At 52.5% G+C, this 57,671-nt stretch carries 50 protein-coding genes (2 of these 50 running past the window's edge); 34 read left to right on the forward strand and 16 right to left on the reverse strand.

Annotation, left to right across the window (positions count from 1 at the left end):
• From FW415_RS16915 to FW415_RS16925, 3 genes are all read left to right on the forward strand, one after another.
• Nucleotides 1-207 carry the 3' portion of a PKD-like family lipoprotein gene (locus FW415_RS16915; protein WP_148387402.1) on the forward strand. Its footprint begins 1,200 nt before the window's first position, so 207 of the gene's 1,407 nt are visible here — the last part of the coding sequence; the start codon falls outside the window, past its left edge; it ends in the stop codon at nucleotides 205-207.
• A gap of 30 nt (nucleotides 208-237) precedes the next feature.
• Nucleotides 238-1,692 (forward strand): TlpA disulfide reductase family protein, encoded by a 1,455-nt coding sequence (locus FW415_RS16920; RefSeq protein ID WP_148387405.1) that lies wholly within the window; start codon nucleotides 238-240, stop codon nucleotides 1,690-1,692.
• A gap of 620 nt (nucleotides 1,693-2,312) precedes the next feature.
• Nucleotides 2,313-2,981: a fibrobacter succinogenes major paralogous domain-containing protein gene (locus tag FW415_RS16925; protein WP_148387407.1), complete on the forward strand. Its 669-nt coding sequence runs from the start codon at nucleotides 2,313-2,315 to the stop codon at nucleotides 2,979-2,981.
• A gap of 935 nt (nucleotides 2,982-3,916) precedes the next feature.
• Here the strand turns inward: FW415_RS16925 and FW415_RS16930 are convergent.
• Together FW415_RS16930 and FW415_RS16935 are read right to left on the reverse strand one after the other, a co-directional pair.
• On the reverse strand, nucleotides 3,917-4,972 hold the full coding sequence (locus tag FW415_RS16930; RefSeq protein WP_148387409.1) for a fatty acid desaturase: 1,056 nt from the start codon (nucleotides 4,970-4,972) through the stop codon (nucleotides 3,917-3,919).
• A complete protein-coding gene (locus tag FW415_RS16935) occupies nucleotides 4,966-5,871 on the reverse strand; it encodes a lysophospholipid acyltransferase family protein (protein ID WP_148387412.1) in 906 nt (301 codons plus the stop codon). The genes FW415_RS16930 and FW415_RS16935 overlap by 7 nt, the downstream gene beginning before the upstream one ends.
• Before the next feature lie 260 nt (nucleotides 5,872-6,131).
• Between FW415_RS16935 and FW415_RS16940 the strand changes: the two genes are divergently transcribed.
• The 4 genes from FW415_RS16940 (at nucleotide 6,132) to FW415_RS16955 (ending at nucleotide 10,419) form a co-directional block, all read left to right on the forward strand.
• Nucleotides 6,132-6,755 carry a bifunctional 4-hydroxy-2-oxoglutarate aldolase/2-dehydro-3-deoxy-phosphogluconate aldolase gene (locus FW415_RS16940; RefSeq protein WP_148387414.1) on the forward strand — a complete coding sequence of 208 codons (624 nt, stop codon included), beginning with the start codon at nucleotides 6,132-6,134 and terminating at the stop codon, nucleotides 6,753-6,755.
• A 185-nt stretch (nucleotides 6,756-6,940) separates the two neighbouring features.
• Entirely contained in the window at nucleotides 6,941-8,089 is a 1,149-nt protein-coding gene (dgoD, locus tag FW415_RS16945) for a galactonate dehydratase (protein WP_148387416.1), read from the forward strand.
• Between the two features lie 21 nt (nucleotides 8,090-8,110).
• Complete coding sequence (locus tag FW415_RS16950) at nucleotides 8,111-9,406, forward strand: MFS transporter (protein ID WP_148387418.1); 1,296 nt, start codon at nucleotides 8,111-8,113, stop codon at nucleotides 9,404-9,406.
• 86 nt (nucleotides 9,407-9,492) lie between these two features.
• A complete protein-coding gene (locus tag FW415_RS16955) occupies nucleotides 9,493-10,419 on the forward strand; it encodes a 2-dehydro-3-deoxygalactonokinase (protein WP_148387420.1) in 927 nt (308 codons plus the stop codon).
• A gap of 80 nt (nucleotides 10,420-10,499) precedes the next feature.
• Here the strand turns inward: FW415_RS16955 and FW415_RS16960 are convergent, their stop codons facing one another.
• Together FW415_RS16960 and FW415_RS25785 are read right to left on the reverse strand one after the other, a co-directional pair.
• The gene (locus FW415_RS16960; RefSeq protein WP_148387423.1) at nucleotides 10,500-11,378 is read right to left on the reverse strand and encodes an alpha/beta fold hydrolase; all 879 of its coding nucleotides are present in this window, start codon (nucleotides 11,376-11,378) and stop codon (nucleotides 10,500-10,502) included.
• Nucleotides 11,379-11,461: 83 nt separating this feature from the next.
• The gene (locus FW415_RS25785) at nucleotides 11,462-11,602 is read right to left on the reverse strand and encodes a DUF6223 family protein (protein ID WP_371416995.1); all 141 of its coding nucleotides are present in this window, start codon (nucleotides 11,600-11,602) and stop codon (nucleotides 11,462-11,464) included.
• A 351-nt stretch (nucleotides 11,603-11,953) separates the two neighbouring features.
• On the opposite strand from FW415_RS25785, the gene FW415_RS16965 reads away from it, so the two are divergent.
• Nucleotides 11,954-12,961, forward strand: a complete 1,008-nt coding sequence (locus FW415_RS16965; RefSeq protein ID WP_148387425.1) for an NAD(P)-dependent alcohol dehydrogenase — start codon at nucleotides 11,954-11,956, stop codon at nucleotides 12,959-12,961.
• Nucleotides 12,962-12,979: 18 nt separating this feature from the next.
• On the opposite strand, the gene FW415_RS16970 is transcribed toward FW415_RS16965, so the two are convergent.
• Nucleotides 12,980-13,369, reverse strand: coding sequence for a helix-turn-helix domain-containing protein (locus FW415_RS16970; RefSeq protein ID WP_148387428.1), 390 nt, complete (start codon nucleotides 13,367-13,369; stop codon nucleotides 12,980-12,982).
• A gap of 76 nt (nucleotides 13,370-13,445) precedes the next feature.
• Here FW415_RS16970 and FW415_RS16975 point away from each other — a divergent pair, with 76 nt between their 5' ends.
• The 17 genes from FW415_RS16975 to FW415_RS17055 all read left to right on the forward strand — a co-directional run bounded on the left by FW415_RS16975 (nucleotide 13,446) and on the right by FW415_RS17055 (nucleotide 37,460).
• Nucleotides 13,446-14,180 carry an NAD(P)H-dependent oxidoreductase gene (locus FW415_RS16975; RefSeq protein WP_246858780.1) on the forward strand — a complete coding sequence of 245 codons (735 nt, stop codon included), beginning with the start codon at nucleotides 13,446-13,448 and terminating at the stop codon, nucleotides 14,178-14,180.
• Between the two features lie 149 nt (nucleotides 14,181-14,329).
• Entirely contained in the window at nucleotides 14,330-14,728 is a 399-nt protein-coding gene (locus FW415_RS16980; RefSeq protein ID WP_148387430.1) for a hypothetical protein, read from the forward strand.
• A gap of 130 nt (nucleotides 14,729-14,858) precedes the next feature.
• Nucleotides 14,859-16,151, forward strand: coding sequence for an efflux RND transporter permease subunit (locus tag FW415_RS25560; RefSeq protein WP_148387432.1), 1,293 nt, complete (start codon nucleotides 14,859-14,861; stop codon nucleotides 16,149-16,151).
• Entirely contained in the window at nucleotides 16,148-18,085 is a 1,938-nt protein-coding gene (locus tag FW415_RS25565) for an efflux RND transporter permease subunit (RefSeq protein WP_256378878.1), read from the forward strand. Before FW415_RS25560 ends, FW415_RS25565 begins: the two co-directional genes overlap by 4 nt.
• Entirely contained in the window at nucleotides 18,069-19,322 is a 1,254-nt protein-coding gene (locus tag FW415_RS16995; protein WP_210420720.1) for a TolC family protein, read from the forward strand. Before FW415_RS25565 ends, FW415_RS16995 begins: the two co-directional genes overlap by 17 nt.
• Entirely contained in the window at nucleotides 19,300-20,484 is a 1,185-nt protein-coding gene (locus FW415_RS17000; RefSeq protein ID WP_148387438.1) for an efflux RND transporter periplasmic adaptor subunit, read from the forward strand. Before FW415_RS16995 ends, FW415_RS17000 begins: the two co-directional genes overlap by 23 nt.
• Nucleotides 20,485-20,488: 4 nt before the next feature.
• A complete protein-coding gene (locus FW415_RS17005) occupies nucleotides 20,489-21,694 on the forward strand; it encodes an efflux RND transporter periplasmic adaptor subunit (RefSeq protein ID WP_148387440.1) in 1,206 nt (401 codons plus the stop codon).
• Between the two features lie 35 nt (nucleotides 21,695-21,729).
• Nucleotides 21,730-22,278, forward strand: a complete 549-nt coding sequence (locus FW415_RS17010; RefSeq protein WP_148387443.1) for a DUF3347 domain-containing protein — start codon at nucleotides 21,730-21,732, stop codon at nucleotides 22,276-22,278.
• A 35-nt stretch (nucleotides 22,279-22,313) separates the two neighbouring features.
• Entirely contained in the window at nucleotides 22,314-24,380 is a 2,067-nt protein-coding gene (locus FW415_RS17015) for a copper-translocating P-type ATPase (RefSeq protein ID WP_246858781.1), read from the forward strand.
• A gap of 155 nt (nucleotides 24,381-24,535) precedes the next feature.
• The gene (locus FW415_RS17020; RefSeq protein WP_148387448.1) at nucleotides 24,536-25,123 is read left to right on the forward strand and encodes an RNA polymerase sigma factor; all 588 of its coding nucleotides are present in this window, start codon (nucleotides 24,536-24,538) and stop codon (nucleotides 25,121-25,123) included.
• A gap of 102 nt (nucleotides 25,124-25,225) precedes the next feature.
• Nucleotides 25,226-26,464, forward strand: coding sequence for a FecR family protein (locus tag FW415_RS17025; RefSeq protein WP_148387450.1), 1,239 nt, complete (start codon nucleotides 25,226-25,228; stop codon nucleotides 26,462-26,464).
• A gap of 347 nt (nucleotides 26,465-26,811) precedes the next feature.
• Entirely contained in the window at nucleotides 26,812-30,156 is a 3,345-nt protein-coding gene (locus tag FW415_RS17030) for a SusC/RagA family TonB-linked outer membrane protein (RefSeq protein ID WP_246858782.1), read from the forward strand.
• Between the two features lie 12 nt (nucleotides 30,157-30,168).
• Nucleotides 30,169-31,677: a RagB/SusD family nutrient uptake outer membrane protein gene (locus tag FW415_RS17035; RefSeq protein ID WP_148387454.1), complete on the forward strand. Its 1,509-nt coding sequence runs from the start codon at nucleotides 30,169-30,171 to the stop codon at nucleotides 31,675-31,677.
• Between the two features lie 8 nt (nucleotides 31,678-31,685).
• Nucleotides 31,686-32,510, forward strand: coding sequence for a DUF4843 domain-containing protein (locus FW415_RS17040; RefSeq protein WP_148387456.1), 825 nt, complete (start codon nucleotides 31,686-31,688; stop codon nucleotides 32,508-32,510).
• Between the two features lie 20 nt (nucleotides 32,511-32,530).
• A complete protein-coding gene (locus FW415_RS17045; RefSeq protein WP_148387458.1) occupies nucleotides 32,531-34,000 on the forward strand; it encodes a PKD-like family lipoprotein in 1,470 nt (489 codons plus the stop codon).
• Nucleotides 34,001-34,084: 84 nt separating this feature from the next.
• On the forward strand, nucleotides 34,085-34,954 hold the full coding sequence (locus tag FW415_RS17050) for a peroxiredoxin (protein ID WP_210420721.1): 870 nt from the start codon (nucleotides 34,085-34,087) through the stop codon (nucleotides 34,952-34,954).
• Between the two features lie 4 nt (nucleotides 34,955-34,958).
• Entirely contained in the window at nucleotides 34,959-37,460 is a 2,502-nt protein-coding gene (locus FW415_RS17055) for a zinc-dependent metalloprotease (RefSeq protein WP_148387462.1), read from the forward strand.
• Between the two features lie 251 nt (nucleotides 37,461-37,711).
• Here the strand turns inward: FW415_RS17055 and FW415_RS17060 are convergent, their stop codons facing one another.
• The 9 genes from FW415_RS17060 to FW415_RS25570 all read right to left on the reverse strand — a co-directional run bounded on the left by FW415_RS17060 (nucleotide 37,712) and on the right by FW415_RS25570 (nucleotide 46,145).
• Nucleotides 37,712-38,551, reverse strand: a complete 840-nt coding sequence (locus FW415_RS17060) for an arsenite methyltransferase (RefSeq protein WP_148387464.1) — start codon at nucleotides 38,549-38,551, stop codon at nucleotides 37,712-37,714.
• 287 nt (nucleotides 38,552-38,838) lie between these two features.
• Complete coding sequence (locus tag FW415_RS17065) at nucleotides 38,839-39,630, reverse strand: DUF4249 family protein (protein WP_148387466.1); 792 nt, start codon at nucleotides 39,628-39,630, stop codon at nucleotides 38,839-38,841.
• Nucleotides 39,631-39,641: 11 nt separating this feature from the next.
• A complete protein-coding gene (locus tag FW415_RS17070) occupies nucleotides 39,642-41,945 on the reverse strand; it encodes a TonB-dependent receptor (RefSeq protein WP_148387469.1) in 2,304 nt (767 codons plus the stop codon).
• 184 nt (nucleotides 41,946-42,129) lie between these two features.
• Entirely contained in the window at nucleotides 42,130-42,822 is a 693-nt protein-coding gene (locus FW415_RS17075) for a LytTR family DNA-binding domain-containing protein (protein WP_148387471.1), read from the reverse strand.
• Nucleotides 42,819-43,844, reverse strand: a complete 1,026-nt coding sequence (locus FW415_RS17080) for a sensor histidine kinase (RefSeq protein ID WP_148387474.1) — start codon at nucleotides 43,842-43,844, stop codon at nucleotides 42,819-42,821. The genes FW415_RS17075 and FW415_RS17080 overlap by 4 nt, the downstream gene beginning before the upstream one ends.
• A 172-nt stretch (nucleotides 43,845-44,016) precedes the next feature.
• Nucleotides 44,017-44,445, reverse strand: coding sequence for an arsenate reductase ArsC (locus FW415_RS17085; RefSeq protein ID WP_148387476.1), 429 nt, complete (start codon nucleotides 44,443-44,445; stop codon nucleotides 44,017-44,019).
• A 27-nt stretch (nucleotides 44,446-44,472) separates the two neighbouring features.
• Nucleotides 44,473-45,558, reverse strand: a complete 1,086-nt coding sequence (gene arsB / locus FW415_RS17090) for an ACR3 family arsenite efflux transporter (protein ID WP_148387478.1) — start codon at nucleotides 45,556-45,558, stop codon at nucleotides 44,473-44,475.
• A 44-nt stretch (nucleotides 45,559-45,602) separates the two neighbouring features.
• Nucleotides 45,603-45,932, reverse strand: a complete 330-nt coding sequence (locus FW415_RS17095; protein ID WP_148387480.1) for a helix-turn-helix transcriptional regulator — start codon at nucleotides 45,930-45,932, stop codon at nucleotides 45,603-45,605.
• An 81-nt stretch (nucleotides 45,933-46,013) separates the two neighbouring features.
• Entirely contained in the window at nucleotides 46,014-46,145 is a 132-nt protein-coding gene (locus tag FW415_RS25570) for a hypothetical protein (RefSeq protein WP_256378879.1), read from the reverse strand.
• 35 nt (nucleotides 46,146-46,180) lie between these two features.
• Between FW415_RS25570 and FW415_RS17100 the strand changes: the two genes are divergently transcribed.
• Together FW415_RS17100 and FW415_RS17105 are read left to right on the forward strand one after the other, a co-directional pair.
• Nucleotides 46,181-47,722 (forward strand): SulP family inorganic anion transporter, encoded by a 1,542-nt coding sequence (locus FW415_RS17100; protein ID WP_148387482.1) that lies wholly within the window; start codon nucleotides 46,181-46,183, stop codon nucleotides 47,720-47,722.
• Nucleotides 47,723-47,832: 110 nt separating this feature from the next.
• The gene (locus tag FW415_RS17105; protein WP_148387485.1) at nucleotides 47,833-48,423 is read left to right on the forward strand and encodes a hypothetical protein; all 591 of its coding nucleotides are present in this window, start codon (nucleotides 47,833-47,835) and stop codon (nucleotides 48,421-48,423) included.
• Nucleotides 48,424-48,433: 10 nt separating this feature from the next.
• On the opposite strand, the gene FW415_RS17110 is transcribed toward FW415_RS17105, so the two are convergent.
• Both FW415_RS17110 and FW415_RS17115 read right to left on the reverse strand, forming a co-directional pair.
• Nucleotides 48,434-49,192: a LytTR family DNA-binding domain-containing protein gene (locus FW415_RS17110; RefSeq protein WP_148387487.1), complete on the reverse strand. Its 759-nt coding sequence runs from the start codon at nucleotides 49,190-49,192 to the stop codon at nucleotides 48,434-48,436.
• Nucleotides 49,189-50,190 carry a sensor histidine kinase gene (locus FW415_RS17115; protein WP_168208853.1) on the reverse strand — a complete coding sequence of 334 codons (1,002 nt, stop codon included), beginning with the start codon at nucleotides 50,188-50,190 and terminating at the stop codon, nucleotides 49,189-49,191. The genes FW415_RS17110 and FW415_RS17115 overlap by 4 nt, the downstream gene beginning before the upstream one ends.
• 212 nt (nucleotides 50,191-50,402) lie before the next feature.
• Between FW415_RS17115 and FW415_RS17120 the strand changes: the two genes are divergently transcribed.
• The 7 genes from FW415_RS17120 to FW415_RS17150 form a co-directional block, all read left to right on the forward strand.
• Nucleotides 50,403-52,796, forward strand: a complete 2,394-nt coding sequence (locus tag FW415_RS17120) for a TonB-dependent receptor (RefSeq protein ID WP_168208854.1) — start codon at nucleotides 50,403-50,405, stop codon at nucleotides 52,794-52,796.
• Nucleotides 52,797-52,805: 9 nt separating this feature from the next.
• Nucleotides 52,806-53,612, forward strand: a complete 807-nt coding sequence (locus tag FW415_RS17125; RefSeq protein ID WP_148387493.1) for a DUF4249 family protein — start codon at nucleotides 52,806-52,808, stop codon at nucleotides 53,610-53,612.
• Between the two features lie 89 nt (nucleotides 53,613-53,701).
• Nucleotides 53,702-54,046, forward strand: coding sequence for a hypothetical protein (locus FW415_RS25185; RefSeq protein WP_210420722.1), 345 nt, complete (start codon nucleotides 53,702-53,704; stop codon nucleotides 54,044-54,046).
• 161 nt (nucleotides 54,047-54,207) lie between these two features.
• Nucleotides 54,208-55,518 (forward strand): PQQ-binding-like beta-propeller repeat protein, encoded by a 1,311-nt coding sequence (locus tag FW415_RS17135; RefSeq protein ID WP_148387495.1) that lies wholly within the window; start codon nucleotides 54,208-54,210, stop codon nucleotides 55,516-55,518.
• A 160-nt stretch (nucleotides 55,519-55,678) separates the two neighbouring features.
• Nucleotides 55,679-56,320 carry a porin family protein gene (locus FW415_RS17140; RefSeq protein ID WP_148387498.1) on the forward strand — a complete coding sequence of 214 codons (642 nt, stop codon included), beginning with the start codon at nucleotides 55,679-55,681 and terminating at the stop codon, nucleotides 56,318-56,320.
• 50 nt (nucleotides 56,321-56,370) lie between these two features.
• Nucleotides 56,371-57,192, forward strand: a complete 822-nt coding sequence (locus tag FW415_RS17145; RefSeq protein ID WP_148387500.1) for an AraC family transcriptional regulator — start codon at nucleotides 56,371-56,373, stop codon at nucleotides 57,190-57,192.
• A 101-nt stretch (nucleotides 57,193-57,293) separates the two neighbouring features.
• Nucleotides 57,294-57,671, forward strand: the 5' end (the start) of a protein-coding gene (locus FW415_RS17150; protein WP_148387502.1) for a TolC family protein. Its footprint extends 1,014 nt past the window's final position; 378 of the gene's 1,392 nt are visible here — the first part of the coding sequence; its start codon is at nucleotides 57,294-57,296; its stop codon lies off the right edge, out of view.

Genomic DNA, 57,671 nt, shown 5'->3' on the forward strand with positions numbered 1-57,671 from the left:
GTATTCTCGTTTCCTGCCAGCGTGCAGATCGCGGATATGAAGCTGCTGCGCTCTACGAGCAAACGCCTGGTGGTGGCCACCACCGACGGCCAGGAAGGAAAAGTGCACTATTTCGATCTTGACAACCTTGGTGATGTAACAGGCAATGCCGCCACGAACATCTTCACAGGGTTTGGCGAGATCGCACATCTCAGTTACAGGGATTGATAATGAAAAAAAACTTCAAAAAGGAAACCAATGAAACTATTTAAAATACTGGCATTGACGGCAGGAATTTTCGCCGCAATTGAAGCAAAATCACAAGATAGCTGGGCAGAGACCAGGAAGAGGATAGATGAGCTGTCCTCCATCGAAGACACCGCAGTACTGAACGCAAAACTGCGTTCCCTGCAGGAAAGCCCGTCCGAGAAAGACCGGATATTCGTTTACAACTACTATGCGGTAAAACGGATGAGTGACAAAGCGGAAGAAGTCCTGGAGACGGGTATAAAACAATTTCCCCGGGGAGAGTTGCGGCACATCCAGCTGTCGAATAACATGCAGTCGGAAAGAGATGTGGAGAAACTGGAAGCGCTGTATCTGAAAACAAGAAAAGAATACCCGCAGAAGCCTGCTCCGGTTTTTGCTGCATCGAGACTGGCTTCGGAATATGCCCGGAAAGACAATGCGGAAAAAATGTGGCATTACCTGGATGTGTTGAAGTCATCGAATTCGCAGGATCTTTATTTGTTCGAATTGATACGGCTGCCGGCCATTGATCCGGCAAACCTGGCCGCACGCCTCAAACCGGCGATCGATTCCATGGACGCCCAATACAAGGCGCTTGCAAAGACCAATGACACCAGCAGGAAAGCGCAGCACGCTATCCGGCAGACCCGGGGATACCTGAGTATGGCAGCTGCCAGCTACGCGAATACGCTGATAAAACAGGGCAAGAAGGAAGAAGCCTATCAGTTCATCAAGGAAAAGTATGCCGGTGGTGCAAACGCATTGGTAGCATCTTCGTACCTGAGTGCGCTGATTGCCACAAAACGGTTTAAAGAAGCTTTCCCCCTGATCGAGGATGCGTTGCAGGCGAATTTTGCGAACAGGGAAGCCAATGCAGCTTACCGGGATGCCTATGTAGCCGTACACGGCTCCGCGGATGGGTTCGAAGAACGGAAAAATGCACTCCTCAAAGATATAAGGCTTAAAATTCGCGGAGAGGCTATGAAAAAGGCCATTCGCAAGCCCGCTTCCGGTTTTACGCTACAGGATGTGGACGGGAAGACCGTATCTCTTGCTGATTTGAGAGGGAAAGTGGTGGTTATGGACTTTTGGGCTACCTGGTGTGGTCCCTGCAAGGCTTCATTCCCCTCCATGCAAATGGCGGTGGATAAGTACAAAAAGGACACCAATGTAGTCTTCCTCTTCATACACACAATGGACAAGGGAGAAGCTGACCCGACGGCCGCCGCAAAAAAGTATGTTACAGACAACCATTTTTCCTTTGAGGTACTGATGGACCTGCGCGACAAATCCACACAGGAAAGCAAAGTCGCCAAATTATACGGTGTAAGTGCCATTCCTACTAAAATCGTAATCGATCCGCAAGGCAATATCCGCTTCAACGTTTCCGGTTTCGGTGGATTGAACGAGATTGCTGTAGAAGAATTATCGGCCATGATTGAAATTGCGCGGGAGAAATCCTGAGCCGGTGCAATAAGAACGTTGTTCATTTCGAAAACCAATCAATATTAAAAACAGCCGCTGACGCTTTGGCTGGCGGGGAAAGAAGGCGTCTCAAAATAGAGGCGCCTTCTTTATTCTTTAGTTGAGTTCCTATCGTCAAATTGAACCGCATCATTGCCATCGATGTTTTCTTTCTCTTTTATACTGCTAAGCTATCGGATGCAAACTATATTCTTCTTTTTATTCTGAACCTGCCTGACAATTGTTTTTTGGACGGTTGTAACCACCGTTTTGATACCATAGCTCAGCAGTAAACCAGCCGGTATGAAGACAATAAAAATGGGCGCCCGTACTACCCGGCAACTCATTCTTATCAAATTGATAATTTTATGACCATGGCAGATTTTACCCATTTTTTGGATATCAAACACGAAAACGTCCGGATGCCAGCGGGATCGCAGAAAGGAATCAGTCTTAATTGACAAACTGGTCCTGTTCATTTTCCCTGAAAAGCTCAAGACAATTTCCCTTACAAATACGCCCCGGAAACAGACGGATATTCTAATAGCAAGCGCCGGTAAGTACCTTGCACAGGGAAAATGTAATCAGACTATGCTTATCTTTATCAAAAATCCGGTTGTATGAGACGTCTGCTATTTGCATCAGGCTATTTTATCTTGCTTGGCTGTCAATCCCTATATTGCCAGGATAATGACAAAGGGGCGCAAATTACAAGTGTAAAGATCGGGGAACAGGTATGGTCTGCGGATAATCTGGAAGTATTGACGTTCCGAAATGGAGATTCGGTTCCGCATGCCAGGTCCGCAGCGGAATGGGAAAAAGCGGGCCGCGAAGGTACCCCGGCATGGTGTTATTACCGGAACGACACGGGTGAAGTCCTCACATACGGCCGCATGTATAACTGGTTTGCAGTGAACGATGCGAGAGGGTTAGCGCCTGTTGGCTGGCGTATTGCTACGCAGGATGACTGGATTAAACTGGAGGAATTTCTAGGTATGGATGAGGCCGGAGTGTTGTTCAGAAGTGATTCCGTATGGAACACCGGCAATGTTCCTTCAGGTACGGGGATACTTTTGGGCGGATACCGGACCAGGGATGGCCGCTTTACCGGAATGGGCGAGTTTACTTATATGGCAAGTGCCACGGAAGCGGATGTGAGGGACTCGCGGGACGATCAGACGGCCATCTGGGGGCGCGGTGTGCATATCGATAATAAAACGGTCATGAGATGCGCGCTGGATAAACATTTCGGATTGTATGTGCGATGCGTAAGAGACCAGATACCTTAACGTCTGCGCTTGTTTTTGTAAGCGGTCATTTACTGGCAGGTTAAGCCACATTCTTGATAATATTGCCACATGTTGAAAGGCCGGAGGATTCAAACCTCCGGCCTTTCTATTTCCCAAAAACAGGAAATTTCCCCTTAACTATTGTCAAAAAAATAGAACAATTTTGTTCGGAAAGGAATCAGCAGATCGGCTTGTAAAAACATGTAGCGAAGCATATTCAGTGCTTTTGGTAAAGCCTGAATAGACTCCAAATATTTGTGCTTATTATACCTTCACCTGTCAACCAATTCACTATGGAATGGAAATTTAGAAAAGAGTTCCCGATCATGCCCGGCGTTATTTATTGAAACAGAGATAGTGCCTGATGATTCCCGGGTTGTGGGACACACCTGGTATAAAGTCAATAAGGACGGCTCTCCGGACCGCCGCTTTTCAGACAATTATCTATATGGCCAATTGGTGCTGACCACAAAAACCGGGCTTAATGAAGTGTATTGTTTTAGCCACGCGGACTACTCCCAATTATTTGTCAAGGCACTATCCGACTATATTTCCAGTCTGAAGGCGGCCAGTTCGTTACTGAAGGAATTTAAATAGCATCTTACTTGTCAATTGCCATAAAACCAAAAATATGGGTTGGGTTAAAAGTCATTTTCGAAAAGGAAGATATGTTCCTGCTCACTACCGCTCCGGGAACCGAATCCCTGTCAGGAATTCTACCAGCGCCGGGATGGATTTTTTGCGCATTATTGCCAGGGTGCTGAGAATCGTTCTGGGGATGTTCGTTGCCTTGCTGGCCATAGCCCTGGGTAGCGGTAAAATCAGCAGGCGGAGACGCTGGTAGATGCTGAGCCGGAGTTTCCCCTTTTCAACAGCACAACGGCGCTTTCCCTGTCGCGATAAACAAGCGCCGTCAATAATGCTGCCTTTGCCGTTCAGCTGATTTTCCCCTTAAGCCTCCAGATAACCTGTTTAAGCAAGCGCGCACTCTCCATTCCGCCTGTTTCCCCGTTTCTCCGGGCCGCTTTTAAACCCGTCATCATCTGTAATTCCGGGTCCCATACCTTCAGTTTCAGGCAGGCGCGAATGTCTTTCCACCGAAGTGATGTAGTAGTGGCGGCCTGTAACTCAGGGATATTGTTCAGCACTTCCGGCAAACGATAGAACGGAATGCGGGCATTCAGGTGGTGAATATGATGCAGGCCGATGTTTCCGGTGAACCACGCCATGACCGGGTTCATCACCATATGACTGGACGATAACATCGCAGCTTCGTCGTAACACCAATCCTCCTTCGTGTTGAAGATGACTCCCGGAAAGTTGTGCTGGGCATAGAAAAGATATGTTCCAATCGCGCAGGCGATAAAGATGGGCACTAATATCAGGAGCACCCAGGCTATCCAGCCGGCAAGCACTACAACGGTTGCCGACACGGCCACATGCACCAGCAGTGCTATCAACGCATCGTAGTGGCGCCTGGGGCTGACAACGAAAGAATTGATGCACATGCCGATAATGAACATGAACAGGTAACCGAACAGAATGGTGAGCGGATGCCGGGTGAACAGGTACATCGCGCGCTCCCGCCGGCTCATGGCCGCAAACTTTTTGGTGGTGGCAACGGGGTAAGAGCCGATGCTGGCGCTGTATAATTTCGAGTTATGCTGATGATGGTAATCGTGCGAACGCTTCCAGATACTTGACGGCGCCAGGATGTAAATGCCGAATACCGTCATGATCCCTTCCGCAATGACACTGTTCCTTAAAATAGAATGATGCTGATAGTCGTGATAGATCACGAACATTCTCACAATAAGCAATCCGGACAGCACACTGCAGGCGATCCGCAGCCAAAGGAAGGGCATCATCATTGTAGCGGCAAGTGATGCCATCAGCAGCCCTAAAGTAGATATGGTGTACCACCAGCTCAGGGCGCGTTGCTCCTGCGCATAGGGCTTGGTGGCTAAAATGAGTTGTTTTCCTGCTAACATTCCGTTGTTTTAAGCGTTGCTGGTGTTGTTGTTCTTTTGTGTTTCCATCTCCGGTGCGACCATAACCAGGTAGCCGGCTGATGAACGATATCGGCTTCCAGCCTGGCGGTATGAAGGGCCGTAACATTTCCCGGAGGCTCAAGGGCCGGCGATTCCACCAGCACCTCGGCGGAAACCGTGTAGTATCCCCGTTTTACACGGGTAACGGAAACATATACCACGGGATAGTTCAATTTTGATGCGATCCGCTCGGTGCCGGTAAATACGGGGGTGTCCTGGTTCAGGAACGTAAGCCATTGCGCGCTGTCAGGGCGCGGCGACTGATCGGCAATAAACGCCGTAGCATTAATCTCCCCCTGCAGCTTCACCATTTCCCGGAAGGTTTCCTTCATGGCGATCAGTTTGGTGCCGAAGCGTGTGCGCATCCTGTACATCAGCCCGTCATAGTGTTTGTTGGACAGCGGATGATACACCACGTACAGTTGCTGCGGACATAAAATGCTGAATGTATTGCCGGCCCATTCCCAATTGCCTTTATGCCCCATCACCAGTACAACGCTTTTGCCTTCGGCATGCAGGCGTTCAAACAGGGCCACGCTTTCAGGCGTTAAAGCGCAATGCTTTATCATGGCTGCTTTGCTGATCGTCAATGTTTTAAAGGTCTCCAGGAACAGATCGCAGAAATAACGGTAAAAATCACGGCAGATCCGTGCACGTTCTGATGCTGATCTTTCCGGGAACGCATTGGCCAGGTTTTGCAGCACGACTTTTTTACGGTAGCCTGCAACATAATACAGCAAACAGAAAAATACATCCGAAAGCAGGTATAGCAGCGGAAAGGGAAGAATGCTGATAAGATACACTACCGGCAGCAGCAGGTAGTAAAAAATAGTACTCAAATTGACACCAGTTGTTAGAATGCGATAAAATACAAATTACCTGATTAAAACAGGATATATCAGTCGTTTATTATCTGCTTTTCCATATTATTCTGTTAAAATCAAGGATTTACGGGCTAAATATATAATAAAGTTGGATAATATCATAACCCTCAGGAATATAGCTGCTTTTACGGCAGATGCGTTGCGGGGTTTAAGAAATGTTGAAAATACACTTACTTCTTTCTATCTTTCCGTTGTTCAACCATACCCATAATTCCATGTCTACACTTTCTCAAATCCTTGAACACAAGATCATTGCCATCATCCGCGGCGCACAGCCGGCAGACGTGCCGCTGCTGGCGGAGGCCCTGTACGCGGGTGGTATCCGCCTGTTGGAGGTGACCATGAACTCAATCGCGCCGCTGGCCGTCATCAAAGAAGTATCCGCTCAAATGGGCGACAAGATGGTCATCGGCGCGGGTACGGTGCTGGATGCCGCTATGGTCCGGGAGGCGGTTGCGGCGGGGGCGCGTTTCGTGCTCTCCCCTGTCCTGGAGCCTGAAGTGATCAAAACCGCAAAAGAATTGGGCATTGTAAGCATTCCGGGCGCCTATACGGCCACGGAGATCTACGCTGCCTGGAAACATGGGGCGGACATGATCAAGGTATTCCCGGCTACTTCTGCTGCTTATATTAAAGACGTGCTGGCGCCGCTGCCCAAAATGCACCTGCTGCCTACGGGCGGCATTACGCCGGAGAATATCAACGATTTCCGGAAAGCAGGGGCTGCCGGTTTTGGCATTGGCAGCGCACTCGTGAATGCACAGGCCGCCGTTACGCCGGAGTACCTGCGGCAACTCACGGAGAAGTCGCGGCAGTTCATCCGCGCCATTCAATCCTGAAAAACAACGTTATGTTATGAGATACTGGTACTGTGCCTGGGTACGAAAACATATCCACCGCCTGAAAAACAACATGACGTTATGAGATGCCCTGCAGCGAGGTGCTATCCTGCCTCATGAAACGCGAAGCGTTCACTAAGGCAAAAGCAAGACATCATAGGCAGTAAAAAGACAAATCCATACAGATGAAAATAAAAAGCTACGAACTGTTCCAGGTGCCGCCGCGCTGGCTGTTCCTGAAAATAACAACAGACGAGGGGATCATTGGCTGGGGCGAACCGGTCATAGAAGGGAAAGCCGCTACCGTTAAAACAGCAGTGGACGAACTGATGGAATACCTGATCGGTAAAGATCCCATGCATATTGAAGATCATTGGAACGTGATGTACCGCGCGGGCTTCTACCGCGGCGGCCCCATTCTGATGAGCGCCATTGCGGGGATTGACCAGGCGTTGTGGGACATCAAGGGAAAATATTACAACGCCCCCGTCCACCAGCTGCTGGGCGGCAAAGCGCACGACAGGATGAAGGTGTACTCCTGGATCGGTGGCGACCGTCCCGCCGAAGTGGGAGCTGCCGCGCGTAAGATGGCGGAGCAGGGCTTTCTGGCCGTAAAGATGAATGCCACGGAAGAACTGCAGTACGTAGATAGTTATGAAAAGATAGACGCGGCCATTCAGCGCATTGCCGCCGTGCGGGAGGCCGTGGGCCCGGGCATTGGCATCGGCATTGACTTTCACGGCCGGGTGCACAAACCTATGGCCAAGATACTGGCCAAAGCGCTCGAACCCTTCCGCCCCATGTTCATCGAGGAGCCGGTGCTGCCGGAAAACAATGAGGACCTGCGCGAAATTGCACAACACGTAGCCATCCCCATTGCCACCGGTGAACGCATGTTCTCCAGGTGGCAGTTCAAAACCCTGTTGAAGGAGGGGTATGCCGACATCATCCAGCCCGATGTTTCCCACGCCGGCGGCATCACCGAATGCAAAAAGATCATTTCCATGGCCGAGGCCTTTGATGTAGCTGCCGCGCCGCATTGTCCACTTGGTCCCATTGCCCTGGCGGCCTGCCTGCAGGTGGACGCTACCTGTCACAACGCTTTCATCCAGGAGCAAAGCCTGGGCATTCACTATAACCAGGGCAGCGACCTGCTGGACTATCTCACCGATAAAACCGTATTCCAGTATAAGGACGGTTATGTGGACATCCCCTCCAAACCCGGTCTCGGAATAGATATCAACGAAGAACATGTCAGAAAAATGGCCACGGAAGGGCACAACTGGCGCAACCCCGTGTGGCGCCATACAGACGGCAGCGTAGCGGAATGGTAAACACAGATCAGCAACTGATACATGACAACACTCAATTCCAGCGTAAAACCTACAAAAATACGGTACCAGGTATTGTTCCTGATATTTGTGAACGTGGTGATCAACTATATGGACAGAAGCAACCTGGCCGTAGCCGCTTCTGAAATAGACAAGGAATTCAACTTTACACCGGTGCAAATGGGGCTGATCTTTTCGGCCTTCAGCTGGACGTACCTGGCCTTCCAGATACCCGGCGGCATACTGGTGAACCGTTTCAGCCCGCGTATCCTCTATGCGTTCAGCCTCATTGCATGGTCCCTCACCACCGTGATGCAGGGCTTTGCCAGGGGTTTCGCCACCCTCTTCGGGCTGCGTATGGCCACCGGGGTATTTGAGGCCCCGGCCTTTCCCATCAACAACCGGGTGGTAAGCAACTGGTTCCCTGACAATGAACGCGCTTCCGCCATTGCCGTGTACACTTCCGGCCAGTTCCTTGGCCTGGCCTTCCTGATGCCGGTACTGTCAAAGATCCAGCTGGAAGCCGGATGGAAAGGGCTGTTCGTGATCACCGGCCTTATCGGCGTAATTTGGGGCATTGTATGGTACGTGTTCTATCGTGATCCGCTGCAACACAAAGCCGTCAATACCGCTGAGCTGAAGCATATCGAGCGCGGCGGCGGGCTGGTGGACAAACAGGCCGGCAATAAAACCGCTTTCCGCTGGGCCGATCTGAAGGCCGTACTCTCCTACCGCAAACTCTGGGGCATTTATATCGGCCAGTTTGCCGTGAATTCCACGCTCTGGTTCTTCCTCACCTGGTTCCCGAAATACCTTGTAGATTATCGGGGGCTGGACTTCATCAAATCAGGTTACTGGGCCTCGGTGCCTTACCTCGCGGCATTCACCGGCATATTGTGTTCCGGCTTTCTGTCAGACTACCTGGTAAAAAGAGGCGTATCGCCCGCAAAAGCTCGCAAAAGGCCCATCATCATCGGTCTGCTGGTCTCCGCTTTCATACTCGGGGCTAATTACGTAGATGAGCCTGCGCTCATTATCTTTTTCATGTCCCTCTCCTTTTTCGGGGTAGGCTTTGCCTCCATCACCTGGATATTTGTATCTACGTTGCCGCCTAAACACCTCATCAACCTGACAGGCGGCGTGTTTAATTTCATCGGTCAGCTGTCGGGGATCATTGTGCCTATCGCCATAGGCTTTCTGGCCAGCGGCAGCAGTTTTGCGCCGGCATTGGTATTTGTGGCCGTGCTGGGCCTGCTGGGGGCATGCTCGTATATTTTCCTGGTGGGGAATGTGGAACGGATAAAGATGGAGGAGGAATAGCCGGAAAGCTACCGGTATGATGTTCTCCGGCATAGCGAATGATCAGATAACTTAAATAGCATGAAAACATATTCAACAGACCGCAGATGAATTATTTTTTAAGCTGTGACTGGGGCACCAGCGCATTCCGGCTGCGGCTGGTGGAAACCGGCAGCGGGAACGTTCTTACAGAAGAAAGATCAGACAACGGTATTGCGGGCGCTTACCAGCAATGGCAACAAACGTCCCTCCCCCGTGAAGATTTCTTTGCCGCGATCATCAACCGGCATATTGATGCATTGTCGGAAAGGACGGGCATTCCGCTGCAGGAGGTGCCGGTCGTGCTATCCGGCATGGCATCTTCCAGTATTGGCATGGTAGAGCTGCCCTACAAGGAGTTGCCCTTCAGCCTGAGCGGAACAGATCTGGCCGTGCATGCCTTTTCCCGGTTCATCATTATTTCCGGCGCCCGCAGCGGGAATGATGTGATGCGTGGCGAAGAGACCAAAGCAGCCGGTTGTGCTGCCTGGCTGCCCGATACAACACAGGATCAATGGCTGCTGATGCCGGGTACACATCCCAAACACGTAGTGGTAAACAATCATCAGGCGGTTCGTTTTCAAAGCTTCATGACAGGCGAATTTTTTGACCTGCTGTCCACGCACAGCATCCTGGCCGCATCGGTAGGGGATGATGGAACACTACTGAACGACCCGGCCGCCCTCGCCTGCTTTACTGAAGGCGTACACGCCGGGCAGACGGAGAACCTGCTGCATGCAGCCTTTATGGTGCGGACTAACCAATTGCTTAAAAAAATATCTCCGGCCCACAACCGTTTTTACCTAAGCGGTTTGCTCATCGGTACGGAACTGAAAGCGGTGCCTCCCGGCATGCCCGTTTATCTGGTGGCGGGACCGCTGCATACCCCGCTTTATACACTGGCCTGCCAGGTATTGAATATTCCCGTGGCGGCGGTGATAGATGCGGATGAAGCGCTGATACGCGGACAACGGGCTGTGTTGAAGTACGGGTAAATATTCATTCACCTGAACACCTGAAGAAGTGGAAACCATTAAGAGAGGATAAATTCAGCGATGTCATGGATTATATGCGGCTACCTGACTACCCCTTTTTCACAAAGAAAATCATCAATCAGGCTTAACACCTCATCAAAATTCGTCTCCAGCGCCTTATGGCCGCCATCGATAACATGAACCTGTGCATCAGGTAAATCCCGCTGATAACAATACGCTTCCTCCACACCAAAAAACACATCATACTTCCCCCATATGATCAGAGCGGGAGGTTGATGCGTACGGAAATACGCCTGAAAGACAGGGAACATGTCGATATTGGTTTTGAAATCACAATTCAATTCAAACTGCATATCAATATTGCCGGGCCGCTTCATACGTTCCCAATCAAGCATCCACAATTCCGGGCTGATCCTGGGTAATAATTCCTCCGGCACTCCCGCGGTATATTGCATCTTCGTGCCTTCTTCACTCAGGAAACCGGCGACCTTTTCTTTCTTTTCCGGTGTGGGGTTTTGCCAATAATCTATCGTTTCATCCCATTGCGGGCCAATACCTTCATCATATGCATTGCCGTTCTGGACAATTATCCGTTCTATCTTTTCAGGATGGTTCACGCACAGGCGCAATCCAATGGGACAGCCATAATCATGAAGATAGACCGTGAAAGTCTTCAAGCCTATGGCATCCGTAAATTTATTGATGCAGTCCGATATGTTCCTGAAGGAGTATTCAAAATGACGGCTGCCCGGGAAAGCGCTGAATCCAAACCCGGGGTAATCAGGGGCCACGAGATAACACCTGTCGGACAAAGCGATCATCAGGTTTTTAAACATTGCCGATGAGGAAGGAAATCCATGTAAAAGCAACAGTGGTGGATGCTTCCTGTCTCCGGCCGTTCTATAGAAGACATCGATGCCGTCTACAGCAATTGATTGATGTAAAATTTGTCTGGCCATGGTTTCAACGGTTGTTGATGAAAGAGGAAGTACAAAGCTTGTGCCACCTCAATCCGCATGCACGCAGCCTCCATCAAAATGCCCTATGTTCCCGGCCCCTGCGTCATCCTCCGATAGCGCGCAAAGGCCATCCCTCCAACCACCATCCCGCCTGCCCCTAACAACAGTGCTACCACAGCCCCGAGCTTCCCGGAACCCGTTCCTATTATAGGTCTGCGGAACAACGGGCGGATGACGGAAGGAACATAGGAGGCGGCCGGGAAAAATGGATATTTTTTACGCTAATTGCCAGGTATCAGGAATACCCCGGCAGAAGGATGATAACAGCTGCATAAATAAGGCCGGTTGCCATAAAACAGGCAAACAGGGGGCCGATGTCTGATTCAACCTGCTACAAAGTCTATTTAACCCCCTCTGCAGACCATGCTTAGACACTATATTTGTCAGCACACAACCAGATGAGATAACATCCCATCTGACCCGTAAAATATCAACATGAACAGATGAAATAACATCCCATCTGACCCGTAAAGTATCAACAAACAAAACACCATCCGATCCGTAAATAAATTAAAATGAAAGCAATCCAGTTAACACAGCATGGCATCGAACATTTACACCTGACAGATATACCCACCCCGGCTTTCGGGGAAAATGAAGTGCTGGTGAAAACTACCGCCGTAGCCCTGGAGTACCACGACCTGATCGTTGTGGAAAACAGGATACCCTTCGGCATCCCCCTCCCCCACATCCCGGTGTCCGAAGGCGTGGGCATCGTGGAAGAAGTGGGCAGCAAAGTGACCCGCTGGAAAAAGGGCGACCGCGTCATCATCCCCTTCATTTCCCGCTGGGAGGCCGGGAGGAATACACCTTACCACGACCAGCTGAGAACCGGCTTCTCCCGCCCCGGCCTGCTGGCGGCCTACACCGTTCAACCTGAAAACACCCTCGTCCGCAGCCCGCACAATCTGACGGATGAAGAAGCGGCTCCTCTGCCGGTAACCGGGTTAACAGTCTGGGCTACCCTTGTAGAGCAGGCCAATATCCGGGCAGGCCAAACCATCCTGACACAAGGCAGCGGCGGGGTTTCCCTGTTTGCCCTGCAGCTCGCCGGAACATTCGGGTTAAAAGTGATCGCCACCACCAGCAGCAGCGAAAAAGCGCAACGGCTGAAGGATATGGGCGCTGAAGAAGTGATCAATTACAGGGCATTCCCGGAATGGAGCAGTGAGGTAAAACGCCTGAACGGCGGCACAGGTGTAGATGTGACGCTGGATGTTTGCGGTACGGATACCATTGCACAAAGCATCCTCTCGGTAAAGCAGCATGGTTTTGTGGGACTGATCGGCTTGCTGACAGGCACCCGGCTGACGGTTGACCTCATTCCGCTAATCACGAACTACATCCGGCTGCAGGCATACTCCGTTGGCAACGCACAGGAGCTGAGCGATCTGGTGCAGGCCATCGAAAAGAATAACATCAGGCCGGTAGTGGACAGCGTTTTTCCTGTTGAAAAGGTACAGGATGCTTTCCACAGGTTTAAATCCGGCCAGGCTTTCGGAAAAGTGATCATAACATTTTAAGTATAAAAACTGAATACTTCAGGCTCCTTCTGCCTTCACAGCCGCCCGGTCACCAAAACGCTCCCGGTGCGCATCCCCCCACTTTTCCATTTCCTGCCAGATGGGGCTTAACACCCTTGCCTGTTCCGTCAGCTCATACTCCACACGCACCGGTACCTCCGGGTACACGGTGCGTACAATGAGGTGATCTTTTTCCAGTTCCTTCAACTGCAATGTGAGCATCCGTTCGCTGATATTCGGAAGATGTTTCCGCAATTCGGAAAAACGCTTTCGCCCCAATCCCAGTTTATACAGGATCAGCATTTTCCAGCGCCCGCCAATCAGATCAAGCGTGTACACTACGCCGCAGAACGCATTGAGCACCTGCCGGTTGAGACTGTTCGTTGAGTTTTCTTTTCTGTTTGACATACATTTTTGTTCGTTCCCTACAATCGGTTACACACTGCAAAAATAGCGAAGGCAGGGCTAATTTTACGCCCTCAACATGCTGAAGACAGATGAATCCGCCCAACCGCAGGTTTCATCCGGCACAAAAAAAGATAAACAGATGAAAGTATTGCTGATCTATGCACACCCGGAGCCGAAGAGCTTCAACAGCGCCATGCTGGGCGCCGCCCGCGAAACCCTTTTACAAGCGGGGCACGACCTCCGTATATCGGACCTTTACGCCATGCCGTTCAACCCGGTTTCCGGGAAAGATAATTTTACCGCACTTGAAAACCCTCATTACTTCAAACAACAATTGGAGGAGCTGCATGCTACCGCTACCGGGGCTTTCGCACCGTTTATCGCAGCCGAACAGGAAAAGCTGGAATGGTGCGACCTGATGATCTGGCAGTTCCCCCTCTGGTGGTTCAGCGTGCCGGGCATCCTTAAAGGCTGGGTAGACCGGGTATTTGCCATGGGACGCGTTTACGGGCAGGGCAGGCTGTATGAAACCGGCGTCTTCAGCGGAAAAAAAGCGCTATTATCCCTCACCACCGGCGGCGCGGCAGAACATTACGTAAAAGATGGCTTTAACGGCGATATGGACGGCATTCTGCGCCCCATCCAGCGGGGCATGCTCGAATTTACCGGCTTCACCGTACTGGCGCCGCATGTTGTATATGGGCCGGCAAGAATGAGCGCGGAAGAAAGGGAAAATGAGTTGCAGCGCTGGCGGAAGCGATTGCTGGCTGTTTCGGTGGAAACGGGCATTGCTGTTGGGCAGTACCGGTAGGTGAACGGGACGGAGATGCGCGGCATCCGGGATACGCATGAGACCGGGGTAAACTGCTTCTGGCACAGCCCGGTTCTTTTGAACTTCATAACAGAAAACCAAAATTATGTAACAATTATCCGTTCCTGCATGCCTACCTTTGGTACAGCATGAAAAAGATCGTGGCACTCATACTAGCCGTTCTTTATATGGCCTCTTCCACAGGGGCCACATTTCACATGCATTACTGCAATGGCAAACTGGTAGATGTCGCATTGTGGCATGGGGAACAGCACCCCTGCGAAAAATGCGGCCCCGAAACGGGCATCTGCGCCAAAAGCTGCTGTGAAGATGAGCATAAGACCGTCAAGCTCGATAACGACCAGCAATCCAAGGAAAGCAGCGTTCATTTCATGCAGCCGGCCGGCGCGGTCATACCGCTGCATAGTAAACCCGACTTCTCCGCTGCAGCCGTGCTGCCGGTAAAATATACCCATCGTGTCAGCCACGCCCCTCCCCGGGTCAACCCGGTGGAAACACATATCCTTTACTGTACCTTCCTGATCTGATACTGCCTGCCCCGGGGATCTTCCGCCCCGGAACGACCTGCATAGCCATTTTCGCGGCTGACAGGTCCGCTCCGCTATTGTTATTCATCATACCAGCCGGCACAACAACCGGTTACCAGCAATAATCACTATGGTACATCGTATTATCGAATGGTCCATCCGCAACAGGTTCATTGTACTGATACTTGCATCCGTCCTGTTTGTCTGGGGATTCTTTGCCGTGAAGCAAAATCCCATCGATGCCATACCTGACCTGTCCGAGAACCAGGTGATCGTGTTCACGGAATGGATGGGCCGGGGGCCGCAGCTGATCGAGGACCAGGTGACCTATCCCCTGGTCACCAACCTGCAGGGGCTTCCCCGCATCAAATATGTGCGCGGGTCGTCCATGTTCGGCATGAGCTTCATCTACATCATTTTCAAGGATGATGTAGATATCTACTGGGCAAGAGCAAGAGTGCTGGAAAGGCTGAGCACCATTTCCCGGACCCTGCCTGCCGGCATAACACCGCAACTCGGTCCCGATGGCACCGGCGTAGGCCATATCCTCTGGTACACGCTGGACGCGCCGCAAATGGATCTCGGCGAACAACGGGCCTTGCAGGACTGGTACGTAAAATTTGCCCTGCAGAATGTAGATGGCGTCAGCGAGATCGCATCCTTCGGCGGCTTTCAAAAGCAATACCAGGTGACCCTCGATCCCAACAAACTGCTCTACTACAACCTCTCCGTTCCCGAAGTGATCGGCGCCATCCGCGCCAATAATAATGAATCGGGCGGAAGGAAGTTCGAGCTAAGCGATATCGGGTACATCATCAAAACCTCCGGCTACCTGCAATCCCGGGAAGAGATCGGGGATATTGCCGTTAAAACCCGGAACAGCATCCCCGTGAAAGTGTCGGACATCGGCACCGTGCAAATGACCGGTGAAACAAGACTGGGGATCTTTGACCAGGACGGCGAAGGCGAGCGTGTAGGCGGTATCGTTGTCATGCGATACGGAGAGAATGCCGCCGACGTGATCGAGAAGGTAAAAGCCAAAATGCAGGAAGTGGCCAAAGGCCTGCCGGAGAAGGTGAAATTCGACATTGTTTATGACCGCGGGGAGCTGATCCGGGAATCCATATCCTCCATCAAACATACCCTGATCGAAGAAATGATCGTCGTTTCCCTCGTCGTTATCATCTTCCTCTTTCACTGGCGCAGCGCCCTCAGCATTATTATCCAGATCCCCGTTACCCTGGCTGCCAGCTTCATCCTGCTGAATGCCTTCGGCATTTCGTCCAATATCATGTCCCTCACCGGTATTGCGCTGGCCATCGGGGTGATCGTGGATAACGGGATCATTATGAGCGAGAACGCGTATAAACATCTTTCAGAACGGTACGCTGCCTGGGAAGCGGCACAAAAATCAACATCATGAACTGGTTCAGGAAAATAGCCGGAAAGAAAACGCCGGATTGGATCAGCGAGGAAGAACGGCTGAAAGTAATAGAACGGTCCAGCAAGCAAGTCTCCCGCGGCGTATTCTTTGCAACGATCATTATCATCACCTCTTTTTTACCGGTGTTCATGCTAACGGGGCAGGAAGGCAAGCTTTTTCATCCGCTGGCCTTTACCAAAACGTTCATCATGATGGTGGATGCCTTGCTGGTGATCACCCTGGCGCCGGTGCTGATATCCTTTTTCATGAAAGGAAAATTCCGGCCGGACCATGCCAACCCCGTGAACCGTGTACTGGAGAAGATATATGAGCCGGTTATCCGTACGGTGCTCAAATGGCGGAAGACCACCATTGCCGTGAACCTGTTGGCGCTGGCCATCACCATTCCGCTGCTGAAGAGCCTGGGCAGCGAGTTCATGCCGCCGCTGGATGAGCAGAGCATCCTGTTCATGCCGGTTACGCTCCCGGATGTATCCAACGCGGAAGCCAAACGCATCCTGCAGGTGCAGGACAAGATCATCAAATCTCTCCCGGAAGTGGAAAAGGTACTGGGAAAGGCCGGGCGGGCCAGTACCGCAACGGACAACTCCCCCATCAGCATGATCGAAACGATCATCATGCTCAAGCCGAAATCGGAATGGCGGGAAGGCATGACCAAAAAGGATATCATTAACGAGCTGGATGCCAAACTGCAGATCCCTGGTGTGGTCAATGGCTGGACGCAGCCCATCATCAACCGGATCAATATGCTGGCCACCGGCATCCGTACCGATGTGGGCGTGAAAGTCTACGGACAGAATCTGGACACGATCGCAGCTGTTTCCGAAAAGGTAAAAAAGGCGCTGGAAGGCACGCCCGGCATTATGGACCTCTATGTGGAGCCGGTGACGGGCGGAAAGTACCTGAGCATTGATGTGCGCCGGGCTGACCTTGGCCGTTACGGACTGAGTGTGGACGATGTGAACCAGACCGTTGAAACAGCACTGGGCGGGGCGCCCATCGGCAACACCATCGAAGGGCGGCAGCGCTTTTCCATCAGCGTAAGGCTTGCGCAGGATTACCGGAACAGCGTGGAGCGTATCCGGCGGATACCGGTCATATCACCGGTCTTCGGCGAAGTGCCGCTGTCCGCCGTAGCGGATATAACCTTCGAGAACGGTCCGCCGATGATCACGTCTGAAAACGCCATGCTCCGCGGGGCTGTGCTGTTCAACGTGCGCGACCGCGACCTGGGCAGCACCGTGCAGGAAGCGGTTAGCAGAATGAACGAAGCAAAAGGCATCCTGCCGCCGGGGTATTACCTCGAATGGAGCGGGCAATATGAGAACCTGATCCGCGGGCAGCAGACGCTGTTATGGATGGCTCCGCTGGTGCTGATCATCATTTTCTTTTCCCTGTATTTCGCTTTCCATTCCATCCGCGAAGCCTTCCTGAGCCTGATCACCGTTCCGTTTGCCCTCATCGGCGGCGCATATATGATATATTTCTGGGGCGTCAACCTCTCCGTTGCGGTGGCGGTGGGATTCATTGCCTTATTCGGCATCGCGGTGGAAACGGGTATCGTGATGGTGATCTATCTGAATGATGCCATGCAGCAACTGGTGAATAAAAAAGGAAATTCGGCGGACACCATCACCCGGCAGGACCTGCTGGAGCATGTTGTACATGGCGCCGCCAAACGCCTGCGGCCCAAGCTCATGACGGTCTGCGTATCCCTCTTCGGCCTGATACCGGTACTGTGGGCCTCCGGCGTGGGCACCGATGTGATGAAGCCTATCGTGCTGCCGATGATCGGCGGTGTGCTGACCTCTTCGACGCATATCCTGCTGGTAACGCCGCTCATCTTTTTAATGTCAAAAGAATATGAATTAAGGAAGTATGGAAAACTGCAAATACATGAAGTCCGTCATTAGCCTTTTCACCTGGCTCCTCCTGCTTTGCGCGCCGTCCTTGTATGCGCAGCAGGCGGAAGTGTTGCCGCTGGACAGTGTTTTAAGCCGTATCGACCGGCAGAACGTGCTCCTGCAATCCTACGGCCTGAAAGCAGAAGGGTTCAGATACAGTGCGGACGCCGCTACCGCGTGGATGGCCCCGATGGTGGGCGCCGGCACCTTCATGACGCCCTACCCGGGTCAGACGCTCATGGATGGCCGGGACCGGGGAAACCTGATGTTCCAGCTGGAGCAGGACATCCCCAATCCCGCAAAGCTCCAGGCCAGGAAGAAATACATCGCCTCGCAGGGAGATGTGGAAAGAGCAGGGCGGGACGTTACCCTGAATGAGTTGAAAGCCCGGGCAAAGCAGCTGTATTACGGCTGGCTGATCGCCATGCAGAAGATCAGGGTGCTGACGGAAAACGAAAAGATATTGCAGACGATGAAAAAGATCGAAGAAGTACGGTATCCCTACAATCAATCCAGTTTGGGAAGTGTGTATAAAGCGGATGCAAAGATCGAAGAGAACCGCAATATGATCCGCATGCAGGAGGGCCTGATCGCCAAATCAAGAGCATGGCTGAACAGCCTCATGAATGCGCCGGGCAACCAGGCTTTTGAAATTGACACCGCCCATGCGCCTTCGTTCTCCCCGGCGGCCTCCTACGATACCGCCAGCCTCGCCACCCGCAGGAAGGATGTGTCCGTGATGAACGAAAGCATCCGCTCCATGCAGCTGAACATCGAAAGTATGGAAAATGACAGGAAACCGGATTTCAGGCTCCGGTTCGATCACATGCAACCGCTGTCCTCCTCCATGCCCAAAGGCTTCAGCGCCATGGGCATGATCAGCATTCCCATTGCGCCATGGGCCTCCAGGATGTATAAATCCGAAATAAAGGCCATGGAGCTGAACATCATGGGCATGGAAAAGGAGAAAGCCGCCATGCTGCAGGAGGCGCAAGGCATGTTATATGGCATGCAGTACGAGATACAATCCATGCAAAGCCGCATCAGCAACATGGAAAAGAAGATCATTCCTGCCTTGCAACTGGCGATGGAAGCCAACTTCCGGAATTACCAGGAAAACAGGCTGGAACTGACCAATGTTGTGGATACCTGGGAAGCGCTGACCATGATGCAATCCGAAGTGCTGGATGAGAAAGGGAAACTTTACGAAATGATCGTTGAATATGAGAAACAGTTATATCGCTAGTACGATAATAGGGCTCATTGCCGCCGCCGGCCTGGCCTCCTGCAAGGGAGAAGCGCCGGAGCGCGCAAACAGGGAACTGGTGGTAGACAGCAGCAGCACCGCGCTGACCAAAGCCGTCAACACACAGGTTGTCTCCGGCATCCCTGCCATCATGCCTGAAAGCGGCGCCCGCATATTCACCGCGAAGGTAAGCGGCGCCACTGCCTATGATACCCGCCGCAAGACGGGTATTGCCAGCAAGGTCAGCGGAAGGATAGAACGTTTGCTGATCAGGTACAACTATCAGCCGGTGAAACGCGGCCAGCTGATCATGGAGGTATATTCCCCTGACCTGGCCGCGGCACAGCGGGAACTGTTGATGATCGCGGCATCGAAGGATGCTGCCATGCTGGAAAAAGCGAAACAACGGCTGTTGTTGCTGGGAATGCCCGCTTCCGGTATAGCCGGGGTATTGCGCACCGGCAAAATCCTGTACCGCATCCCGGTATTCAGCAACAGCAACGGCTACATCCTGGAAAACGGCAGTACCGGGCCACAAGGGCCATCCGCACCGATGCCGGCTGCCTTGCCTGCGGCGAGCGACGGCATGGGCATGAGTGGAAGCGCCATACCTGCTGCAGCCTCCCCTGCCCCGGCTGCCAGTCCCGTTCTGCTGAGAGAAGGCCAATACGTCAATGCAGGGCAAACCATGTTTACGGTGTACGAAGCTGGCGGCCTGGTGGCGGAGTTTTCCTTTGCCCCGGCGCTGGCGGCCGGCATAAAAAAAGGGCAAAAACTATTGTTTCATCCCGTTGATGACCGCAACAACATGCAGGCCGGTCTCATCGGCCTTGTGGAACCCGTTTTTCAGCGCGATAGAAACTTTGTACTGGTCAGGGTGTATATCAAAGACAGCGGCCTGAAACCTGGCCAGCTGCTTACGGCCTATTTGCCGGTGGTTTTCCCGGATGGATATTGGGTGCCGAAGGAAGCGGTCTGGCGCCTCGGGAACAGGGCTGTTGTTTTCAGAAGAGAAGGTGATGTATATAAACCTGCAGACGTAACTGTTGGCGCGGAATTGGAGGACAAAGTACAGATCATTACGGATATCCGGAACTGGCAGATCGCCGCCAATGCCGCTTACCTGGTGGATAGTGAAAGCTTCATAAAAATAAAACCATAGCAACATGCAGCGGATAAATTTTCTGAAAGCTTTGGCCGTTATACCCTTCGCATGGCTTGCTGCCTGCGAAGGAAAGAACGAAAGCAAAACGGCGGAGACCGGTCAGCAGACCTACACCTGCCCGATGCACCCGCAGATCATTCAGCACAAACCGGGCACCTGCCCTATTTGCGGAATGGACCTGGTGCCCTTTGAAAAGAACAATACGGATGCTTCGCTCACTTTAAGCGAAAGCCAGATAGCGCTGGCCAACATCACCGTTATGACAGCGGGAAAGGACAGCCTTTCAAACTACAAACAGCTGAATGGCAGACTGGCCGTTGATCCGGAGAGAACCGCCGTGATATCCGCCAGGATAGCCGGACGCATCGAAACATTGCAGGTCAGGGAAACGGGCGTGAAAGTAGAGAAAGGGCAACCGCTTTACAGCATTTATTCGGAGCAGCTGGCCAGCCTGCAACAGGAGTATATGATAACAGCAGCCCAGGTCAGGGAATTCCCCGGCGATGCAAAATTCCGGCAGCTCGAAGAAGGCGCCCGCCAAAAATTGCAGCTGTATGGCCAGTCAGATGCACAGATCAATCAACTGATGCGATCCGGCAAAACCAGCCCTTATGTTACGTATGCCGCCCCCGTCAGCGGGATAGTTGCCGAACTGTCCATATCACCGGGCCAATATGTTCAGGAAGGCAGCGCCATAATGCGGCTGGAGGGATATGACCGGCTATGGGTGGAAGCGGATATTTATCCAGCCGAAGCCAGGACGGTTCAGACCGGGCAATCCGTAAAAGTAGCCGTTGCGGGCTGGGAGCATGCACCGCAGGAAATGACCATACAGTTCATTGATCCGGCACTGCAAAGCAACAGCCAGCGCATACAGGTGCGGGGCACGGTAAATAATCCCGGCCTTCAATGGCAGCCGGGCCAGCAGGTGAATATCCTGCTGCCGGTTAAAAGCAAAGGCAACACGCTGAATATTCCTGTGGATGCCGTGATCAGGGAAGCGGCCGGCGCGCACGTATGGATAGCGGAAGGGAAAGGAAAATTCCACCCGCAGCCGGTCAAAACGGGTATGGAAACCTTCGACGCCGTGGAGATCACGGAAGGGCTTGAGGAGGGAGACCGGGTCGTCATCACCGGAGCGTATCTGCTCTACAGCGAGTACATTTTAAAACGGGGCATGAACCCCACGGCGGCACATCAACATTAGTCATATCACTTATTATTCAATAAAACGCAACTTTTATGAAATCTTTGATCAGAACAACTACCCCTTTAGCGCTGGCAGTATTGCTTTCAGCCTGCGGGAACAATGCAGGAAAAGAAAACACAGCAGCACATGAACATGCAGATCATGACCATTCGGAAATGCCGCATACCACATCCGCTGTTCAATTAAAAGACGACAAACTGAATGCCGTTTATCCGCATTACATTCACCTGACCAACGCCCTTATCAACGGTGACGCCGCCGAGGCAAAGATCGCGGGCAACGCAATCGCAGCCGGCACAGCAGGAATGTCAGGCGCCGATGCGGTGAGAAGTGCCGCCAATACCATTACATCGGCTACGGACATCGAAGCGCAACGCGTAGCCTACAGTACGCTGAGCAATGATTTTATTGCACTCGTCAAACAATCCGGACTGAAGAGCGGAGAATTGTATGTTGATTTCTGCCCGATGGCCCTGGACAACCAAGGCGCATACTGGCTCAGCGCCGGCAAGGAAATCAAAAATCCATATTTTGGCGAAAAGATGATGACCTGCGGAGAAGTGAAGGAGACGCTTGAATAACCGTTAACATTCCTGGCCACACTAACATAATGACGATGGAAAATCACCACCACCAGCACATGCATCACGATGAACATGCGCATCACAAGCAGCAGGACAGCACCGGCGGGCATGATGAACATGCACATCACAAGCAGCAGGACGACACGGGCGGGCACGATGAACATGCCGGCCATCATACGGAAGACTTCCTGAAGCGGTTCTGGATATCGTTGATCATCACCATACCCATTTTACTGTTATCCCATATGATCCAGCAATGGATCGGCTTTTCGTGGACTTTTCCGGGAGACCGGTACGTGCTGCTGGCGCTGAGCAGTTGCTTGTATGCCTATGGCGGCTGGCCTTTCCTTTCCGGCCTGGTAGCGGAATTGAAGCACAGGAACCCGGGGATGATGACATTGGTTGGTGTGGCCATTACTACCGCTTATGTTTACAGCGTTGCCGTGATCTTCGGATTGCCGGGCATGGATTTCTTCTGGGAGCTGGCCACGCTGATAGACATCATGCTGCTGGGGCATTGGCTGGAAATGAGATCGCAATTGGCGGCTTCCGGCGCCTTGCAGTCCATGATCGCGCTGATGCCTTCCGTCGTGCATGTGGAGCGGAACGGCGAAGTGGCCGACATTTCCCTGAAAGACCTCCGGAATGGCGACCTCATGCTGATCAAACCGGGAGAGAAGGTGCCGGCTGACGGAATGGTGCTGGAAGGCAGCTCGGATGTGAACGAGAGCATGCTCACCGGCGAAAGCGTGCCGGTAAAAAAGGGAAAGGATGACAGAGTGATCGGCGGCGCCGTAAACGGTGACGGCGTATTGAAGGTAAAAGTCACCGGCGCCGGCAGCGACAGCTACCTGAACAAAGTGATCGGCATGGTGCAGGCCGCGCAGGGAACAAAATCCAGAACGCAGAACCTTGCGAACAAGGTGGCCAGGTGGCTGACCATCGTGTCCATCAGCGTAGGCGTTATCACATTCGTCATATGGTATGCAGCCGGGCGGGAGATGGCGTTTGCCCTGGAAAGAATGGTAACGGTCATGGTCACTTCCTGTCCGCATGCCCTTGGTGTAGCCATACCACTGGTCGTAGCCATTTCCACTACCCTCTCCGCTACGCATGGGCTGCTGATCCGTAACCGTACCGCTTTTGAAAATGCCCGGAAGCTGACGACCATTATTTTTGATAAAACCGGTACGCTGACCAAAGGTTCGCACGAAGTACAACAGATCATCCCGCTCGGGGATCAGTATTCATCCGATCAGCTATTGCAGTACGCCGCGGCATTGCAGCAAAATTCCGAACATCACATTGCGCAGGGCATCATGCGCAGGCTGAAAGACAGTGGGCTTGAGCTGTGGACCTCCACCGGCTTCAAATATATGCAGGGCATGGGCGTGTCAGGCACAGTGAACGGAAAAGCAGTGATTGCAGCAGGACCGAATTATTTCCGGGAGAACAAGACTGCATTGCCGGAAATACCAGGTGACGTTGATCAGTCAACCGATACGGTGAATTTTGTTTTGATAGATGATGTGCCCGCCGGGATCATCACCCTGGCGGACAGCATCCGCGATACCTCGGCGGAAGCGATCTCCCAGCTGAAGGAGATGCATATCAAATCCTTTCTGCTGACAGGTGATAACGAAAAAGTGGCCGCCGCTGTTGCCGCAAAACTGAAAATGGACGGTTACCTGGCGAATGTGCTGCCGCATGAGAAGCAGGACAAAGTGAAAGCATTCCAGCAGCAGGGCGAAATCGTGGCCATGACCGGCGACGGCGTGAATGATGCACCGGCGCTGGCGCAGGCTGATGTTGGCATTGCGGTAGGTTCCGGAACAGATGTGGCAGCGGAAACGGCAGATATCATCCTCGTGAACAGCGATCCGAAAGACATCGTTCAGATGATCGCATTCGGAAGGGCCACATATCGCAAAATGATCCAGAACCTGCTTTGGGCCGTCGGTTATAATGTCATAGCCATTCCGTTGGCCGCCGGCATCCTGTATCCGGAATTTATGTTAAGTCCCGCCATGGGCGCGGTGCTGATGAGCGTGAGCACTATTGTGGTGGCCATCAATGCGAAATTGTTGCGGGTGAAATAACGGCATTTTTTGTACTTTACCGCCCGGACACGGCAAACAAACACTAAACATGCTCAGCCGCAGGTACTTTTACCTCGCAGGGAACCGCATCTGAAAGTAGCCATTACCGGCACTTGCTATTGTTTGCATAAAAGGGGGTCAATACAAAATCGAATTTGCCAGCCAGTTCAACATACAACGGGAATGAATTGCTTGCGCGCATAGCACAAGGCGATGCTGCCATATACCCTTATCTTCACGATACGTATTATAATTCCCTGGTGTATTTTTCCCTCAGCATCACGCAGGACCAGCAGCAGGCGGAGGACATTGCGCTCGATGCACTGGTCAAACTATGGCAGGCGCCGGCCCGCTTCGAATCCATCGGAAAATTAAGGAGTTACCTTTTCACCCTCGCCAGGAATGCCAGCCTCAACTACCTGAAACACCTGCGGGTAAGGCAGCGCACAGCACAGGAACTTTCCGGAACGGAAATACCGGTAGATGCCCAGCTGGAATCGCTGGTAGTGGAATCGGACCTGATGCGCCTCATTTACCGGGAAGTGGCCGGGCTCCCTGAGCCTTACCGCCAGGTAATATCGCTGCTTTACATAGAAGACCTCCCTTCCGCCGAAGCCGCGGAACGCCTTGGCATTAGCATGGAGAACCTCCGGCAGCGCAAAGGCCGGGCCATTAAGGAACTGAAGAACAAACTGCTGCGGAAAGGTCTTGGCGACCTTTTACCCCTGCTCCTTTTCCTGTAATATCAATGCCGGGCATATCCCGCGCTCCCCCACCATCATATTCAACTAAAAAAAATCTGTCACGCTTCCCTCCCTTCAGTTGTTTTACTGAAAATAACGGGCATGACTCAGGAGGATTTCCCTTTTTTTAATATCGAATCGCTGGAACCTGTAGCACCGCTGCTGCAAAAACTGCTGACGGAAGAACCGCTTTCAGAAGGGGAACAGCAACTGCTGCAAACCTGGAAGAACAGCTCCCCGGAGAACCAGGCGCTTTTCGACCGCCTGCAGGACCCGGAAGCTGTGCAGGCCATGCTGAAAACATGGCATGGTATAGAGTTGCACCGGGAAATGAACAAACAGCGCGGCCTGAGCAGGATACGCGAACTGATGAAACCCGCAGCCCCCCTTCGCAACACACATCCCATACGGCGCAGGTGGCTCAGGTATGCAGCCGCGGTCGTATTGCTGGGAACCGCGGCCTACTTCTGGATCACGCAGCGGAATACGGACCGGATACTGGTCCATCGCGCGCCTGCCGCGGCAACGGACGTCATCGCTCCGGGGCGTGATGGCGCCGTCCTGACACTGGCGGACGGCTCTGAAGTGGTGCTGGACAGTATTGCCAACGGCATTGTAGCCAACCAGAACGGCGTGCAGGTGTTCCTGCGGAACGGCCAACTGGGTTATGATCCCACCGGCACGGTATCCGGACAAATCGCCTGGAACACCATCAGCACGCCGAAGGGGCGGCAGTTCAGGCTGCTGCTGCCGGACGGCAGCAAGGTATGGCTCAACGCCGCCAGCGTCATTAAATATCCCACCGCATTCACCGGTGAAGAACGCCGGGTAACGCTCGAAGGGGAAGCCTATTTCGAAGTAGCCAGGAATGCGCGGATGCCTTTCAGGGTCGCGCTTTCCGACGCCACCAACGTAGAAGTGCTCGGCACCAGCTTCAATATCAATGCCTACAGGAATGAAGCCGGAATAAGCACAACACTGCTGGAAGGTGCGGTGAAGCTGCATACGCGCAAACAATCGCAAACGCTCAAACCCGGCCAGCAGGCGGTGCTGAAGCGTGCGGGAGAACAGCTGACACTGGTCCCGGATGCGGATATCGACAAAGCCATGGCCTGGAAGAACGGCCTGTTCAATTTTGAAGATGCCAGCCTGGAAGAAGTGATGCGGCAGCTGGAACGCTGGTATGATATAGAAGTGACCTATGCCAAAGGCGTTCCCGCCATCCGCTTCGGAGGCGAGATCAACAAGCAGAATACCTTGCAGGATGTACTGCTCATCCTCGAAAGGTCTAATGTGCATTTCCGGCTGGAACAAGGACGCAAACTGGTTGTAATGCCATAAAACATCAACTGTACCTGAATACGATCACCATAAAATCAAACCGCATGACAGCATGAAATAACAGCCTGAAGGGACGCCCATAAAAAAAGCCGAAGGTGCTACCAACACCCCCGGCAGAACGGTTGGGCCGATCCCTGTAAACAATTTTCCTTCGAAGAATAACCGCTTATTTTATCAACCCAAACCAGATGTAAGTTATGGATTTTACAGCTTATCCCAAGCCGTCTCCTGCTGCCGCGCCTGTCTGGCAGCTCCCGGCTCAGGGGGTATCAACCAAATCGCTGTTCGCGATGGGCAGGAGCAACATGCGAAGCCGTCGCATCAATGCAGCATCAATTGTTCTAGCAATGAAACTGACGATTGTTTTTCTGACCGCTGCACTCATTCATGTTCAGGCCGCTGTAACAGCACAGAAAGTAACACTGTCCGGCCGGAACATCCCGGTAAAGGAGATCTTCCAGTCCATCAGGCAACAAACGGGCTATGTGACCTTTTACAACCAGGAAATGCTGGCCGATGCCAAACCGGTATCCCTGCAGGTGAATGGCATGCCGCTTGACGACCTGCTGGACCTTGTGGCGAAAGATCAGCCCTTCTGGTTTGAAGTCAAAGCGCAGACCCGCACGATCATCCTCTCTCCCAGGCCTCCGGCTTCCGGCAGCAACACCATAGCCGCATTTTTGCCGGTGACCGGGCGCGTGACGGACAGTACGGACGGCTCCCCCATGCCGGGCGCTTCCGTAAGAGTGCAGGGAAAGGAAAAGAACGTGGCAACGGATGCCGATGGAAGGTTCAGTATAGATGCCGAACCGGGGGACGTGCTGATCATCAGCTATATCGGGTACAAGCCCGCCAGCTTCACCATCAGGGATGCCGGCAAAATGGTCCGCATCACACTGGCGCCGGCCATCTCCACCATCAGCAATGTAGTGGTCACCGGCATTTTCAACAAAGCGAAGGAAAGTTATACCGGCGCCACCAGGGTGATCACGCAAAAGGAACTGCAAAGGTTCCAGGGCCGGAACATCTTCGTAACGATCGGCAACATCGATCCGTCTTTCTACATCGTCCCGGACAACCGCATCGGCTCCGATCCCAACCGCCTGCCGGATATCCAGCTCCGCGGCACGCGCAATCTTCCGAATATCGACCAGTTGCAGGACAATACTGCCGCTGCCCTCAATACGCCGCTTATTATCCTGGACGGCTTTCCCACTACCCTGCAAAGGCTGATGGACCTCAATGCCAACGAGATCGAATCCCTCACGCTGCTGAAAGACGGCTCCGCCACCGCGCTGTACGGCTCGCAAGGCGCGAACGGCGTAGTGGTGATCACCACCAGGCAACCGGCCGGCGGGAAACTGCGCCTCACTTACCGCGGCGGGCTGAACCTCAGCATACCGGACCTCGGCAGCTACAATCTGCTGGACGCCAGGGAAAAACTGGAACTGGAACGCTTGTCCGGCTACTACGTCAATCCTACCAAAAACGCAGCACAGAACCTGCTGATGGAACAATATTACAACCAGGTACTGGGTCTCGTGGAAAGCGGGGTGAATACGGACTGGATGGCCAAGCCGCTGCGCACGCAGGTGGACCAGAACCATTCCCTGCGGCTGGAAGGCGGCGACCAGACCTTCCGTTATGCACTGGAAGGCCAGTACAACAAAATAAACGGGGTCATGAAAGGCTCCGGCCGCGAAACCGTCAACGGTACCGTTACGCTCAGCTACCGGCTCAACAGGCTGAACTTTTCCAACAGCCTGATGATCGGCAATACAAAAGGAAATGAATCACCCTGGGGCGCTTTCGGGGATTATGTAAAGCTCAACCCCTACTGGAACCCTTATGATGCACAGGGGAACGTGGCACAGTCCTTCCGGCCTTTCAGCTGGGACTACTGGACGCAAAGCCAGCACGGCGTAAACCCCTATGCCAATCCTGTGTATGACGCCACGCTGAATACCTTTACCAAAAGCGCTTACACCACCATCACCAATAACTTCCAGGCCGAATGGATGCCGGTGAACCGGCTGACGCTGCGCGGCGGCATCGGGGTTACGGGTACGCTCAGCTCGGGCGATGACTTCAAACCTGCCTCGCATTCCGCATTCGCACAATACAGCGATGCAGACATATTCCGCAGGGGAAGTTATACCTATGCCAGCGGAAAGGATTTTTCCTACACCGGAAGGCTCTCTGCTACCTACTCCAATCTCTTTGCCGGTGTACACGGGCTGACGGCAGGCCTGAGCCTGGATGCCACCGACACCCGCACCAGGAATTACTTTTTTGATGCAGAAGGCTTCCCGGATGAAAGCATCGATTTCATCGGCATGGCCCTTCAGTACAAACAGAACGGCGGACCGGGCGGAAGCGAGGCCACCACCCGCAGAGTAGGCTTTGTAGGCACATTGAACTATATCTATGACGAACGTTATTTCGCCGATCTTACCTACCGTGTGGACGGCGCCTCACAATTCGGCACAGACAAACGGTTTGCGCCTTTCTATTCCGTTGGCGCAGGCTGGAACCTGCACTACGAGCCGATCATCCGGGACAACCTGCACTTCGTCAACCGCCTGAAGCTGCGCGGCTCCTACGGCGTAACGGGCAACCAGGCCTTTTCCGCCTACCAGCCGCTGGCCACCTACACCTATGTTACCAACGACCGGTACAAGAACTGGATCGGCGCGCACCAGACCTCCCTGGGCAATCCGGACCTGCAATGGCAGAAGACCGACAAATATGATCTGGGGCTGGAAACGGAATTGTTTCAAAGCCGCCTGATGATACAGGCCGATGTGTACAGGGAATATACTTCCAATCTCCTTTCCTCCCTCGAACTCCCCTACTCCAACGGCTTCACCAGCTATGTGGAAAACATCGGGAAGCTGGAGCAAACGGGCTGGGAACTGATGGCCAGCGTAGCCATCATCCGTAACAACAGCCGCCGCATCCACTGGTCCGTTACCGGTAACATCGCGCACAACCGGGACAAGATCGTGCAACTTTCCGAAGCCATGAAAGCGGCGAATGAAAAGCTGGCCACACAGGTGGATTTCACCAGCAATACGCCCAACAAGATCATCCGCGAAGGCGCATCGCAGCATACCATCTACGCCGTGCAGTCCCTCGGCATAGACCCCAGCACCGGCAGGGAGTTGTACATGAACCGGAACGGGGAGGTAACCTATACCTGGCGGGCGGAAGAACGTATGGCCGTTGGGCTGGACCAGCCGAAATACCGCGGCAATTTCAGCACGCTCTTCCGTTACGGCGGGCTGGCATTGAACGCCTCCTTCGGTTTCCGTTTCGGCGGCCAGCTGTATAACCAGACGCTGATAGATAAAATAGAGAATGCAGACCGCTTTCTGAATGTCGATGAACGGGTGTTCTACGACCGCTGGCTAAAACCCGGGGACGTAGCGTTCTTCCGGGGACTGAACGAAACGCTGCGGGTCAGCCCTTCCTCCCGCTTTGTACAGGATGAATCAACGCTCACCTGCCAGAACGTGAACATCTCCTATGATGTTACGGACAGCAGATGGCTGGAACGCATGCGGATGCAGGGGCTGACCATCGCCGTCAACACCGGCGAACTGTTCTATCTCTCCAGCGTACGCCAGGAGCGCGGTCTTGATTACCCGTTCACCCGGCAATTTTCCATGACCCTGTTTGCCACCTTTTAAACCGAAAGCCACATGAAGAAAACAATTATCGCTACCATACTAATGAGCGCCTGGGCTGTCGCCGGTTGCAACAAATGGCTTGATGTGAAACCGGAAACGCAGACCACGAAAGATGAGCTGTTCGAGACCCAGAAAGGGTTCCGGGATGCGCTCACCGGCGCCTACATTCATATGAAAAGCAGCAGCACCTACGGGGATGCGCTGATGTGGGGCAATATAGAATACATGGCCCGCAACTGGGACGTGGTATCACCGAGCAATACGGCATTGACCAATCTGGCGGCCGCCAACTACACGGACGCTACGGTCAGGGACTGGCTGGATGCCACCTATGCCGGTCAATATAAAGTGATCGCAGACGTTAACAGCATCCTGGAAAGGATAGATATCAAAAAGGCAGTCTTCTCGGAAGACAATTATGCGCTGATCAAAGGCGAAGCACTGGCGCTGCGTGCGTTTGCACATTTCGATGTGCTGCGGATGTTCGGCCCCATGCCCGACAATCCCGGCTCCGCGGCCGTGCTCCCCTACGTTACCGCAGTATCCAAAGAGATCGTAACGCCCATCGCCTTCCAGAGTTTCGCGCAGGCTGTACTGGCTGATCTCACGGAAGCGGAAGCCCTGCTCAAAGATACAGATCCCCTTACCCTGTATTCCCTGAACGAGCTGAACCCGCTGCCCAATACCATCGATCCTCCCGCCGTGAACGATAACTACTACATGTACCGCCAGCTGCGCATGAACTATTATGCCGTGCTGGCGCTGAAAGCAAGGGTGTACATGTGGCTGAGCCCCTCGGGAGACGCCAATCGGGCCAATGCCGCGAAATACGCGCAAATGGTGATCGATGCCAAAGACCGCAACGGCGTGGCCACCTTCCGGCTGGGCAGGGAAAGCGACCGCGTGTCAGGCGACTACACCATGTCCCCGGAGCACATCGCGGCATTGAGCGTGTACAACCTGGAGCAGACCGCAAACTCCCGCTTCGGGGAAAGCGGCAGCCTCGCCCGGTCCGACTTCAACATTCAGGACGGCTACTATTACCTCAACAACCTGTTCCCCATTGCGGAAAGAACGGCGGATGTAAGATGGACAGGCCTGTGGGGATACAAGACCACCCCGGGAAGCACCGGCTTTGTCATGTACCGGAAATTCTTCCAGAAAGCCAATCAGCCGATACTGCAGGTGCCGCTGCTGCGCCTGAGCGAAATGTACCTGGTCCTCACCGAATGCGCTGCTTCCCAGGCGGCAGCGGAAGCATTTTATGGCGCCTATTGCGCGCAAAAAGGCATTCCCTTCACTACCGGCTTCAGCGCTTCGGACTGGCAAACAGACCGCAGGAACAAACTGATCAGGGAATACGTGCGCGAGTTCTATGCAGAAGGCCAGACCTTCTTTACCTATAAACGGTTCAATGTCACCACGCTGCCTTCCAGCTGGACTTATGCTTATTACACCGGATCACCGGCCAGGTACATCGTACCAGTGCCGGACCGGGAAATCAATTATCACAATAAATGATCACCGCCATGAAAAGATACATCTGCCTTATAGGTGTTGCACTGGCTGTCACCTCCGGCTGCCGCAAAGCGGAACATCTCGTGTACAGCGACATAGCCAGGGTGCAGCTGAAAGATACCGCCACAGTCAGCAAAACGTTCATATATGCCGATGCCGCGGTTACCACAGATACTGTTTTCATCGAGGTGAATACCATCGGCGGCATCACGGATCATGACCGGCCGGTAAAGCTGGTGCAGATCACGGAATATGAAGAGACCTATGTACGTGATCCGGTAACCAACCAGATCACCGACACCCTCATCACCGAAAGGCCCTTCAAAGCTGAGCCCGGCGTGCATTATAAAGACCTGGGCGATCCATCGCTGGCGCCCATGATGGTCGTGAAAGCGCACGACGTGAAAGCCATGGTCCCGGTAATACTGCTGCGCGATGCCAGCCTGAAAGACAACAGCCACCGCCTCCGGCTGCAGCTCGCCGCCAATGAAGAATTCGGCATCGGGGAAGTAAAGGCTACGGAAGTCACCATCGTATTCTCCGACCGGCTGGAACGCTTCTATTCCTGGAGAGTAGACAGCTACCTCGCCCCTGCTTTCGGCACCTTCGGAAGATACAGCACCGGGAAGCACCAGTTTATGGTGGACGTCCTGAATGAAGCAATAGATGAAAAATGGTATCAGGCCGCATTGAATGCAGGCGCATTGGCCAATTACGCCAATCTGCTGAAGCAGGCGCTGAATACCTTCAACAATGATCCGGACAATATCGCCAGCGGCAAAGCGCCGTTGCGGGAATCGGACGATCCATCCAGTTCCGCGGTTACATTTCCCTGATCAAAACCAATACTGTCAACATGAAGAAATCATATATCCTGGCAGCCGGCCTCCTTTCCATACTGGCCGGCGCCTGCAACAAAGATAACAGCACTTCAGGCGACCGGCCGCTGCCGGAAGTAGTGGTGAGCGGCCTGCAGGAAGATTATGCTGTATTCACCCACAAGGATTACCTCCGCATCAGTCCCGCCGTACAGGAAGAAAACCGCTTCGATTTTTACTGGACGGCCTTTACGACCAACTTCGTTCAGGGATCGGGCCTCGTGAAACCGGATACGCTGGCGAAGACCAAAGACCTCGATTATGAAGTGCTGCTGAATCCCGGACAGTACATCCTCGTATTCAATGTGAGAGACCGGGAAACGGGCGTTACAAAGCTCATTGATATGAACCTGAACGTATCCACCCAGAATATGAGCGGCTGGTATCTGCTGAAAGACCATGAAGGCAAAACGGATTTCGACTTCATTCACAGCACCGGCCGTATAGATAACTGGATATCGTTCTATAACGAAGGGGCCAGCCTTGCCGGAAACGCCGTAAAAGCGGTATTTGTCCCCTCCTTCAAAATGGCCCTCTCCTCTACCGATCTGTTCAATACGTTTGCCGTGCTTTCAGATCAGGATGCGGGCATATACCGGATCGATAACGGAACGAAGGTGCTGGGCTTTGATGATATGTTCTTTACAAAACCCGCCACCCACAAGCCACAGAACCTGCTGCAGTCCATGAACAGCAATAATGTAAGGCTGATCAACGATGGCAAGGCATATGCCATGACCAAGGGAGCGCTGTTCTCCGCCATGCCGCCGGTGAACTATCAGCTGTCTCCCGTTGCCGCCGTTGGAGCGCTGGATATGGGCTTCGATAACAATACCCGTTCGATGGTGCTTTTTGACGGCGCCTACTTTGCGTCCATGGGCAACAATGCCGCGATATTGAAAAACATGCATGCCAGCCTGGAATGGATGACCGGTTATGCCGGCCGCCGCAGCGTAGCCCTGGCCCTGTTCCGGAACCCGCAGGATACGGGATATCTCATCAAGATGGATGTACGCTACGGCCAGCTGATCGGTTCAGGTACGCTGATACTGGCAACCGATACGCTGCCCCCGCAGCACGGCCTCATGTCCGCCGATGCCATTGGCGGCAACTATGACGCGGACTATATCTACTATGCCCTGGGCAACCGGGTTTATCTGACAGACGTAGCCACCACTACGGAATCGCTGCAGGTCACCCTCCCTGCTGGAGAAACGGTTACCTGCATTCAGCATATCAAATACCCGCAGCCCGTCAGCACCACGGTGCCCACCACTACGAATGTACTGGCCATTGCTTCTTTTGCCAACGGCCGTTATAAAGTATGGCTGCACGCGATCAGCTCCACCGGTACTATCCAGGCCCTCTCCCAGCCCGACTTTGAAGGCGAGGGCCGTATTGCCAATATCACTTATATGGAACAAGGCCAGGGAAGCCGCACATTCTAAAACCTGGGAACCCGGGGTACCACTATAGCCGGTGCATCATGCACCGGCATGGTAGTGCTTTGTCTCACTAAAATCAAACAAGCTATGAACATCAGATCATTATCCGCTATCATCTGCTGCCTTTTCTGCGGTAACCTGCTGGCGCAATCTTCAGTAACCGATACGGTGGAGATCGCACGGCAGAAAACGGAACTGGCAACGGCACTGCAGGATACCGACCGCAAACTGGCGGACAGGCAGCAAGCTTGGCTGGACGCACAAACGGCCAAAGTGAAATACGATACGATAGGGCTGGCACAGTACCGCTCTGAGATGCTGGCGCTTAAACTCGCAAGGAAAGCACAGGAGATCCGGTTCGTACAACAGCATCCGGATTACCTGGTCAGCCTCGATGCGCTGAAAGACGCCATCGGCCCTATTCCCGATGATATCCGGAAATATGACCGTTTGTTCGGGAAACTGCGCCGTTCCGTCCGCGAAAGCGAAAAAGGCAAGGCGCTGCGGGAACTGATCGGCCGGTATATGAGCGTAAGGACCGGCGTACTGGCGCCCGCTTTCACGGCGCCGGACACCGCCGGGCTTCCGGTACAGCTGGCTGATTACCGCGGCAAATATGTGCTGGTCGATTTCTGGGCAAGCTGGTGCGGGCCGTGCAGGGATGAAAATCCCTTTGTTGTAGCGGCATACCGCCGCTTCAGCAACAGGAACTTCGATATCCTGTCCGTTTCCCTGGACCAGCCCGGAAAAAAGGAACAGTGGCTGAAAGCGATCCATCAGGACAGCCTGACCTGGAAACATGTATCCGATCTCCAGTACTGGAATAATGCCGTGGCAAAACTGTATATGGTCCGCTCCATTCCGCAAAATTTCCTCATTGATCCCCACGGAAAGATCATCGCCAAAGATCTCCGCGGTAAGGCGCTGATCAGCAAACTTGAAGAAACATTTAAATAAAACCATGCCCAGATTCAACATCACATTATTTGCGTTGCTTGGCCTCTCCGTTGCCGCCAATGCACAAACAGCCGCACCTGCGGATTCAGCTGCGAAGAAAAAGGATTCCCTTCCTTCCGCCATCAAGCCCTATGAGCAGGTGATCACCGCAAAGGCCAGTACACACAACGGTATGTTCAAGGTACATCAGCTGGATAACCGGTATTACTTCGAGATTCCCGATTCTATGTATAACCGGGCGATACTCGTGGTGAACCGTATTGCCAGGGCCGCAGCGGGGCCAAGACCGCAAATGACCGGCTACGCGGGAGATCAGATCGCCGAAAATGTCATTCACTTTGAAAAAGGACCGGCGGACAAGGTATTCATGAAAGTCATGCGCTTCAACGAACGCTCGGGAGACTCCACCGCCAACGGTTTGTACCGCTCCGTTATCAATTCCAATCTTGAGCCGATCGCCGCTGCATTCCCCGTGAAAGCCTACAACAAAAAGGACAGCACCACCGTGATCGATATAACGGATTATCTGAATACAGAGAACGAGATATTCCATTTCAGCGCCCAGGCGAAAACAGTGCTCGGCGTTGGCGCGATACAGGCAGACAAGTCGTACATCGCTTCCATTAAAACATTCCCGCGGAATATAGAGATCAGGATGATGAGAACTTATCTCAAGCTGGTCAAACAGGGCACCCCGTCCACGATACCGGACAGCTGGGAGCTGAACAGCTCCATGGTGCTGCTGCCCGAAGTGCCCATGCAGCCGCGGCTGGCAGACGCCAGAGTAGGATATTTTGTGAGAGGTTATGTGGATTTCGATACTGATCCCCAGGGCGTTAAGGAGCAATACCTGATCACCCGCTGGAGGCTGGAACCGAAAGCCGGGGAAGAGGAAAAATACCTGCGCGGCGAACTGGTGGAACCCGCCAATCCTATCATCTATTACATCGACCCCGCTACCCCGAAAAAATGGGTACCGTACCTGATTGCCGGGGTGAACGACTGGCAGCAGGCCTTTGAGCAAGCCGGTTTCAGGAATGCCATCAAAGCCCTGCCCGCTCCTGAGGACGATTCTACCTGGAGCATCGATGATGCCCGGCATAATGTGATCGTGTACAAGCCCTCGCAGATAGCCAACGCCAGCGGTCCCCATGTGCATGACCCGCGCAGCGGGGAGATCATGGAGAGCCATATCAACTGGTATCACAACATCATGCAGCTGGTACGCAACTGGTATATGATCCAGGCCGGTGCTATCGACCCCGCCGCCCGTAAAATGGAATTTGATGAAGCACTGATGGGCCAGCTAATCCGCTTCGTTTCTTCCCATGAAGTAGGGCATACCCTGGGCCTCAGCCACAATTTCGGCGCCAGCTCCACCGTGCCGGTAGAAAAACTGCGGGATAAAGCCTATGTGGAAGCACATGGGCACACGCCCTCCATTATGGACTACGCGCGTTTCAACTATGTAGCGCAGCCGGAAGACGGCATCTCGCAAAAAGGCATATTCCCCAGGATCGGGGAATACGACAGATGGGCCATTGAATGGGGGTACCGGTGGCGCCCGCCGTTCCGCACCGCCAAAGAAGAAGCCGCGTTTATGAACAAGCTGATCATCGACAGCCTGACCAGTAACAAACGCCTCTATTTCGGCAGCGAAAACAGTTCTGCCGATCCCCGGAACCAAAGTGAAGATCTTGGGGACAATGCCGTAGTGGCGGCAAAGTATGGTATAAAGAACCTGCAACGCATCCTGCCTCAATTGCGGGAATGGACCCGGGAGCCGAATGAAGGCTACGGGAAGCTGAAAATGATGTACGAAGAGGTGCTGAAGCAGTACAGGTTATATACGGCACAGGTGTTGAAAAGCATAGGCGGGGAATACTACCATGCCATAAGCGTGGAACAGCCCGGCCCGGTGATAGAACCGGTGGCCTGGCAGCAGCAGAAGGAAGCCATGCAATTCCTGCGGGACGACCTGTTTGCAACACCTGAATGGCTCATTAACGACACATTGACAGCGCTGACCGGTACGGACCCTATACTGCATATCGGCGTTGCGCAATCCAACATACTCATGAAGCTGCAAGGCTCCGGCATGTTGATGGGCCTGATAAAAACTGCGGAACGCAACAAAGGCATAAAAACCTACAGTGCCGCCGAGTTCCTGGAAGATCTGAAACAAGGCATCTGGGGTGAACTGTATTCCGGCAAGCCGATCGATATCTTCCGCCGGAACCAGCAGAAAAAGTATCTTGACAATGCATTCAAAGCGTTTGCGGCAGTCAACGAGATCGTGGGCAGGAATCTCGGCAACGGCACGATCTTCTACATCAACCCGGACCCTACCGGCAATGATGTTTCCAGCATCATGCGGGCGCATCTGACGGAACTGCGTCGTGATATCCGCAAAGCGGTGTCCGCGCAAAAAGGCGTATCCCGCTATCATTTGCAGGATATGGAACAACGGATCGGCCAGGTGCTGGAAGGGAAAGAAAACAAGTGATGATCTATAAAAGAGAACGGGCCGACCAAAAAGTACTTGTAGTACCAAAAAGGTCGGCCCTTTTCTTTGCAGAAAGTTCCATCCTCCGGTGCCGCTCAACCCGGGAAAAGCGACCGCTGATATACTTCGTTATGATCACGCCGCAAATCCTTCATGGGGATGCAAGCCCCGGCAGTATGCCGGCAGGTGACAGATACCTTTTCCCGATGCAAGCCCCGGCAATATGCCGGCAGGCGGCGAAACCGGTTTTATCAGTTGCAGCAATCCGGCCCACAGCAGCCAGCCTCACCTTTCTCCGCATACACTGTAACACTGAGTATCCCCGTATTATCCGCCTTGAACGCAGCGATCTCCTCGGCGCTGAGGTAGTTTTGCAGGATGTCATCAGGAATGATGATCCGTTTTTCCTTTTGCAGGGTGATGTTGGAAAAGCCGTTGGCGCGGATCAGGTCCAGGTATTCATCCTTTTGAATGGCCCCGGAAACGCAGCCGGCATACATCTCAGCCGCTTCCTGCAACGGCCCCGGCAGCTCACCGGAAAGCACAATATCTGAAATGCTGAAGTGGCCGCCGGGTTTGAGCACCCGGTAAATTTCTTTAAACACGCCATCTTTGTTAGGCACCAGGTTCAACACGCAGTTGCTCACCACAACGTCCGCCACATTCGCCGTCACCGGCATCTTCTCGATATCCCCCTGGCGGAACTCCACATTATTGAAGCCGAGCTTTTCCGCATTCGTTCTGGCTTTATCGATCATGGCTGTTGTAAAGTCTATACCGATCACTTTGCCGCCCTCACCGGTCTCCGAACGGGCGATAAATGCATCGTTGCCGGCGCCGCTGCCCAGGTCTATCACCGTATCGCCTTGCTTTATTTTGGCGAATTGTGTAGGCAGGCCGCAGCCCAGGCCCAGGTCTGCAGCCGGGTTGTACCCTTCCAGAGTAGTATAATCCTCATTCATGATGTTATACACATCGGCAGAGCAGCCGCCGGACCCGCAGCAGGAGGATTGATTGGTCTCTTTGTCCTGCAACGCGATCTCGCTGTATTTCTGTTTTACAAGCTCCTTTAGCTGTTCATCTGTTTGCATGTTGATCTATTTTAATCGTTCAATTGCAATATTGCGATAGATTAGGTGAAAAAAATATCCTTTGTTCCTGTTATGCTGACCGGTCCATTAAACAAGTGTTATCATCTTCCCGATCAACTACATCGCAATATTACGATTATTAAATTAATTGATCAAAAAAAAATGCCGGGACAATAATGCCCCGGCCGCAGCTACCCTACAACTGTTTATTCAAGTGTTTACCTGTAACAGACTTACAAATCGCATCCCTTATGTCAAAACGGCTATTCGCTGTTGCCATCGGGGAACTACGGTAGCGTAACGCTACGTGTTTCCACCGTATGCGCTGAAAACAGTCCCAACGCACCATTTGAAAAGTTATTCTGCGGATTGTTGGGTGTCGTACCGCCGCCCGGTCCGCTGTCACCCATCAGGGCCAAAGTGGTGTAATACAATGCCACATTTTTATCAATGCATTGCATTTGTATAGCGATCAGGTCTTCCGGTTTAAATTCAATGTCGTCATCATTTATTTCCAGCCTCACGGAGTTCACCACACCATTTCTTACTTTATCATTTTGCACCAGGTGCTGGCTGATCAGTTTATTGTTTATCCATAACACAAACCGGTAATTGTTGCCATTTATTAAAGGGTCCGCATACACCGGTATTAAGCTGTATTCCGTTTCCCCGGTAACGATATTGGTCTCCACTTTAATGGAATCAAAAGGCACCCGCTGCGGCATGGTGCTTTGTGCGGTATAGGTCTGATTTTCGGCCTGTACGGTTAGCGTGTACGTTCTACCCTCTTCCCCAACCAACGTATTGCAACGGTACGTTCCATTTCCGATTGACATGAGCGTTTCGCTGTTTCCGGCATCGTCGCTGAGCGTCACTATAGCATCATCAATTGCTGGATAACTGCTCGTGTCCGTCAGGCTGGTGGATTTTGTCACTTTTACATCATACGGTCCGGCTTCGTTGGTAATGTTGCCTTCTATGACAATTCTGGATTGATTGCTTTTGTAATCCAGATCCACTATTTTTTCGCAACCCGTAAAAAGTAAGGCGATGAATAATATGCTGACAATGTTTTTCATTGTATTCCTGCTTAAAATTTGAAATTATAGGTTATGCTGGGTACCCATTGAAATAGCGAGGTTTGCACGGCATCTATTTTCTTAGGGTTGTTCTTGTTCTCTTCAAAAGTGATGGCGAACGGGTTGCGGCGGCCATATACATTGTATAGTCCGAAACTCCAGGAGCCCTGCCATCTTTTCCCGGAAGGCCTTTCATAAGTGGCACTGATGTCCAGCCTGTGCGTAGCGGGCATCCTGTCCGCATTCCGACTGCCGTATTGATAAACCACCATATCGTTCAGCACATATTTTCCCGTAGGGAACGTAACGGCGTTGCCGGTGGTGTAAATGAACGTGCCGGATAAGGTCCATCGCGGAGAAAGCGTATAAATACCTACAATTGACAGGTCATGGGTGCGGTCATGCTTGGCATCATACCATTGGCCATCATTGATGCCCTTGATTTGCCTTTCCGTTTTGGAAAGGGTGTAGCCTACCCACCCCGTCAGGTTTCCCCTTTTCTTTTTCACTAGAAGTTCTATGCCATAAGCCCGGCCTTCCCCGAAGAGCAGTTCGCTTTCAATATCGGGAGCGGTGTTTATATCGGTGCCATCTTTGAAATCTATCTGGTTTTTCATCGTTTTATAGTACACTTCAGTATTCACTTCAAACAAGGCGTTATACAGGTTTTTACTGAACCCTATACTGAACTGGTCGGCTACCTCCGGCTTGATGTTATAACTGTTGCCGATCCATGCATCGGTGGGACTACCGCCGGTGGAGTTGCTCATCAGGTGCAGGTTCTGTGTGTTGCGGGCATAGCCCGCTTTTATAGTTGCGGTAGCGTTCAGGCTGTAGCTGCCTGAAATCCGCGGTTCCAGGTTGTAATAGGTCTTCCCGATCTTTCCATCAGCCAGTTTTACGGAGTCGATGAGTTGATTATCCTTGTAAATATTATAGGTGCCGCCACCCAGCACATTGTAGGACGAAAGCCGTAATCCATAGTCAATATTGATTCTGTCGGAAGCCTTCCAGGAATTGCTCGCATACACCGCATTCTCCAATCCCTTACGGCTTTTATCAATACTCACAATATCCGTCCCTTCCGCTTTTGTAGGGGTGATGGTATGATGAATCAAATTAAAGCCAAGACGTATGGTGTTTTTGGTATTCAGATACCAGGTAAAATCCTGTTTCAGGTTCAGGTCTTTGATATTGGAATTGAAATTGATCTCGCTGGCATCCGTTTTAAAACCTACATTGAAGTCGTAATTACTATAAATGAACGAGGTATTGGAGAACAATTTGCTGCTCAATATGCTGTTCCACCTTAATGTAGCGGTAGCATTGCCCCAGTCACTTCCAAACAATTTAGACACACTGAATACATCCTTGCCAAAATATCCGGAGAAATATAATTTGTTCTTGTCGTTGATGGCCAGGTTAGCTTTGGCATTCAGATCGTAGAAATATAATTTGACGTCTTTCATATCGGAAGAAAGCCTTGCAAAAAGGTCGGCATAGGTCCGTCTGCCGGAAATAATAAATGACGATCTTTCCTGCTGGATAGGCCCCTCTATCGTCAATCTGCTGCTGATCAGGCCAAGCCCGCCGCTGACCTGGTACTCCCTGTTATTGCCTTCTTTCATCTTTACATCCAGCACGGATGAAAGGCGGCCGCCATATTGCGCCGGGCTGTTGCCTTTAATAATGGTGGCATCTTTGATGGCGTCACTATTGAAGGAGCTGAAAAAACCCAACAGGTGCGATGCATTATATACCGGCGCTTCATCCAGCAGTATAAGGTTCTGGTCAGTAGCCCCGCCCCTTACGGAAAATCCGGTGCTTCCTTCACCGTTGGATTTTACACCTGGCATCAGTTGAATGGTCTTTACCAGGTCTTTTTCTCCAAATACCACCGGGATCTTCGCTGCCTCCCTCATATTCAGCACCTCGGTACCCATTGTGGCTTTTGTAAGATTATCATTATTTCTTTTCGCGCGTATGACCACCTCCTGCAAACTGGTTTCATCAGACATGCTGATGCCCACCGTGATATTGGACTCCAGTTTCACGGGAACCAATTCCTGTTTGTAGCCTACATAGGAAAAGCGCAACGTATAGTTGCCCCTGGGAAGCGAAAGAGAATAAAAGCCGTACTCATTGGTGATGATCCCTACTGTGGGCTTTTCCACTACCATTACAGTTACACCGATAAGTGTTTCGCCGGAAGACGCCTGCTTCACCGTTCCGCTTACGGTATATTTTGATTGCGCCAGCAATAACGTTTTGCTGAATAGAAGAAGAAGGCTTATTACGATTACTTTCTTATACATAATAACGAATTAGCATGTTTTTATGATGTGTTCCCGTTTGCATTCGACAATCATTTTGATCACGATGCAAATATGGAATCAAAAAAAATCGCGTGAAATTTTTTGAGAAGAAGAGAAAGATTTATGCGAAGAACGTAGCGCCTATCCGCTATTTCTTTCTGCAGGCGAGGGAACAGGAGGGGATTCAGGAAGAATAGCGACGAAAAAACTCTTCGGTATAAGTTCTTCCGATAGGGAATGCTTTGTCGCCTATGAAAATAGTTGTTCCTCTTACCGCTTCAATTTTATGGAACGGTAAAATGAAACTGCGATGCACACGAATGAAATCAGCAGCAGGCAATTTTTCCATCATGTCTTTCATAGGCATCCGCGCCACGATCGTTTTACGGTCTTTGATATAGATTTTAAGGTAGTCGGCCAGCCCTTCGACGTATTGAATATCCGCTACAGGAATTTTCACCAGGCTGAAATCAGCGCGAACAAAAATATGTTTCCCTGCGCTTTGATCTTTTTTGTTGACATAGTTGAAATACTCCAGCGCTTTGTTAACCGCCTGTGTAAAACGTTTCTGGTTGATGGGTTTGAGTAGATAGTCAATGGCGTTGAGCTCATAGCTGATAGCAGCATATTCGCTGAATGCGGTGGTAAAGATCACCATGGTGTTTTGCTGCAATGACCTTACCAGGTTAATCCCTGTCATGGCAGGCATTTGTATGTCGCAAAAGATCAGGTCGGCCGGAAATTTCCGCAAATGCTTTAGTGCCTCGCTGGGTTTGGTGAAAGTTCTTTGCAGATTGACGCATTCACTTTTATCGCACAGGGATGCAATCACGGTCAGTGCTAACGGTTCATCGTCTATGGCTATTGCATTGATCATAACAGGTTGATATGCAAAGAAACGGAAAATTCCTTTCCGGTGTCATTAATGACCAGCAGATGATTGGAAGGATAGATCAGATTCAGCCGGTGCTTTGTATTTTCAATTCCCAGCCCGCTTCTTTCCGCAATATCTTTCTGAACATTCACTTTATTATTTTCCACCTTCAGCTGGAATGCCGTTTTGTTCATGGTCATTTCAATCCTGATGTGGCTCTTTTGTTCAGAATTAACGCCATGCTTGAACGCGTTCTCAATAAAGGGGATCAGCAGCATAGGCGCAATTTGCAGAGAAGGGATAAATTCCAGGCTATGATATTCCAGTTTCACACTTCTGTCCAGACGCAGTTTTTGCAGTTCAATGAAATTGTTGATGTAGTTGATTTCATCCTCCAGCAAAACAAAATCCTGCTGTGTGTCCTTCATGGTGTAGCGCATCATCTCCGAAAGCTTGTCAACCATATCCGCCGCCCTTGGCGCAGTATCAATGGCCGTAGCGTAAATATTGTTCAGTGTATTGAACAGGAAGTGAGGATTTATCTGCGATTTGAGCGAAGCGATCTGCGCCGAAAGCCTTTCGCTTTCCGTTTGCTTCAACCTGTTGTAAGCCGCCCATAAAATAGAAGAAGCAATGGACAGCAGCCACAACAAAAGCGCATTGACGATGATAACCGGGATGATTTTCTCAATATCCGGATTTGTTTTGGCTAATATTTCAGGGTTAAAATCGGAAAAGATAAATATGGCGCCGGAGAGAAAAATTACGGATGCTATCGCCAGCAAAAGAAATGAAAAATAAAGCCAGTATTTTTTTGTGAGCAGAAATTTAGGGATCAGAAACAGGAAATTGAAGTAGAAGATCGTTATCAATACGATGCTTAAAACAAAACAGAGTAAAAGATATTTTATATCGGATGCGGGGTCCAGGGAATTGAAAACCTGGTCTGTTGTAACATAGGGGATAACCAGCAACAGTACCCAAACCAGGGCATGCATCGCAATTGTGTACAGTTTAACTTTCATATTTTATCGTTACTTTGGAAATAGCGCACAAACCAAAGGTAGGCTTCTTTCTTTCGCCTCAAAAAAAATGAGAAAAAGGGAGCCAGTTTGTAGAAGTATGAACAAAGCAGCGGCTGCAATCCTGAGCCTTCGCTAAAGATTGCAGCCGGATAAAATATCTGTGGGATGATGCTTATTGCGCATTTACGGCCAGGTATTCATTTACAAATTTCTCACAGTATGCTTTAATGATCCCCCGCACCTTGCGGAACTCCGCCATGATCTCTTCTTCCGTACCGGTGGCCTTTGCGGGATCGGGGAAGTTCTCATGCAGTTTGACCGCTTTGGTCGGGAAAACAGGGCATCTTTCCTTTGCGTTATCGCAAACGGTGATCACATAGTCAAAATCGATACCGGTGTATTCGCTGACGTTATTGGAGGTATGGCCGGAGATATCGATCCCGTCTTCCGCCATGATAGCGATAGCCCTGGGGTTTACGCCATGTGTTTCAACGCCTGCGCTATAGATCTCCGCGCGGTTGCCGGCAAAGTGCCTTAAATAGCCTTCCGCGATCTGGCTGCGGCAACTGTTGCCGGTACAAAGAACAAGTACTTTCTGCATATATTTCAATTATAGGTTTGGTTTACTTCATGCTTTCCCTGAAGCCACAAGCGGCGCTTCCCCGCCATACCATTTTTTGCGGAGCCAGAACGCCACATTCACCAACGCGATCAGTGCCGGCACTTCCACCAGCGGGCCTATCACCCCGGCAAAAGCCTGGCCGGAATTGATCCCGAACACGCCTATCGCCACAGCTATGGCCAGCTCGAAATTGTTGCCTGCCGCCGTAAAGGCGATGGAAGCATTCTTTGAATAGTCCGCGCCCAGGGCCTTCCCCAGCACAAAGCTCACCAGGAACATGATCACAAAATAGATCGCCAGCGGAACCGCTATTCGCAGCACATCCATCGGTATCTGCACGATCAGCTCTCCTTTCAGGCTGAACATCACCACAATGGTGAACAGCAGCGCGATCAATGTTATGGGGGAAATGGCCGGAATGAACTTTTGCTGATACCACTCCTCTCCTTTCAGGCGGACCAGCGCAAACCTGCTGATGACGCCCGCGGCAAACGGAATGCCCAGATAGATCGCTACGCTTTCCGCGATCTGCCCGATGGTCACATGCACTTCCAGCCCATTCATGCCGAATAACGGCGGCAAAACGGTGATGAAGATCCAGGCATATACACTGTACAGCAATACCTGGAAAACGCTGTTCAGCGCTACGAGGCCGGCTGCGTACTCCCGGTTGCCTTCCGCCAGCTCGTTCCACACGATCACCATCGCAATACAGCGCGCAAGGCCAATGAGGATGAGGCCGACCATGTATTCCGGATAACCATGCAGGAAAAGCACTGCCAGCGCGAACATCAATATGGGACCGATCACCCAGTTCAGCAGCAGGGAAACACCCAATATCTTCGTGTTCCGGAAAACTTCGCCCATCTTGCTGTAATTCACTTTTGCGAGCGGCGGGTACATCATCAGGATGAGGCCGATAGCCAGCGGGATATTGGTGGTGCCGGAAGAAAAGGAATTGATGAAACCGGCGCTGGAAGGAATAAAATACCCCAGGGCCACACCCATGGCCATGGCCAGGAATATCCATAAGGTCAGGTAACGGTCGAGGAATCCCAATCGCTTTCTTTGGGCTGGATTGCAGTTATTCATTTATTATTATATTGCTATGTTACGATAAATACAGGGAAATTTTTTTAACAGCAGCCATCTGATGGCTTCACCTCCGCAAAGAAAGCGGAAAAATACTCGCGGTACTTCTTCCAGTTACCCGGGTGGATGCAATAGCACACGCTGGTCCCCTCAATGGTCCCCTGGATCAGTCCCGCTGTTTTCAGTTCTTTCAGGTGCTGCGAAATGGTGGCTTGCGCAAGCCCCAATTCGTCCACCAGGTCCCCGCAGATGCAGGTATTGGTCTTGATGAGGTATTGCAGTATGGCGATGCGGGCAGGATGCGCAATGGCCTTCGCCATCGCCGCCATTTCGTTCTGCTTCTTGCTGAAGAGCTCCGTACGCGTAATGCCCATGGTCAGATAATTTATTGCAATATTACGATATAAGAACAAAACATGCAAATTCCGTCCGCATTTTGAATTATGGGCGGGAAACTATACTTTTGCTGCCGAAATGGCAAGCACCCTCACATCTACAACGGTTACTCCACCCTGATAAACAGCCGCTGACTGTTTACTGCCCGGATGTCCTTTACTCAGGCCATCCCAAAATTTCATATTGATCATATCGTCTTTACTATTTTAATAATAAACCATCGAACATGAGGGCTTACCTTAACCTATTTGATTTCAAACAGAAAGTCAACTACAAAACCGAGATACTGTCCGGCCTCACCGTGGCCCTGGCGCTGATCCCTGAAGCGGTGGCATTTGCATTCATCGCCGGGCTGTCTCCCCTGACAGGCTTGTACGCGGCATTCACCATCGGGCTGGTGACCTCCATCCTGGGTGGCCGCCCGGGCATGATCTCCGGTGCTACGGGCGCGGTAGCCGTAGTGATCGTAGCACTGGCCAAAACGCATGGCGTGGAGTATATTTTCGCTACCGTGGTGCTGGCGGGCATTATTCAATTGATCGCCGGGGTACTAAAACTCGGGAAATTCATCCGCCTGGTCCCTCATCCGGTGATGTTCGGGTTTGTAAATGGACTGGCCATCGTGATATTCATGTCCCAGCTCGTGCAATTCAAGGTGGAAGACGCTACGGGAGCGCTGCACTGGATGACCGGCGCACCCCTTTACATCATGGTCGGGCTCGTGCTGCTGACCATGCTCATCATCTGGGGCCTTCCGAAACTCACCAAAGCTTTTCCTTCCTCCCTGGCCGCTATCCTGGTGATATCCGCTATAGTGATCGGGCTGAATGTGGACACGAGAACTGTAGGGGACGTGGCCTCCATCAAAGGCGGATTTCCTCCCTTCCATATTCCGGCGGTGCCATTCAGCTGGGAAACCCTGCAGGTGATCCTGCCGTATGCGGTAATTGTGGCCGGTGTTGGCCTTATAGAAAGTCTCCTTACCCTCAACCTGATAGACGAGATCACCGGTACCCGCGGCCGTGGCAACAAGGAAGCCGTAGCACAGGGTACTGCCAATATCGTGACCGGCTTTTTCTCCGGCATGGGCGGTTGCGCCATGATCGGCCAGAGCCTCATCAATATCTCCTCCGGTGCCCGTGCGCGTTTATCCGGCATCATCGCCTCCGTGATGCTGCTGGTTTTCATCATGTTCGGCTCTTCACTGATAGAACAGGTGCCGATGGCGGCCTTGACCGGTGTGATGGTCATGGTGGCAATCGGTACATTCGAATGGGCATCCATCAGGATGATCGGTAAAATGCCGCTGCACGATGTATTCGTAGGTATCCTCGTAGCCGCAATCACCGTGATCTTCCATAACCTCGCCGTAGCGGTGCTGATCGGCGTTGTTATTTCGGCGCTGGTATTTGCCTGGGAGAATGCCAAACGCATCAGGGCGAAAAAATATACGGACGACAAAGGCGTTAAACATTATGAGATATACGGACCGCTTTTCTTTGGCTCCATCACAGCTTTCAATGAAAAGTTCGACGTAGCCGCCGATCCCGCGGAAGTGGTCATCGATTTCCGGGAAAGCCGCGTGGTGGACATGTCCGGCATAGAAGCCCTGAACCGGCTGACCGAACGGTATAAAAATGCAGGGAAGACCCTGCACCTGAGGCACCTGAGTGAGGACTGCAAACTGCTGTTGAAGAATGCCGCATCCATCATCGAAGTAAATGTTATGGAAGATCCCCACTACCGCGTGGTGGTGGATAAAGTCTGAAATTCCTTAAATTGAAGCCGGAAATCTGCGCGGCCCCGAAAACTGGTAACCACGCCGTGCAGTCATCCGCATCATCAATATACCAAAACCGGCGCCTAAATACCCGCAGCATGACCTTTTCGAAAATATCCTTCATACTCAGCTTCATTTTGCTGCTGACCTTTTCCGGCGCAGCATCCGCACAATCCGGCCAGCCCGTGGTAACCGACGTTACAACCGGTTTGCTCGAATGGATCAAACACCTGAATGCCGATGTCAACAAATATTTCTTCCGGGAAAAGGCTGCGGCGCTGGACCAGCAGCTAGGCCTCTTGAAAGAAGACCTCAGCTTGTACATGAAAACAAGGAAGTCCTTATCCGACAGCCTTTTCCGGCACAACGTGGCGGGCGGCAAAGTGAACGATAACGCCCTGGAACTGCTGCAAACCCGGATGACGGCGGTGATGCAAAAGATGCGGGATGTTACGGACCTGGTGGGTACGGAGCTGCAGGCGGAAGGAGACCGTTTGAACAATGACATCTACGATGCGCTCTTCGGGGAAAATAACCGCTTCCTCTCCCACCTCGAAGTTTTTCTGGCCGGTTATGACGTAACCAAAAAAGATCTGGCGCTGGATAACAGCGCAGGATACTCCCGCCTCGAAGCATGTATCAACGAGATCACCGCCTTGCAGGACAAGATCCGGAAGAAAATGAAGTAAGCGGCACGGTTCAGCCCTCCATCCATGCCAGCAACTCCGGCGCTTTTATCTTGCTGACCACGATGCGCTCGGGCGGGTTCACATCCAGCTTTACCACCAGCCGCCGGTTGAAATAATGTTCGGCCATCAGCAGATTGTTCCGGTTGATGAGGAACTGCCGGTTGGCCCTGAAGAACAGCTTTGGGTCCAGCTGCAATTCCAGCTCATCCAGCACCTCCCTGGTGGTATAGGTATGGTTGCCCTTGGTGTACAGCGTCACCAGCCCACCGGCGGAATAGATGAATGCGATATCGGCCGTTTTTACCGGGATGATCTTTTCATTCCGGAATACCAGCAGCCCGCTTTTGTACACCGGCTGCAGCTGCGTCATCAGCGTTGCCAGCCGCGGATCGGCCGTCTTCCCTCCCAGGAACTGTTTCATGCGCTCATACTTCCGGAGGCTGCCCGCCAGCTTGTCCTCATCCACCGGCTTCAACAGGTAATCGATGCCAACGGTCTCGAAAGCCTGTATCGCGTATTCATCAAATGCGGTGCAGAAGATCACCGGGCAGCCGGTATCTACAGCCCTGAATATCTCGAAACTCAACCCGTCCGCCAGTTGTATGTCCGACAGGATCAGCTGTGGCGGCGGATTTTTCTGCAGCCATTGGATAGCAGCCTTTACGGAGGGAATGATATCCACCACCGTCAGCGCATCGTCAAGGCGCTGTATCATGCCTTTCAGTTCTTTAGCCGTTTTGGCTTCATCTTCAATGATCAGTACATTCATGATCTACCGGTTAATAATGGAACTTTTACTTCGAACTTTTCCATGGTCTCATGCACAACGATATCACGGTCCGCCAATATGCGGTAGCGCTCCCGGATATTGCTCAGGCCGGTACCGAGACTGTTGCGGATCACATTGCGCCGCCGTATGGAATTGCTGACCACCAGCCAGCCTTCCGCTTCCGTGCTGATGCAGATCCGTAACGGCATCTCCGCATCCACGACATTGTGTTTCACCGTATTCTCGATCAGCAGCTGCAGCGTGGCAGGCGGCAGTTTTCTCGTGTACCAGGAGGCATCCACACGCACATCGATAAACAACGCATCTTCAAACCTTTCTTTGAGAATATGCAGGTAAGCGCGCGTAAAATCCAGTTCTGCCTGCAGTTCCACCAGGTCCGCCATACGATTGTTCAGCAGGTACCGGTACACTTCGGCCAGCTTCTGGATGAATTCCCGCGGCGCTGTTTCATGCGTCATGCTTCGCAAGGTGCCCAGTGAATTGAAAAGAAAATGCGGGCTTACCTGCTCCTGCAGCAAGCTCAGCCGTGCCTGCAGATTTTCCTGCTTCAGCCGCTCGTTCTCCAGCCTGGATTGCTGGCTCTGGGCGGACATCCGCAACAGGTAAGCGATGAAATACAGGAATCCGCCGATCACGATCCCCCGCGTCACCAGCAGAAAGTGCAATACCAGCATACCCCTCGGGGCATATTCGATTCGCTGCTGCACTTCGCTGACATCCTGCGTAACATAAAAGAGCAGTACGGACATCGCCACACATCCGGTTACGGCCCACACTCCTTTCCAGCCGTAACCCTCCGGCCGGGCGCGCTGCATCACATACTGCACGAGCATCCAGCACAAAAACGCATTGACGAACGACCCGGCCAGCGTAACCAGCGAATGCATCATTTCCTCCCGGTACACCCCCAACGCATGCCGCATCAGGGCAATGAACAACGCAATGATCAATCCCGTTACCGGGTAAAATCTCCTCATGTTGCAAAGGTACCGGATGGAATATCCGGTGCGCCTTAAAGGGCGGGTGAAGCGGACAAATTGGGGGCTGATCTGACACAGGCGGCCGGTCAGTATAAAGCGGGCATTCAAAAGCGGGGATGGTTCAATTTCCATTTTGTCCATTTCATCCCGTCACGATCATTTCGTCCTCCGCGCCGCTCTACCTTTGGCGGACCGATAAAACGCAAACCATGAAGTTACCTGTATTCACGATGATCTTTTGTTTATGCATATCGGCCCTTTCGGCCCAGGACAGCCGCCAGGTATCCGGCCGCATAACCGATGAGGCCACCGGCGAACCGCTTTCCGCAGTAACGGTGACCGTAGCAGGCAGCCGCATTGGCAGCAGCAGCAACACCGATGGCTATTTTATGCTGACCGGCATCCCCCGCGATACCTTCACCCTTCGTTTCAGCTGCATCGGCTACCGGCCGCTGGATTACCCGCTGGGAAACGACGCACCATTGTCCGGCCTCCGCATCAGGCTCACCGCCGACGCGGGTGCTTTAAAAGAAGTGGTGGTGACCGGGGAATCCAGGGAACGTTTCAAACTGAATCAGCAGATCGGCATGATCCGCATGAACCCCAAAATGATCGCCTCGCTACCTTCGCTTGGCGAGAAGGATATTTTCCGCGCTTATCAGCTGATGCCGGGCGTCAGTGCAGGGAATGAGCAATCCGCCGGCCTGTATGTCAGGGGCGGTACGCCGGACCAGAACCTGGTGGTGTTCGATGGCTTTACGGTGTATAATGTAGACCACCTCTTCGGTTTCTTCAGCGCATTCAATGCCAATGCCATCAAGGACGTGCAGCTCTACAAAGGCGGCTTCGACGCGAAATACGGCGGGCGCCTGTCTGCCCTCATGGAGATCACCGGCAAGGAAGGCAACAAAAATGCATTCAACGCCGGTATTGACGCGGGCTTTCTGAGTGTGAACGGATTTGTGGAGACGCCGCTGGGCAAAAAAATGTCTGCCCTCATCACTTACCGGCGGAGCTTTGCCACTTCGTTTTACGACAAACTGAAAGATCAGGCTACGATAGACAATGGCCGCAACCAAAGCGGGCGTTTGTCCGGCATAGGCGAACGCTTCCGCGGTCAGGCGGACGTGCAATCTTACTTCTCCGATCTTAATGCCAAGCTGACCTTCCGTTCAGACGCCGGGGATGTGTTCAGCTGGAGCTTTTATTCCGGCAAGGATCATATGGATAACAGCATTGAAGCCGGAGGCGGCTCCTGGATATCCCGGCGGCTCTCCTCCTTCTTTGCCAACACAACGGACGTGGCCAGCTGGGGCAACACCGGCACCAGCCTGAAATGGAGCAAACAATGGTCTCCCGCCCTCTACAGCCACACACTCGTGAGCTACTCGAACTATTTCAGCGAAAGGGAAAACACGCTGCGCAGCGTCATCACCGATTCCCTGGGGGCAGACCGCCATTTCCAGAGCGGCGCTATTGAAGATAACCAGCTGTATGACTACGCCGTGCGCACGGACTGGGAATGGACGGTTTCACCGGTTCAACGGCTGGGCTTTGGTGTGCAATACAATTACCAGGATATCTCCTATCAGTATTCCCGCAACGATACGCTCACGCTCATAGACCGCCAGACGCAAGGCAATACCCTTGCCTTCTACCTGGAAGACAAGATCAGCCTGGCGGACCACAAACTGCTGCTGGTGCCGGGCATGCGCGTCACTTCTTTTTCCCCTACCGGCCAATGGTATATTGAGCCGCGCATCCGGGGAGACTTCCAGCTGAGCGAGCGGGTGAAACTGAAAGCGTCCGCAGGCCAGTATTACCAGTTCGCCAAAAGGGTGATCCGCGAGGATGTACTGCGCGGAAGCCGCGATTTCTGGCTGCTGACCGATGACGAGCGGATACCCGTAAGCTTCTCGCGCCAGTATTCCGCCGGCGCCAGCTGGGAAAATGCGAAGTTCCTTATTGATGCGGAGGTGTACGTCAAAAAGATGGAAGGCTTGTCCGAATACACCTTACGCTTCCAGCCAACAGGCGGTGCGGCGAATTATGCTGACTTCTTCTACGAAGGCACGGGAGAAGCCCGGGGCATCGATCTGCTGATACAGAAAAAGGCAGGGCGGTACAATGGCTGGATAGGTTATACCCTGGCCGAGGTCACTCATGATTTTGACGTGTACGGGCCGGATAAATTCCCCGCATCCAACGACATCCGGAACGAATTTAAGACCGTCCATAATTACCGGCTCGGCAGGTTCGACTTCTCCTTATCCTGGATGTACATGACCGGCAAGCCTTATACTGCTCCCACCGGAGGATACCAGATCACTTTGCTGGATGGTACAAAAGTGGATTACCTGAACGTATCAGCGAAAAACGCGCTGCGGCTGCCGGACTATCACCGCATGGATGTTGCCGTTACGTTGAATTTTGGCCAGCCCGGGAAGTTCAACGGCGCCATCGGCCTCTCGCTGTTCAATCTCTATAATCAAACCAATATCTGGTACAAGAACTTCGACATCATTGAAAATGAAATTGTGGAAACCGATGTCAACTACCTGGGATTCACGCCCAATCTCTCACTCAGCCTGAAATTAAAATAAAGCACCGCCATGGAAAAAATCAGACAATATATCATCCCGGCAATTTCGGCACTCCTTGTTTTCTTTTCTTCCTGTACGGAGGAAGATGCATTGGCGCCTGATCCGCTGCCGGTTGTGGAAAGCTACCTCACTCCCGGTCAGCCGGTGAAGGTGCAGATCACAAAAGAGATCCTCTATGGTAAAACGGATACGTTGATCCCTTTGGAGGGCCTGGTGGTGCAGATCAGCCATAACGGCCAGTCCTGGCCGCTGATGGAGACCGCTGCGGGCCAATATGGCACCGCATCCCTGCAGATCGCTGCCGGAGAAACGTACCAGCTTTCGTTTACTTATAATGGACGGGAGATCACGGCCACAACGGAAGTGCCGGCATTTCCCGGAACGGTAGCGGCATCCGGTACAAGCCTCACAGTGCCGCAACTCGGGTCGGGAACGGGGGTAGAGATCCCTGATCCCATACAGTACACCTGGGATAATCCTGACCAGGAATATCATCTGCTGGTGGTGCGGAATTTGGAAGCCGATCCGCAGCCGATCACTTTCAATATCGGTGACGACATCATCGAAAAACCGGAACCTGTTTTCAGGATACCGCCGCACCGGGGCAACAGCCAGCAGCTGTCTCTCGGCAGGTTCTCTTACTATGGCCGGCATGCCGTGATCCTGTACCGGATACAACCGGAATATGCCGCATTGTATGAGGATAACGGCAATAATTCCGGCAACCTCGTTGCTCCGCCTACCAATATCAGCAACGGGCTGGGCATCTTCACCGGCGTAAATGCTGCCGATACCCTGTGGGTCCAGATACGTTAAAAGACGGTTCACCCCCGGGTTTGGCTGTTTCACCGCAGATGGCCTGACTTCAGGGATTACCGCCAGTCCAATACCTAAAATCACAAACTATGAAAAAGTTCATCATTCCCCTGATCCTGATACTGGGTACTGTCAGCACAGCAGTAAATGCACAGGTAGTCGTTGTAAGGCCCCCTGTTCGCCGCGTAGTGGTAGTACCTCCTCCGCCGCCGGCAAGCGTAACGGTAGTAAGGCCGTATCGCCGGGTGGTGGTAGCCCGTCGCCCGGTACTCGCACCGGTAGTTGTGGTAAAACCGGCACCGGTGGTGGTGGTAAGACCTGCGCCGGTAGTGGTGGTTCCGCCGAGGGTCTTTTTAAAACCTGCGCCCGTAGTGGTGCCGCCACCGCAGCCGCTGGTGACCGTGCATAAGCAGGTAGTGGTACATAAGCTTTAACGTAGCCCGGGATGATGGTGTTTTTCCGTATATGAACGCGGAAATTCACTGTCCCCCGGGGATACACAAAATATCCGGAAGAATGGGCCGGTACCATCAGCACCCCGGCGCCTGGCGAAGGCCGGAATAACACAACAAATACCAGAAAAAAACAAAACTGAATGCGCAGTATGATAATCCGGCGGTCCCATTTATACATCAGCAAAACCTGCTGGTACGCGCTGATCTGCGGACTATTTATGACAGGCTGTGCCGGCAGCCGGCACACCACCTCCGCTTATGGCGCCGGGTGGCCTGCCGTTCATGCAGATAGCCGGAATTCGGATTATTCGCCGGTGCGGGGCGCAAAGAAACTGGCATTCGCCTGGCAACGGAAATTTGAAGGCACCATCAACCTCGGGCCAACCACCGGTCCGGACGGCAAAGTGTACCTGACCACCAGCGCAGACGGCTGCCACCTGTATGCCCTGAACAGTGAAACAGGGCAAACGGTATGGTGCAGCGATGAGGTGAACAAATTTGCCGTTGCCTCCTCCGCCCTGCTGGACCGGGAGGGGCATATCTATCTCGCAGATGATGAGGCCATGCATGCGTTCGACAGATCCGGAAAGCTGTTGTGGGAAACACCCATTACCGGCTTTCCCCTGTCAGCGCAATTCACGCAAACCGGCAGGCTCATCTTCATCACCCATATCGGCCTCATTTATGTGCTGGACAAGGCGACCGGCAACCCCGTTATGGAAACGGTGAACCTGGCGCCGGAGCATTCGCTGAACAAGACCTTCGACCCACGAGCCTGCATGCGCGGCACTGCGGACTGCCCATGTGCGAACACCCTGGCTTTCGACCAGCAAAACGGCCGGTTCTATTTCACCTACTGGAAACCCGGTACTGCGCAGGCCGGATTACGCGCCATGCAGTACACGGAAACAAACGGACCTGCGGTAACGCTGCTCTGGGAAAACCTTGCGCTGCCGGGAGGCAGTGCCTCCAGTCCGGATATTTCCGCCGATGGCTCACGCATCTATGTAAATGATAATGCAGGCGGCCTGCATGCGATAGATGCCGTAACCGGGAAGAACATCTGGCAGTTTGAGATCGGGTATGAAACCGGCGGCAGCCAATCCACTTCTCCGGAAGGCCTGATCATGCCAGCAGGTGGCAATGGCGCGGCACTGATGTGCATCAGGGACGAGGGAGACAGCGCCCGGCTGTTATGGCGCCGGGAAGATATGCATAACCGGGGCGTAGCCACACAGGCAGCCGGAGGGTTGTCCTATGTCACCGTCGCCGCCGCTGCCGGAAAACTTAATAATGACCTCGCCGTCGTGGATGTCCGTACCGGAAAGGAGCTGGACAGAAAGCACCTGCCCGGCACGACCATCTTCACTGTTGGCACCACCATCGGGCCGGAGGGAAATGTGTATGTACCGACGTTTAACGGATTATTATTCGCATACCGGCCGGCATAACAAGATCTGAACAATGAAATACTATCCGGGAAAGCAGCAAGCCCGGGCCAGTCTGCTGGCTGGTCCGGGTCTTTTTCCGGGCTGCGGTAACGAAGGCATGAACATACTGTTCATGTGATAGCCGGGCCGCATCTTTTTTATCTTTCAATTACATTATTTTATGCGCTACAGATCATTCCTGTTGAACATATCTTTATGCCTTGTTGCCTTTGGTGTGCAGGCGCAGGACGTCAGGGAAAAGCCGTCCATTCTCAGAACAGGACCCGGCCTCAGTTATTTTTCCAATCATGAAGGCAGCCGCGGCGTTCCCCGGATGGGATTAAGCATAGCCCTTGCGCCAACATTCACCTTATCTGAACAGTTTTACCTTAAACCGGAGCTGGCCTTTTCCATGAAAGGCGGCAAAATTGAATACAACACCTCCGGGGTGTTCAATGGCAGCGTCCGTTACCGGATCAACTACTTTGAGCTGCCCCTGCTGCTGGGCATCCGCCCGCTGGACTGGCTGGCCTTTGAGCTGGGTGGCTATGGTGCGGTGGAAGTGGGCGGCAACTTTGATTTCACCGGTACCTTCTCCTATGGTTACGGCGTGTTTGACCGGGATGACCTGAACGATTTTGATTATGGTGTAGCGATGGGCGTAGTGCTGAGGAGCCGGAGGCTGCACCTCGGCATCCGCTATTATCACGGGCTGCAGGAGGTATCGTCCGGCAGCGCCTCGCATATTTTACTGGGAGATGCCGCCATGCGCACCTTTCAGCTGACCTTGCAAAAGGTCCGGCAGCGCCGCCGGAAGTGGTAACCGGAACGGATATAGCAAGATCTGAATGATATCCGTAATTTCGTTGCCTGATGAACAACAACATCCCGGTAAAGAACAAGATCAATACGGACGATCTGATAAAGGTGGAACGGTTCCGGAAGAATATCCGGAACACCGCTCCCCATAAGCATAACCACTATTTCGAGATCGTATTTCTCACCGCAGGCACCGGGGATCACTGGATCGATGGCGTGCAGTACAGCATTAAGCCGGATGTGCTTTTCTTTATTACGCAGGACCAGGTGCATAACTGGGCACTGCAGACGGAGCCGGAGGGCTTTGTGCTGATCCTTAAAAATGCTTTTATTGAAAAGAGCCTGGACCGGGAGTTGAAAATGCTGCTCTACCGCCTGAACGGCATACCCTGCATCTACCCTGAGCATGAGCCGGGCATTTTACCTTTATTTGAATTGCTGGCAGAAGAACACCGGGCCTCAACGGAAATGACCCTGTACATTATTGAAGGCCTTTTAAAAGCCCTGCTGGCCAGGATACTGAACAACGCCCGGCAGGAACCGAACCGCGCAGCGGCAAGAACAGACCTGTACCATACCTTCATGGGCCTGCTGCATACCGGCGCGCCACCCGTTAAAATGAAAGTGGCAGATTTTGCTGCCAGGCTCAATACCACCCCGCAGAACCTCAATGCCGCCTGCCGGAAAGCGGTAAACAAGTCTGCCGCCGAAGTACTGGCCGATCATATTATGAACGAAGCCAAACGTTTGCTGCGGTACACGAACAAAACCGTATCCCAGATATCCCTTTCCCTGAATTTTTCCGACCCCTCCCATTTCGTAAAATTCTTCAAGCGTATCACCGGCCATACGCCGCAATCTTTCCGTTCCCTGTAGCAGCGCATACCAAACCATTTTCAAAAATACCATAAAGGACTGCCGGCCCGGAATAGCTTTGCGTTTTCATATCACGCAATACGCCCTCGTGGAACAGCACTATGACTTTATTCAAGCTACCGTTTAAAACCCTCTGCGCCGGATGCCTTCTTGTACTGCTGCATGGCCGCCTCGCCGCGCAACAGCGCAGCCTTTCCATCCGGGAAGCCGTTTCCCTCGCAGCGGCACAGCAGCCGCAGCTAAAGGCGCAGCGGGAACAGGCCAATGCCGCCGCTTATGGGACGGACCTCGCCCGTAACACCCTGATGCCGGAGCTGACAGCCGGTTACCAGGCGGGTTACGCTACCTATAACAATATTACCGGGATGACGTACCCGGGTATGTACCTGCCCATCAGCGGTCCGCCTTCCGCCGGTAATACCTATGATGCGGTGCCGGGTACCGTTTTATCGGCGTTGCTGACATGGAGCCCGCTCACT

Origin of the sequence: Chitinophaga sp. XS-30, from assembly GCF_008086345.1 — a bacterium.
In the GTDB taxonomy this organism is placed as follows: domain Bacteria; phylum Bacteroidota; class Bacteroidia; order Chitinophagales; family Chitinophagaceae; genus Chitinophaga.

What these genes read in the sequence shown, in the direction of transcription:
- FW415_RS17035 (WP_148387454.1), top strand. Translation starts at nt 30,169, where the DNA reads ATGAAGAAAACAATTATCGCTACCATACTAATGAGCGCCTGGGCTGTC.
- FW415_RS16930 (WP_148387409.1), bottom strand. Translation starts at nt 4,972, where the DNA reads ATGTTAGCAGGAAAACAACTCATTTTAGCCACCAAGCCCTATGCGCAG.
- FW415_RS17120 (WP_168208854.1), top strand. Translation starts at nt 50,403, where the DNA reads ATGAAGTTACCTGTATTCACGATGATCTTTTGTTTATGCATATCGGCC.
- FW415_RS17095 (WP_148387480.1), bottom strand. Translation starts at nt 45,932, where the DNA reads ATGGGCATTACGCGTACGGAGCTCTTCAGCAAGAAGCAGAACGAAATG.
- FW415_RS16975 (WP_246858780.1), top strand. Translation starts at nt 13,446, where the DNA reads ATGCTGAAGACAGATGAATCCGCCCAACCGCAGGTTTCATCCGGCACA.
- FW415_RS17030 (WP_246858782.1), top strand. Translation starts at nt 26,812, where the DNA reads ATGAAACTGACGATTGTTTTTCTGACCGCTGCACTCATTCATGTTCAG.
- FW415_RS17060 (WP_148387464.1), bottom strand. Translation starts at nt 38,551, where the DNA reads ATGCAAACAGATGAACAGCTAAAGGAGCTTGTAAAACAGAAATACAGC.
- FW415_RS17110 (WP_148387487.1), bottom strand. Translation starts at nt 49,192, where the DNA reads ATGAATGTACTGATCATTGAAGATGAAGCCAAAACGGCTAAAGAACTG.
- FW415_RS17040 (WP_148387456.1), top strand. Translation starts at nt 31,686, where the DNA reads ATGAAAAGATACATCTGCCTTATAGGTGTTGCACTGGCTGTCACCTCC.
- dgoD (WP_148387416.1), top strand. Translation starts at nt 6,941, where the DNA reads ATGAAAATAAAAAGCTACGAACTGTTCCAGGTGCCGCCGCGCTGGCTG.
- FW415_RS25560 (WP_148387432.1), top strand. Translation starts at nt 14,859, where the DNA reads ATGGTACATCGTATTATCGAATGGTCCATCCGCAACAGGTTCATTGTA.
- FW415_RS17000 (WP_148387438.1), top strand. Translation starts at nt 19,300, where the DNA reads ATGAGAAACAGTTATATCGCTAGTACGATAATAGGGCTCATTGCCGCC.
- FW415_RS16970 (WP_148387428.1), bottom strand. Translation starts at nt 13,369, where the DNA reads ATGTCAAACAGAAAAGAAAACTCAACGAACAGTCTCAACCGGCAGGTG.
- FW415_RS17025 (WP_148387450.1), top strand. Translation starts at nt 25,226, where the DNA reads ATGACTCAGGAGGATTTCCCTTTTTTTAATATCGAATCGCTGGAACCT.
- FW415_RS16940 (WP_148387414.1), top strand. Translation starts at nt 6,132, where the DNA reads ATGTCTACACTTTCTCAAATCCTTGAACACAAGATCATTGCCATCATC.
- FW415_RS17015 (WP_246858781.1), top strand. Translation starts at nt 22,314, where the DNA reads ATGGAAAATCACCACCACCAGCACATGCATCACGATGAACATGCGCAT.
- FW415_RS17010 (WP_148387443.1), top strand. Translation starts at nt 21,730, where the DNA reads ATGAAATCTTTGATCAGAACAACTACCCCTTTAGCGCTGGCAGTATTG.
- FW415_RS17085 (WP_148387476.1), bottom strand. Translation starts at nt 44,445, where the DNA reads ATGCAGAAAGTACTTGTTCTTTGTACCGGCAACAGTTGCCGCAGCCAG.
- FW415_RS16920 (WP_148387405.1), top strand. Translation starts at nt 238, where the DNA reads ATGAAACTATTTAAAATACTGGCATTGACGGCAGGAATTTTCGCCGCA.
- FW415_RS16960 (WP_148387423.1), bottom strand. Translation starts at nt 11,378, where the DNA reads ATGGCCAGACAAATTTTACATCAATCAATTGCTGTAGACGGCATCGAT.
- FW415_RS17005 (WP_148387440.1), top strand. Translation starts at nt 20,489, where the DNA reads ATGCAGCGGATAAATTTTCTGAAAGCTTTGGCCGTTATACCCTTCGCA.
- FW415_RS17065 (WP_148387466.1), bottom strand. Translation starts at nt 39,630, where the DNA reads ATGAAAAACATTGTCAGCATATTATTCATCGCCTTACTTTTTACGGGT.
- FW415_RS16925 (WP_148387407.1), top strand. Translation starts at nt 2,313, where the DNA reads ATGAGACGTCTGCTATTTGCATCAGGCTATTTTATCTTGCTTGGCTGT.
- FW415_RS16995 (WP_210420720.1), top strand. Translation starts at nt 18,069, where the DNA reads ATGAAGTCCGTCATTAGCCTTTTCACCTGGCTCCTCCTGCTTTGCGCG.
- FW415_RS16980 (WP_148387430.1), top strand. Translation starts at nt 14,330, where the DNA reads ATGAAAAAGATCGTGGCACTCATACTAGCCGTTCTTTATATGGCCTCT.
- FW415_RS17075 (WP_148387471.1), bottom strand. Translation starts at nt 42,822, where the DNA reads ATGATCAATGCAATAGCCATAGACGATGAACCGTTAGCACTGACCGTG.
- FW415_RS17100 (WP_148387482.1), top strand. Translation starts at nt 46,181, where the DNA reads ATGAGGGCTTACCTTAACCTATTTGATTTCAAACAGAAAGTCAACTAC.
- FW415_RS17140 (WP_148387498.1), top strand. Translation starts at nt 55,679, where the DNA reads ATGCGCTACAGATCATTCCTGTTGAACATATCTTTATGCCTTGTTGCC.
- FW415_RS16950 (WP_148387418.1), top strand. Translation starts at nt 8,111, where the DNA reads ATGACAACACTCAATTCCAGCGTAAAACCTACAAAAATACGGTACCAG.
- FW415_RS25565 (WP_256378878.1), top strand. Translation starts at nt 16,148, where the DNA reads ATGAACTGGTTCAGGAAAATAGCCGGAAAGAAAACGCCGGATTGGATC.
- FW415_RS17050 (WP_210420721.1), top strand. Translation starts at nt 34,085, where the DNA reads ATGAACATCAGATCATTATCCGCTATCATCTGCTGCCTTTTCTGCGGT.
- FW415_RS17080 (WP_148387474.1), bottom strand. Translation starts at nt 43,844, where the DNA reads ATGAAAGTTAAACTGTACACAATTGCGATGCATGCCCTGGTTTGGGTA.
- FW415_RS25570 (WP_256378879.1), bottom strand. Translation starts at nt 46,145, where the DNA reads ATGATCAATATGAAATTTTGGGATGGCCTGAGTAAAGGACATCCGGGC.
- FW415_RS17145 (WP_148387500.1), top strand. Translation starts at nt 56,371, where the DNA reads ATGAACAACAACATCCCGGTAAAGAACAAGATCAATACGGACGATCTG.
- FW415_RS17105 (WP_148387485.1), top strand. Translation starts at nt 47,833, where the DNA reads ATGACCTTTTCGAAAATATCCTTCATACTCAGCTTCATTTTGCTGCTG.
- FW415_RS17045 (WP_148387458.1), top strand. Translation starts at nt 32,531, where the DNA reads ATGAAGAAATCATATATCCTGGCAGCCGGCCTCCTTTCCATACTGGCC.
- FW415_RS17125 (WP_148387493.1), top strand. Translation starts at nt 52,806, where the DNA reads ATGGAAAAAATCAGACAATATATCATCCCGGCAATTTCGGCACTCCTT.
- FW415_RS17135 (WP_148387495.1), top strand. Translation starts at nt 54,208, where the DNA reads ATGCGCAGTATGATAATCCGGCGGTCCCATTTATACATCAGCAAAACC.
- FW415_RS17070 (WP_148387469.1), bottom strand. Translation starts at nt 41,945, where the DNA reads ATGTATAAGAAAGTAATCGTAATAAGCCTTCTTCTTCTATTCAGCAAA.
- FW415_RS16965 (WP_148387425.1), top strand. Translation starts at nt 11,954, where the DNA reads ATGAAAGCAATCCAGTTAACACAGCATGGCATCGAACATTTACACCTG.
- FW415_RS17055 (WP_148387462.1), top strand. Translation starts at nt 34,959, where the DNA reads ATGCCCAGATTCAACATCACATTATTTGCGTTGCTTGGCCTCTCCGTT.
- arsB (WP_148387478.1), bottom strand. Translation starts at nt 45,558, where the DNA reads ATGAATAACTGCAATCCAGCCCAAAGAAAGCGATTGGGATTCCTCGAC.
- FW415_RS16955 (WP_148387420.1), top strand. Translation starts at nt 9,493, where the DNA reads ATGAATTATTTTTTAAGCTGTGACTGGGGCACCAGCGCATTCCGGCTG.
- FW415_RS25185 (WP_210420722.1), top strand. Translation starts at nt 53,702, where the DNA reads ATGAAAAAGTTCATCATTCCCCTGATCCTGATACTGGGTACTGTCAGC.
- FW415_RS17115 (WP_168208853.1), bottom strand. Translation starts at nt 50,190, where the DNA reads ATGAGGAGATTTTACCCGGTAACGGGATTGATCATTGCGTTGTTCATT.